The sequence below is a fragment of the Variovorax boronicumulans genome, assembly GCF_029892485.1.
In the GTDB taxonomy this organism is placed as follows: domain Bacteria; phylum Pseudomonadota; class Gammaproteobacteria; order Burkholderiales; family Burkholderiaceae_C; genus Variovorax; species Variovorax boronicumulans_B.
Genome location: NZ_JARXVG010000008.1, coordinates 1 through 57,671 on the forward strand (window position 1 = coordinate 1; position 57,671 = coordinate 57,671).

Annotated in this window: 47 protein-coding genes and 1 riboswitch (1 of these 48 running past the window's edge); of the genes, 36 read left to right on the forward strand and 11 right to left on the reverse strand. The window is 67.2% G+C overall.

The annotated features are described in order from the left end of the window. Positions 1-217: 217 nt before the first annotated feature. The 3 genes from M2282_RS18925 to M2282_RS18935 form a co-directional block, all read right to left on the reverse strand. A complete protein-coding gene (locus M2282_RS18925) occupies positions 218-2,083 on the reverse strand; it encodes a phosphoenolpyruvate carboxykinase (GTP) (protein WP_280810317.1) in 1,866 nt (621 codons plus the stop codon). 146 nt (positions 2,084-2,229) lie between these two features. After that, a complete protein-coding gene (locus M2282_RS18930) occupies positions 2,230-2,382 on the reverse strand; it encodes a hypothetical protein (protein WP_280810318.1) in 153 nt (50 codons plus the stop codon). A 90-nt stretch (positions 2,383-2,472) separates the two neighbouring features. Beyond that, positions 2,473-3,672 carry a threonine ammonia-lyase gene (locus M2282_RS18935; protein WP_280810319.1) on the reverse strand — a complete coding sequence of 400 codons (1,200 nt, stop codon included), beginning with the start codon at positions 3,670-3,672 and terminating at the stop codon, positions 2,473-2,475. Positions 3,673-3,788: 116 nt separating this feature from the next. Between M2282_RS18935 and M2282_RS18940 the strand changes: the two genes are divergently transcribed. The 3 genes from M2282_RS18940 to M2282_RS18950 all read left to right on the forward strand — a co-directional run bounded on the left by M2282_RS18940 (position 3,789) and on the right by M2282_RS18950 (position 9,137). Continuing rightward, complete coding sequence (locus M2282_RS18940) at positions 3,789-6,113, forward strand: ATP-binding protein (RefSeq protein ID WP_280810320.1); 2,325 nt, start codon at positions 3,789-3,791, stop codon at positions 6,111-6,113. Between the two features lie 48 nt (positions 6,114-6,161). Continuing rightward, a complete protein-coding gene (locus M2282_RS18945) occupies positions 6,162-7,790 on the forward strand; it encodes a S41 family peptidase (protein WP_280810321.1) in 1,629 nt (542 codons plus the stop codon). 153 nt (positions 7,791-7,943) lie between these two features. Beyond that, complete coding sequence (locus M2282_RS18950) at positions 7,944-9,137, forward strand: nucleoside hydrolase (RefSeq protein ID WP_280810322.1); 1,194 nt, start codon at positions 7,944-7,946, stop codon at positions 9,135-9,137. An 18-nt stretch (positions 9,138-9,155) separates the two neighbouring features. Here M2282_RS18950 and recQ read toward each other — a convergent pair whose 3' ends face one another. Beyond that, positions 9,156-11,051 carry a DNA helicase RecQ gene (gene recQ / locus M2282_RS18955; protein ID WP_280810323.1) on the reverse strand — a complete coding sequence of 632 codons (1,896 nt, stop codon included), beginning with the start codon at positions 11,049-11,051 and terminating at the stop codon, positions 9,156-9,158. Between the two features lie 303 nt (positions 11,052-11,354). Between recQ and M2282_RS18960 the strand changes: the two genes are divergently transcribed. From M2282_RS18960 to M2282_RS19025, 14 genes are all read left to right on the forward strand, one after another. Continuing rightward, positions 11,355-12,323: an ABC transporter substrate-binding protein gene (locus M2282_RS18960; RefSeq protein ID WP_280810324.1), complete on the forward strand. Its 969-nt coding sequence runs from the start codon at positions 11,355-11,357 to the stop codon at positions 12,321-12,323. Further along, complete coding sequence (locus tag M2282_RS18965; RefSeq protein WP_280810325.1) at positions 12,304-13,188, forward strand: ABC transporter permease; 885 nt, start codon at positions 12,304-12,306, stop codon at positions 13,186-13,188. Before M2282_RS18960 ends, M2282_RS18965 begins: the two co-directional genes overlap by 20 nt. Beyond that, the gene (locus tag M2282_RS18970; RefSeq protein WP_280810326.1) at positions 13,173-13,967 is read left to right on the forward strand and encodes an ABC transporter ATP-binding protein; all 795 of its coding nucleotides are present in this window, start codon (positions 13,173-13,175) and stop codon (positions 13,965-13,967) included. Before M2282_RS18965 ends, M2282_RS18970 begins: the two co-directional genes overlap by 16 nt. A gap of 169 nt (positions 13,968-14,136) precedes the next feature. Further along, a complete protein-coding gene (hutC, locus tag M2282_RS18975; RefSeq protein WP_280810327.1) occupies positions 14,137-14,874 on the forward strand; it encodes a histidine utilization repressor in 738 nt (245 codons plus the stop codon). Between the two features lie 60 nt (positions 14,875-14,934). Further along, the gene (gene hutH, locus M2282_RS18980; protein ID WP_280810328.1) at positions 14,935-16,494 is read left to right on the forward strand and encodes a histidine ammonia-lyase; all 1,560 of its coding nucleotides are present in this window, start codon (positions 14,935-14,937) and stop codon (positions 16,492-16,494) included. A 27-nt stretch (positions 16,495-16,521) separates the two neighbouring features. Then, positions 16,522-18,249 carry a urocanate hydratase gene (hutU, locus tag M2282_RS18985; protein WP_280810329.1) on the forward strand — a complete coding sequence of 576 codons (1,728 nt, stop codon included), beginning with the start codon at positions 16,522-16,524 and terminating at the stop codon, positions 18,247-18,249. 115 nt (positions 18,250-18,364) lie between these two features. Beyond that, a complete protein-coding gene (locus M2282_RS18990) occupies positions 18,365-19,099 on the forward strand; it encodes an IclR family transcriptional regulator (protein WP_280810330.1) in 735 nt (244 codons plus the stop codon). Positions 19,100-19,142: 43 nt separating this feature from the next. Then, positions 19,143-19,889, forward strand: a complete 747-nt coding sequence (locus tag M2282_RS18995; protein WP_280810331.1) for a transporter substrate-binding domain-containing protein — start codon at positions 19,143-19,145, stop codon at positions 19,887-19,889. A gap of 7 nt (positions 19,890-19,896) precedes the next feature. Further along, on the forward strand, positions 19,897-20,565 hold the full coding sequence (locus M2282_RS19000; protein WP_280810332.1) for an amino acid ABC transporter permease: 669 nt from the start codon (positions 19,897-19,899) through the stop codon (positions 20,563-20,565). 148 nt (positions 20,566-20,713) lie between these two features. Then, positions 20,714-21,286, forward strand: a complete 573-nt coding sequence (locus M2282_RS19005; protein ID WP_280810333.1) for a HutD/Ves family protein — start codon at positions 20,714-20,716, stop codon at positions 21,284-21,286. 20 nt (positions 21,287-21,306) lie between these two features. Continuing rightward, positions 21,307-22,569 carry an imidazolonepropionase gene (gene hutI / locus M2282_RS19010; protein WP_280810334.1) on the forward strand — a complete coding sequence of 421 codons (1,263 nt, stop codon included), beginning with the start codon at positions 21,307-21,309 and terminating at the stop codon, positions 22,567-22,569. Next, positions 22,566-24,017, forward strand: coding sequence for a formimidoylglutamate deiminase (locus M2282_RS19015; RefSeq protein WP_280810335.1), 1,452 nt, complete (start codon positions 22,566-22,568; stop codon positions 24,015-24,017). The genes hutI and M2282_RS19015 overlap by 4 nt, the downstream gene beginning before the upstream one ends. A gap of 4 nt (positions 24,018-24,021) precedes the next feature. Then, positions 24,022-24,846 (forward strand): N-formylglutamate deformylase, encoded by an 825-nt coding sequence (gene hutG, locus M2282_RS19020; protein WP_280810336.1) that lies wholly within the window; start codon positions 24,022-24,024, stop codon positions 24,844-24,846. Between the two features lie 40 nt (positions 24,847-24,886). Further along, positions 24,887-25,945, forward strand: a complete 1,059-nt coding sequence (locus M2282_RS19025; protein WP_280810337.1) for a homocysteine S-methyltransferase family protein — start codon at positions 24,887-24,889, stop codon at positions 25,943-25,945. Here the strand turns inward: M2282_RS19025 and M2282_RS19030 are convergent. Beyond that, a complete protein-coding gene (locus M2282_RS19030; protein ID WP_280810338.1) occupies positions 25,942-26,859 on the reverse strand; it encodes a LysR family transcriptional regulator in 918 nt (305 codons plus the stop codon). The two genes, M2282_RS19025 and M2282_RS19030, sit on opposite strands and share 4 nt — an antisense overlap. A 101-nt stretch (positions 26,860-26,960) precedes the next feature. Between M2282_RS19030 and M2282_RS19035 the strand changes: the two genes are divergently transcribed. Then, the gene (locus M2282_RS19035; RefSeq protein WP_280810339.1) at positions 26,961-27,398 is read left to right on the forward strand and encodes a PACE efflux transporter; all 438 of its coding nucleotides are present in this window, start codon (positions 26,961-26,963) and stop codon (positions 27,396-27,398) included. Here the strand turns inward: M2282_RS19035 and M2282_RS19040 are convergent. Both M2282_RS19040 and M2282_RS19045 read right to left on the reverse strand, forming a co-directional pair. After that, a complete protein-coding gene (locus M2282_RS19040) occupies positions 27,331-28,302 on the reverse strand; it encodes a lipase secretion chaperone (protein WP_280810340.1) in 972 nt (323 codons plus the stop codon). The two genes, M2282_RS19035 and M2282_RS19040, sit on opposite strands and share 68 nt — an antisense overlap. Before the next feature lie 22 nt (positions 28,303-28,324). Further along, positions 28,325-29,335 (reverse strand): lipase family alpha/beta hydrolase, encoded by a 1,011-nt coding sequence (locus M2282_RS19045; RefSeq protein ID WP_348541741.1) that lies wholly within the window; start codon positions 29,333-29,335, stop codon positions 28,325-28,327. A 167-nt stretch (positions 29,336-29,502) separates the two neighbouring features. Next, positions 29,503-29,576: riboswitch (S-adenosyl-L-homocysteine riboswitch) on the forward strand. 22 nt (positions 29,577-29,598) lie between these two features. On the opposite strand from M2282_RS19045, the gene metH reads away from it, so the two are divergent. From metH to M2282_RS19065, 4 genes are read left to right on the forward strand one after another with little or no spacing between them, the layout of a single operon-like run. Next, complete coding sequence (metH, locus tag M2282_RS19050; RefSeq protein WP_280810342.1) at positions 29,599-32,346, forward strand: methionine synthase; 2,748 nt, start codon at positions 29,599-29,601, stop codon at positions 32,344-32,346. A gap of 52 nt (positions 32,347-32,398) precedes the next feature. Further along, on the forward strand, positions 32,399-34,201 hold the full coding sequence (locus M2282_RS19055) for an ArnT family glycosyltransferase (RefSeq protein WP_280810343.1): 1,803 nt from the start codon (positions 32,399-32,401) through the stop codon (positions 34,199-34,201). Continuing rightward, entirely contained in the window at positions 34,198-35,184 is a 987-nt protein-coding gene (locus tag M2282_RS19060) for a glycosyltransferase (RefSeq protein ID WP_280810344.1), read from the forward strand. Before M2282_RS19055 ends, M2282_RS19060 begins: the two co-directional genes overlap by 4 nt. Continuing rightward, complete coding sequence (locus M2282_RS19065) at positions 35,181-35,570, forward strand: GtrA family protein (protein WP_280810345.1); 390 nt, start codon at positions 35,181-35,183, stop codon at positions 35,568-35,570. Before M2282_RS19060 ends, M2282_RS19065 begins: the two co-directional genes overlap by 4 nt. A gap of 127 nt (positions 35,571-35,697) precedes the next feature. Here M2282_RS19065 and M2282_RS19070 read toward each other — a convergent pair whose 3' ends face one another. The 3 genes from M2282_RS19070 to M2282_RS19080 are packed head-to-tail and all read right to left on the reverse strand — an operon-like array spanning position 35,698 to position 38,405. Beyond that, positions 35,698-36,897: an amidohydrolase family protein gene (locus tag M2282_RS19070; RefSeq protein ID WP_280810346.1), complete on the reverse strand. Its 1,200-nt coding sequence runs from the start codon at positions 36,895-36,897 to the stop codon at positions 35,698-35,700. Continuing rightward, positions 36,852-37,610, reverse strand: a complete 759-nt coding sequence (locus M2282_RS19075; protein ID WP_280810347.1) for a TetR family transcriptional regulator — start codon at positions 37,608-37,610, stop codon at positions 36,852-36,854. Before M2282_RS19075 ends, M2282_RS19070 begins: the two co-directional genes overlap by 46 nt. 21 nt (positions 37,611-37,631) lie before the next feature. After that, the gene (locus M2282_RS19080) at positions 37,632-38,405 is read right to left on the reverse strand and encodes a ferredoxin--NADP reductase (RefSeq protein ID WP_280810348.1); all 774 of its coding nucleotides are present in this window, start codon (positions 38,403-38,405) and stop codon (positions 37,632-37,634) included. Between the two features lie 312 nt (positions 38,406-38,717). Between M2282_RS19080 and M2282_RS19085 the strand changes: the two genes are divergently transcribed. From M2282_RS19085 to M2282_RS19145, 13 genes are all read left to right on the forward strand, one after another. Further along, the gene (locus M2282_RS19085) at positions 38,718-40,343 is read left to right on the forward strand and encodes a 6-hydroxynicotinate reductase (RefSeq protein WP_280810349.1); all 1,626 of its coding nucleotides are present in this window, start codon (positions 38,718-38,720) and stop codon (positions 40,341-40,343) included. Positions 40,344-40,346: 3 nt separating this feature from the next. After that, the gene (locus tag M2282_RS19090; protein ID WP_280810350.1) at positions 40,347-41,246 is read left to right on the forward strand and encodes a UPF0280 family protein; all 900 of its coding nucleotides are present in this window, start codon (positions 40,347-40,349) and stop codon (positions 41,244-41,246) included. 20 nt (positions 41,247-41,266) lie between these two features. After that, positions 41,267-41,908, forward strand: a complete 642-nt coding sequence (locus tag M2282_RS19095; RefSeq protein ID WP_280810351.1) for an amino acid synthesis family protein — start codon at positions 41,267-41,269, stop codon at positions 41,906-41,908. 39 nt (positions 41,909-41,947) lie between these two features. Continuing rightward, a complete protein-coding gene (locus tag M2282_RS19100) occupies positions 41,948-42,532 on the forward strand; it encodes an amino acid synthesis family protein (RefSeq protein WP_280810352.1) in 585 nt (194 codons plus the stop codon). A 67-nt stretch (positions 42,533-42,599) separates the two neighbouring features. Continuing rightward, positions 42,600-43,805, forward strand: a complete 1,206-nt coding sequence (locus tag M2282_RS19105) for an ABC transporter substrate-binding protein (RefSeq protein WP_280810353.1) — start codon at positions 42,600-42,602, stop codon at positions 43,803-43,805. Between the two features lie 24 nt (positions 43,806-43,829). Further along, on the forward strand, positions 43,830-45,749 hold the full coding sequence (locus M2282_RS19110) for an ABC transporter permease (protein ID WP_280810354.1): 1,920 nt from the start codon (positions 43,830-43,832) through the stop codon (positions 45,747-45,749). Further along, positions 45,746-46,549: an ABC transporter ATP-binding protein gene (locus M2282_RS19115; protein WP_280810355.1), complete on the forward strand. Its 804-nt coding sequence runs from the start codon at positions 45,746-45,748 to the stop codon at positions 46,547-46,549. Before M2282_RS19110 ends, M2282_RS19115 begins: the two co-directional genes overlap by 4 nt. Before the next feature lie 61 nt (positions 46,550-46,610). Further along, a complete protein-coding gene (locus tag M2282_RS19120; RefSeq protein ID WP_042576919.1) occupies positions 46,611-47,345 on the forward strand; it encodes an ABC transporter ATP-binding protein in 735 nt (244 codons plus the stop codon). Between the two features lie 35 nt (positions 47,346-47,380). Beyond that, positions 47,381-48,106, forward strand: a complete 726-nt coding sequence (pncA, locus tag M2282_RS19125) for a bifunctional nicotinamidase/pyrazinamidase (RefSeq protein WP_280810356.1) — start codon at positions 47,381-47,383, stop codon at positions 48,104-48,106. Between the two features lie 50 nt (positions 48,107-48,156). Further along, a complete protein-coding gene (locus M2282_RS19130; protein ID WP_280810357.1) occupies positions 48,157-49,317 on the forward strand; it encodes an ABC transporter substrate-binding protein in 1,161 nt (386 codons plus the stop codon). Then, positions 49,295-49,876, forward strand: coding sequence for a (2Fe-2S)-binding protein (locus M2282_RS19135; protein WP_280810358.1), 582 nt, complete (start codon positions 49,295-49,297; stop codon positions 49,874-49,876). The genes M2282_RS19130 and M2282_RS19135 overlap by 23 nt, the downstream gene beginning before the upstream one ends. 133 nt (positions 49,877-50,009) lie before the next feature. Beyond that, a complete protein-coding gene (locus M2282_RS19140; protein WP_280810359.1) occupies positions 50,010-53,771 on the forward strand; it encodes a molybdopterin cofactor-binding domain-containing protein in 3,762 nt (1,253 codons plus the stop codon). A 115-nt stretch (positions 53,772-53,886) separates the two neighbouring features. Next, complete coding sequence (locus M2282_RS19145) at positions 53,887-55,074, forward strand: fumarylacetoacetate hydrolase family protein (protein WP_280810360.1); 1,188 nt, start codon at positions 53,887-53,889, stop codon at positions 55,072-55,074. A 10-nt stretch (positions 55,075-55,084) separates the two neighbouring features. Here M2282_RS19145 and M2282_RS19150 read toward each other — a convergent pair whose 3' ends face one another. Next, positions 55,085-56,626 (reverse strand): YifB family Mg chelatase-like AAA ATPase, encoded by a 1,542-nt coding sequence (locus M2282_RS19150; protein ID WP_280810361.1) that lies wholly within the window; start codon positions 56,624-56,626, stop codon positions 55,085-55,087. Positions 56,627-56,848: 222 nt separating this feature from the next. Here M2282_RS19150 and M2282_RS19155 point away from each other — a divergent pair, with 222 nt between their 5' ends. After that, positions 56,849-57,671 carry the 5' portion of a TorF family putative porin gene (locus M2282_RS19155; protein ID WP_280810362.1) on the forward strand. 56 nt of this gene lie beyond the right edge of the window, so the window shows 823 of its 879 coding nt (coding positions 1-823); its start codon is at positions 56,849-56,851; its stop codon lies beyond the right edge, outside the window.

Consider the following 57,671-nt stretch of genomic DNA (forward strand, 5'->3'; position numbering starts at 1 on the left):
ATGATAGTGCGGGTTCCCGTGTGAAAGTAGGTCATCGTCAGGCTCTTACAGCCCAGAAAACCCCAGTCAACATTGACTGGGGTTTTTTTGCTTTGGGCGAACGATTCGGACTCGCGATAAAAACGAATAACAGATCAACAGCTCAAAGCAATGGCGACCAATAAAAAAGCCCGGTGGGCAATCCACCGGGCTTTTTGCTATTGAGAGCCGCCGAAAATCAGGCAGCCAACCGTTGTTCGATAGCAGCTTTCGTTTCCGGGAGTTCCTTCGGCAGATGATGCGACAGCTGCTGGAACAGCTCGGCATGCAGCTTCAACTCCGCTTGCCAGGCTGCTTTGTCGATGCTGGTCACCGTAGCAAATTGCTCGGCGCTGAATTCCAGTCCCGTCCAGTTCAGGTCTTCATAACGCGGGCTCACGCCGGTGATGTGCTCGATGCCTTCGGTCTTCTTACCTTCCACGCGATCGATCATCCACTTCAGCACCCGCATGTTCTCGCCATAGCCAGGCCAGACGAACTTGCCGTCGGCGCCCTTGCGGAACCAGTTGGTCGTGTAGATCTTCGGCAGCTTCGCACCCGAGGCCTCGAGCTTCTTGCCGACGTTGAGCCAATGCTGGAAGTAGTCGGCCATGTTGTAGCCGGCGAACGGCAACATCGCGAACGGGTCACGGCGGACCACGCCTTGCTGGCCGCCGGCGGCTGCCGTGGTTTCGGAACCCATCGTTGCGGCCATGTAGACGCCCTCGACCCAGTTGCGCGCCTCGGTCACCAGCGGCACCGTCGTCGAGCGGCGGCCGCCGAAGATGAAGGCGTCGATCGCCACGCCCTTCGGATCGTCCCAGGCCTCGTCGAGCGCCGGGTTGTTGGTGGCGGCAACGGTGAAGCGGGAGTTCGGGTGCGCAGCCTTGGCGCCGGTTTCCTTGGCGATCTGCGGTGTCCAGTCCTTGCCTTGCCAGTCGGTCAGATGCGCAGGCAGGGCCTTGGTGTCCTGCTCCATGCCTTCCCACCAGACGTCGCCGTCGTCGGTCAGCGCCACGTTCGTGAAGATCACATCGCTGTTCAGGCTGTCCATGCAGTTCGGGTTGGTCAGCATGTTGGTGCCGGGCGCCACGCCGAAGTAACCCGCTTCGGGGTTGATCGCGTACAGGCGGCCGTCCTTGCCGGGCTTGATCCAGGCGATGTCGTCACCAATGGTCGTGACCTTCCAGCCTTCGAAGCCGGCGGGCGGCACCAACATCGAGAAATTTGTCTTGCCGCAGGCGCTCGGGAAAGCTGCCGCCACGTGGTACTTCTTGCCCTCGGGGTTCGTCACGCCGAGGATCAGCATGTGTTCGGCCAGCCAGCCTTCGTCGCGGCCCATGTTCGAGGCGATGCGCAGCGCGAAGCATTTCTTGCCCAGCAGGGCGTTGCCGCCGTAGCCCGAGCCGTAGCTCCAGATTTCGCGCGTTTCGGGGTAGTGAACGATGTACTTGGTCTTGTTGCAGGGCCAGGACACGTCCTTCTGGCCAGCTTCGAGCGGCGCACCCACCGTGTGCACGCAGGGCACGAATTCGCCGTCGGCGCCCAGCACCTCGTATACGGCTTTGCCCATGCGGGTCATGATGCGCATGTTGACTGCCACGTAAGGCGAATCGGAGAGTTCGATGCCGATGTGCGCGATCGGCGAACCCAGCGGCCCCATGCTGAACGGCACGACATACATCGTGCGGCCCTTCATGCAACCGTCGAAAAGCGGTTGCAGCGTGGCGCGCATCTCGGCCGGGGCCATCCAGTTGTTGGTCGGGCCGGCGTTTTCCTTCTCGTTGGAGCAGATGAAGGTGCGGTCTTCCACGCGCGCGACGTCGGTCGGGTCGGAGACCGCGAGGAACGAGTTCGGGCGCTTGGTGGGGTTGAGCTTCTTGAAGGTGCCTGCGTCGACCAGCTGCTGGCAGAGGCGGTCGTATTCTTCCTTGCTGCCGTCGCACCAGTAGATGGTCTCGGGTTTGCACAGCGCGGCCATGTCGGCCACCCAGGCAATCAATTTCGCGTTCTTGACGTATGAGGGCGCCTGAATGGTGAGGCCCTTCATCGTGGGTGCGTTCATCGGAAATCTCCTAAGTTGAAAAATCGTCTTTCCGAACGGGACGCCGAGCCTGTGTGGGCGCGGAGGTCCGTTTGAGAAAACGTTTCGCTCAGGGAGATTGCGTCAGCGCGGGCCGCACCGCCCGCGGACGACAGCCCAACAGGCTGTCAGGCCAAGTAGACAGCGATGGATGCCAGCAGAAGCATCAGCACGCCGCCGGCGAGCGGCAGCACGAGCGGCATCAGGTGAACGACCGATTCGACGGCGTCATGTTCGGCGGCTGCGGCGTGGCCGGGCTCGACGGGAGTGGGGTTGGACATCGGGAAGTACCTCGAATACACAAATGACAAAACTGGCGGCATTTTACCGGCGGGGGCCCGCGAAGCGGTCTAGGGGGTTGCGAGCCCCCGTCAGTGTTGCTCCTCGGCTTCGAAACCGGCGTCCTTCAGGGCCGTCAGCACGCTGGCCAGGTGGGCGCGGCCGCGGGTCTGCAGGACCAGCTCGATGTCGACGTTCTGGGCCGCCAGCATCGTGAACGCGCGCTGGTGGTGCACCTCGTCGACGTTAGCGCCCGCTTCTGCCACAGTGGCCGTGATTTCTGCCAACGAGCCCGGCACATCGCGTGCGCTCACACGCACCCGCGCCAGCCGGCCGGCCCTGACCATGCCGCGTTCGATGATGGCAGCGAGCAGCAGCGGATCGATGTTCCCGCCCGAGAGCACCAGCCCCACGCGCTTGCCCTTGAAGCGCTCTGGATGCCGGATCAGCGCTGCGAGCCCCGCGGCACCCGCACCTTCCACAAGGGTCTTTTCGATTTCGAGCAGCATCAGCACGCCCTGTTCGATATCGCCTTCGTCCACCAGCACTAGGTCGTCGACCTTGCTCGCGATGATCTCCCGCGTCAGCACGCCCGGCGTTCCGACCGCGATGCCTTCGGCGATGGTGCTCCGGCCTTGCACGTGGTGCGTGCCCTTGATGGCGTTGACCATGCCCGGGAAGCGCGTCGTCTGCACGCCGACGATCTCGATGCCGGGCTTGCGATCGCGTGCCGCGACCGCCATGCCGGCGATCAGTCCGCCGCCGCCAACCGCCACGACCAGCGTGTCGAGGTCGGGCACCACATCGAGCATTTCGAGCGCCACGGTGCCCTGGCCCGCGATGATGGCTTCGTCGTCGTAGGGGTGCACGAAGGTCAGCCCTTCGCGGTCGGCAAGCTCCAGCGCATGTGCGCGCGCCGCGTCGAGCGTGTCGCCGTGCAGCACCACCTCGGCGCCGAAACCACGCGTGCGCTCGATCTTCACGCCGGGCGTGAAGCGCGGCATCACGATCAGCGCCCGGAGGCCAAGCCGCTGCGCGTGATAGGCCACACCCTGGGCATGGTTGCCGGCCGACATGGCGATCACGCCGCGCGTGCCGGCTGCCGAAAGATCGACCAGCTTGTTGCACGCACCCCGTTCCTTGAAGGAGGATGTGAACTGCAGGTTCTCGAATTTCAGGAATACCTGCGCGCCGACGATTTCCGAGAGCGTGCGTGACTCGACGCAGGGCGTATTGAGCACCTGCCCCTGGAGGCGCACCGCGGCGCGCTGGATTTCTTCGATTCCGACCATGGCGCGCATTGTGGGCTGGAATCGCCGGATCAGGGTTTTTACCCTTTCGGCGTCTTCCCGAAGCCAAAAGTCTGCGTTATGGTCTCTCCACGAATTTCCTCGTTGGAGGTTGCCTGATGGTCAAGCGTGCGGGTGTCGATGTAGTGGCTGCTGCGGTACGCGGGCAGGCATTGCCTTCGCCCGGACTCAAGGAAGCGCCGGTGCTCGAGCTCATGTGCTCGCACTTCGTGCTCACGCTCGCAGCCAAGCAGGGGCCGCGCTTCAATGTGCGGCGCGATATCAACGGATTGCTCTCGCTCACGGGGCGCCATCTCGTGTGGCCCGCCCCCGTGCTGCAGCGATTGCGCGAGTTCCTCGGCCGCCGATGCGCCGGCAACGAAGCGTGGAAGGGCGTCGAGAATTTCGATGGGCGCACGCTGCTCGAACGCCATGGCGTGTGGCGCGGTCCGTATGAAGAAGGCACGCTCTTCTTCTACCTCGACGAATACGCGAAGGACCAACCGAAGGACTTGCTCTCGGTGCTCGCCGTCACACGCGACTGGCTCACGCATGCATTGCGCAAGCAATCGACGCTGGTCGAGAAAAACATCGACGCACTCGCGGGCCTCTTGCAACTCAACAAGGCAGAGCGCGCGCTGCTGCTCTACGGCACGCTCGCGCGCTACCAGCGCGACCTGCGTTCGCTGCTCGTCGAGTTCAAGGTCAACAACGCGCCCGAGGCCTACGCCGCCATCGCCGACATCGCGGGCGTGAATGCGAGCGAAGTGGGCGAGGCATTGCGCGCGGGCTCGCGGCTGGAGCGCATCGGGCTCGTGGAGAACCTGATCTCCGAACACAACATCACCGACCTCGCCGACCTCATGAAGGTCAGCGAGAAACTGCCACCGGTGCTGATGCGCGAGTACCGCGACCACAACGAACTGATGGCCGTGTTCACGCGGCCCTCTGCCAAGAGCGCGCTCACGCCGCACGATTTTTCCTTCGTCGAGGAAGACGCGCAGATGCTCGTCACGCTGCTGCGCGCCGCCGTTGCACGCAAGGAGCCCGGCGTCAACGTGCTGCTCTATGGCCCGCCCGGCACCGGCAAGACCGAGCTTGCCAAGGTGGTCGCGCAGGCCGCAGGGCTCGAACTCTTCGAAGTCGAATACGCCGACCGCGATGGCAATTCGCTGAGCGGCCGCGACCGCTATCGCTCGCTGCAGATCGCGCAGGTGTTCCTCAAGGGCAGCGCCCAGGCCGCACTGCTGTTCGATGAAGTCGAGGACGTGTTTCCGCCCATCAGCACCGAGGCTGCGCAGTTCATGGCGCGGGCCGAGCAGATTCCGGCGCCCACCAGCGGCAGCGTGAGCGGCAAAGCCTGGGTCAACCAGATCCTCGAGGCCAACCCGGTGCCGACGCTGTGGGTCACCAACCGCATCGAGCAGATCGACCCGGCGTTCCGCCGCCGCTTCGCCTACCACCTCGAACTCAAGTCGCCGCCCCCCGGCGCGCGCGAGCAGCTGGTGAAGAAGACGCTCGAAGGCGTGGTCGTCTCGGAAGCCTTCACCGCCAAGCTCGCCGAGCGCAAGGGCCTGACGCCCGCGCAGATCCGCACCGCGGTGCGCTTCGCAGGCCTGGCCAAGACCGACGATGCCTCGATGGAAGGACTCATCGAGCGCCAGCTGCGCAATGCCGACATGGCGCTGGGCACGCTCGACACCGGCCGCGGCGAGCGCCGCAACGTCACCACCTACGACCTCGACATGCTCAACGTCGAGACCCGCTTCGAGATCCCGCGCATCGTCGAGGCGCTCAAGGCGCGCGGCCACGGCACGCTGTGCTTCTACGGCGCGCCGGGCACCGGCAAGACCGCGCTGGCCGAGCACATCGCCCGCGCCGTCGGGCGGCCGCTGATCATCAAGCAGGCCAGCGACCTCATGAGCAAGTACGTCGGCGAAACCGAGCAGAACATGGCCGCCATGTTCAAGGAGGCCGAGGCCGAGAAGGCCGTGCTGCTGCTCGACGAGGCCGACTCCTTCCTGCAGGACCGGCGCGGCGCGCAGCGCACCTACGAGGTCACCGAGGTCAACGAGATGCTGCAGGGCATGGAGCGCTTCAACGGCGTATTCGTCTGCACCACCAACCTGCTCGAGCGGCTCGACCAGGCGGCGCTGCGGCGCTTCACCTTCAAGATCAAGTTCAAGCCGCTCACGGCCGTGCAGCGCGAGCGCATGTTCGTCACCGAGGCGCTGGCGGGCGATGCGGCGCTGCTGACCGGCGAAGTGAAAACGCGGCTCGCGCAACTGGCACAGCTGTGCCCGGGGGATTTCGCGGCCGTGAAGCGGCAAACCGATATCCTCGCGGTCGAGTTTTCGGCGGTGGAGTTTCTTGACCAGCTCGAGGCCGAGCACCGCATCAAGCCCGAGGTCCGCGAATCGCGCGGCATGGGCTTCGTTCAGTAAAGATCAACAAGCGCGTGTGTCCGTCAACACGGGCACGAGGAGGACGCCATGGGCTTTCGCAATACAGACCTGCGGCAGTTGCCGCGCCCCGGTGCATGGGCTGCTGCGGCAGCGCTTGCGGTTGCCAGCCTGCTGGCGGGTTGCGGCGGCGGCGGTGGTGGAGGAGGCGGAGGCGGCGGTGGTTTTCCGATCGTGGGCGGGACGCCGCCCCCCGTCAATCCGCCCGCCAGCGGCGGTGACGGCGGCCTCGTTCCGTCCTCCGAGGTCGCCGGCCTGTGCGCCGCGCCGCGCCGCGGCACCAACCCCGCGACCGGCGCAAGCTACCCCGACACGGCGGGCTCGCTCGACAACGAAAAGAGCTGGGTGCGCAGCTGGATCGACGAAACCTACCTTTGGTACCGGGAGGTGCCGGCCACGCTCAAGGCGGGCGACTACGCGACGCCCATCGCCTTCTTCAACGTGCTCAAGACGCCGCTCACCACGGACTCGGGCCGGGCCAAGGACCGCTTCCATTTCACCTACGACACCGAGGTGTACCGCCAGTTGTCGCAGAGCGGTGTCTCGGCAGGCTACGGCATGGAGATCGCGGCCGTGCGAACCACGCCGCCGCGCAACCTGCGCATTGCCTTTGTGGAGCCCGGCTCGCCCGCTGCCAATGCCGGCCTGCAGCGCGGCGCGAAGATCCTCGAGATCGACGGCGTCGATGCCGTCAATGCCACCGGCACCGCGAATGCCAACGTCATCAACCGCGGCATCACGCCGCAGGCGCTCAGCGAGTCGCACAGCTTCGTCTTCGAGGTGGGCGGCGTGCGGCAGCCGGCGGTACAGCTGACCTCGGCCAGCGTCACCAGCACGCCGGTGCAGAACGTCAAGACCATCGGCGACGCGGGCAATCGCGTCGGCTACCTGCTGTTCAACGACCACATCCTCACCGCCGAGCCTCAGCTCATCGCGGCGGTCAACAAGCTCAACGAGAACGGCGGCATCCAGGACCTGGTGCTCGACATGCGCTACAACGGCGGTGGCTCGCTCAACATCGCGAGCCGGCTGGCCTACATGGTGGCGGGGCCGGGTCCAACGGCCGGCAAGACCTTCGAACTGCTGACCTTCAACGACAAGAACCCGTTCCGCCGCTCGTTCCTGGACAACTTCACCCCGTTCTACAACACCAGCCGGGCCAGCCAGCCGTTGCCCACGCTCGGCCTCTCGCGCGTGACCGTGCTGACCAGTCCCGACACCTGTTCGGCCAGCGAGTCGGTGATCAACAGCCTGCGCGGCGTGGGCGTCACGGTCAACCTCGTCGGCGGCACCACCTGCGGCAAGCCGTACGGCTTCTATCCGCAGGACAACTGCGGCACCACCTACTTCGCGATCCAGGTCAAGGGCGTGAATCAGGCGGGCTTCGGCGACTATAGCGACGGCTTCACACCCAACGCCAATTGCACCGTGGCCGACGATTTCAGCCACCAGCTCGGCGACCCCGCCGAGGCGCGACTGGCTGCGGCGCTCGCGCTGCGCAACTCCGGTTCGTGCCCGGTGCCGGTGGCATCGTCCAAGGCCGCGGCGGGCATCGGTCTCGAAAAGGCCGCATCCGAAGACGCCGATCAGCCCCTTCTGCTCAACCGCTCGCCCTTGCGCGAGAACCGTTTGTTCGAGCCTTCGCCCAGCGCCAACTGAGACCCCTGCTAGAGGCCGCACGGAACCCCTGGCGGCCCGTGCTTGCCACCTGCGGACTTGCCGCTTAGAGTTTGGCAAACGTTTGCGCAATGCTTTGCGCACGTTTGTATTCAGTGCCTTTTGGACTGAAAACCAAACACCTAGGAGAAGCAGATGCGCAAGTTGCACAAATGGATCGGGGTGATGCTCGCCCTCGTCGTCGTGACCGTGGTGGCGGGCTGCGGCGGAGGCGGCGGTGGCAACGACGGCTTCGGACTCGCCCCCGGTTTCGGCGCAGCCCCTGCGCCCGCGCAGAAGATCATCATCGACAGCGACTACAACACCATGAGCGACGACGGCCAGCTCGGCGTCATGGCCGCGCAGCTGCATGCGCAGGGCAAGGTCCAGGTCATGGGCATCAGCGTGGTCTCGGGCAACCAGTGGCTCAGGCAGGGCGTGGCCGATGCGCTGATGTCGGTCGAGCGGCTCGGCGTGGGCGACCGCATCGGCGTGTACGTCGGTGCGAACTACGCGCTCAACCACAGCTTCGCCGACGTCGAGGCCGAGATGGCCGCCGGTGCGGGCGGCGACGGCTACCTGGGCGCCTGGAGCGGCCCCGAGCCCAAGAGCGACGCCGACCTCAAGCCTTCACCCGACGGCTTTGCCACGCGCACGCTGGTGCAGCGCAAGAGCGCGGTCGACTTCATCATCGACACGGTCAAGGCCAACCCGAACGAGATCGCCATCCTGGCCATCGGCCCGCTCACCAACATCGCGCTGGCGGTGAAGAAGAGCCCCGAGATCGTGCCGCTGATCAAGAAGATCATCTACATGGGCGGCGCCATCGACGTGCCGGGCAACACCACCAAGGCCGCCGAGTTCAACTGGTGGTTCGACCCCGACGCCGCGCAGTTCGTGGTGCGCCTGCCGATCCCGCAGGTGATCGTGCCGCTGGACGTGACGGACACCGTGTTCCTCACCAAGCCGATCTACGACCGCATCGCCCACCCCGCCAAGCCGACCGCGGTGACGGAGGTGTTCCGCAAGCTCAACGGCTACGGTTTCAGCGGCACGAACGGCTTCGAGAACAACCCCGACTACACCCAGAACATCTGGGACACCCTCGCGCTCGCCTACCTGATCGACCCGGCCTACGCCACCAAGACGGTGGAGCGCTATGTCGACGTGATCGCCAAGCCGGGCGCGGCGGACAACGGCCGCTCCATCGGCTACGCCTCGCAGCCGGCAGGCCCGACGCTGCAGAAGATGACCGTGGTGCAGCGCTTCGACAACACGCGCTTCTTCAACCTTTTCGTCGACCTGCTGACGCGGCCCGTGCCGATCACGCTGCCCGCAACAACGAACTGAAGAGGGGTTGCTGCGGGTTCAGAACGCCGAGCACACGCGCAGCACCTCGGTCCCGTAAGCCTCCAGCTTCTTGGTGCCGATGCCGCTGATGCCCTGCAGGTCTTCGAGCGTCGCGGGTGCGCGCTCGGCAATCGATGCCAGCGTGGCGTCGTGGAAGATCACATAGGCCGGCAGGTTGTGTTCCTTGGCCACCTCGCCGCGCCAGGCCTTGAGCGCCTCGAAGCGCTTCTTGCCGGTGTCGTCGAGCTTGGCGGCGGCCGGCGAGGGCGCGCCCTTGGCGGTTTTCTCACGCCGCGTCTTGCGCTCGGTGGGTGAGGAAATCGATTCGCGCAGACTCACCACAGCCTCGCCCTTGAGCACCGCGCGCGATCCCTCGGTGAGCTTGAGCGTGTTGAAGGCTTCCGCATCGACCGCCAGCGCGCCCGTGGCGATCAGCTGGCGCAGCACGCCGCGCAGCTGCACCTCGCTGAACTCCGCGCCCAGTCCGAAGGTGCTGATGCGCTCGTGCCCGAACTGCTTGACCTTCTCGGTCTCCTTGCCGCGCAGGATGTCCATGATGTGCCCCGCGCCGAAGCTGATGCCGCTCTGCTGCTGCACGCGGTAGATGGTGCTCAGCAGCTTGCGCGCGGCATCGGTGCCGTCCCACACCTGCGGCGGGTTCAGGCAGTTGTCGCAGTTGCCGCAGGGCGTGCTCTTCTCGCCGAAGTAGCCCAGCAGGCGCACGCGCCGGCAGTCGCTCGCCTCGGCCAGCGAAAGCAGCGCATCGAGCTTGCCGCGCATCACCTGCTTGAACTCTTCGCCGGCCGGGCTCTCGTCGATCATGCGGCGCTGGTTGACCACGTCGTTCAGGCCGTAGGTCATCCAGGCATCGGCGGGGGCGCCGTCGCGGCCGGCGCGGCCGGTTTCCTGGTAGTAGCCCTCGATGTTCTTGGGCATGTCCAGATGGCCTACGAAGCGCACGTCGGGCTTGTCGATGCCCATGCCGAAGGCGATGGTCGCGACCATCACGATGCCTTCCTCGCGCAGGAACCGGTCCTGGTGCCTCTGGCGCACCGCGGCATCGAGGCCCGCGTGATACGGCAGGGCATTGATGCCGGCGCCCTGCAGCGTCGTCGCGAGCTCTTCCACGCGCTTGCGCGACTGGCAATAGACCACGCCCGCATCGCCCTCGTGCTCGCGCTCGATAAAGCGCAGCAGCTGCGTGGTCGCGTCCTTCTTCTCGACGATGGTGTAGCGGATGTTCGGCCGGTCGAAGCTGGAGACGAACTGGCGCGCCTCTTCCAGCTGCAGCCGCTCGACGATGTCGGCGCGCGTGAGCGCATCGGCCGTGGCGGTGAGCGCGATGCGCGGCACGCCCGCGTAGCGCTCGTGCAGCACGGTGAGCGCGCGGTATTCGGGGCGGAAGTCGTGGCCCCACTGGCTCACGCAATGCGCCTCGTCGATCGCGAACAGCGAGAGCTTGCCGCGCTCTTTCAGCGAATCGAGCTGCGACAGGAAGCGCGGCGTGTTGACGCGCTCGGGCGCCGCGTAGAGCAGCGTGATCTCCCCGCGCAGCATGCGGCGCTCCACGTCCTGCGTCTGCTCCCAGTCGAGCGTGGAATTGAGGAACGCCGCATTCACCCCCGCCTCGTGCAGCGCGCCGACCTGGTCGTGCATCAGCGCGATCAGCGGCGACACCACCACCGCGATGCCGCGCCCCGCACGCTGCCGCGCGATGGCCGGGATCTGATAGCAGAGCGACTTGCCGCCGCCCGTGGGCATCAGCACCAGCGCGTCGCCGCCGCCCACCACGTGATCGACGATGTCCTGCTGGGCCCCGCGGAACTGCGAGTAGCCGAAGACTTCGTGGAGGATTTCAGCCGGTGCGGTGCTGCTGCCGGGGGCGTCGAGGGGATGGGGTGCGAGGGAGGACACGGGCTGCGGAGGCGGACGTCGGGAGGGGATGAAAGGGGAACTGACGGGAGGGCGGTCGATTGTCCCCCAGCCACCCGGTTATGACTGTGGCATGAGCTTTGCAATGGTGATCCCCGTCCCGCCGCCTTTCTTGTCTAGACAGCAATCTGGTGCATCTTCCTTAAGAAATGCACCGAAAAAGCCCTCTCGGGTTATCCTGTATATACAAGTTGGGGCGCTTGGCAACAATGCGAGGCGAGCGCAGTCCGAAGCCCGGGGCGCATCGCCGAGCCATCTCTCTCAAGAACGGAACCAGGAGTACCCATGGTCAAGACGGTAGTTGTGAAAGTCGCTTCGCTGCTGGCAGCAGGTGCATGTGCAGCGGGCATGGCCGGAACGGCCGCCGCCCAGGACACCAAGATCTCGCTCGGCATGTCCGGCTGGACCGGCTTCGCGCCGCTCTCGCTGGCCGACAAGGCCGGCATCTTCAAGAAGAACGGGCTGGACGTCGAACTGAAGATGATTCCCCAGAAAGACCGCCACCTGGCTCTCGCCTCCGGCGCCATCCAGTGCGCGGCCACCACCGTGGAAACGCACGTCGCCTGGAACGCCAACGGCGTGCCCATCGTGCAGATCTTCCAGATGGACAAGTCCTACGGCGCCGACGGCATCGCGGTGCGCAACGACGTCAAGACCTTCGCCGACCTCAAGGGCAAGTCCATCGGCGTGAGCGCCCCCGGCACTGCGCCGTACTTCGGCTTGGCCTGGATGCTCAGCAAGAACGGCATGAGCCTGAAGGACGTGAAGGTCGTCTCGCTGGAGCCGCAGCCCGCCGCGCAGGCCTTCGTGGCCGGCCAGAACGACGCCGCCATGACCTACGAGCCCTACCTCTCGACCGTGCGCGCCAACCCGGCCGCCGGCAAGATCCTGGCCACCACGCTCGACTACCCGATGGTGATGGACACCGTCGGCTGCGCGCCGACCTGGCTCAAGGCCAACCCCAAGGCCGCCGCCGCGCTCACCAAGTCGTACTTCGATGCGCTGGACATGATCAAGGCCGACCCGGCCAAGTCGAACGAACTCATGGGCTCGGCCGTCAAGCAGAGCGGCGAGCAGTTTGCCAAGTCGTCGGCGTACCTGCGCTGGCAGGACAAGGCCGCCAACCAGAAGTTCTTCGCGGGCGAACTCACCACCTTCATGAAGGAAGCCGCGGCGATCCTCTTGGAAGCCGGCGTGATCCGCAAGGCGCCTGAAGACTACGCAGTCACCTTCGATGCAAGCTACGTCAAGTAAGGCGCTGCCGCAGCAGGTGCCGCCCTGCGCGGCATCGACCACGGGCGCCGTTTCACCTCAACCCGCGGTGGTGCCCGTGCGCCGCCGCGCGTTCGCGCCGCTCGAACCCATCGGCGCCCGTGCGCGCGTGCTGCTGGGGCTCGGCTTCTTCGTCGTGTTCGTGCTCGTGTGGTCGCTCGCCACGCTCGGCGGCTTCGTGTCGCCGACCTTCCTGGCGAGCCCGCCGACCATGGTCAAGGAAGGCTGGCTGCTCTTCACCGAGTACGGCTTCATCGGCGACATCGGCATGACCGTGTGGCGCGTGTTCGGCGGCTTCCTGCTGGCTGCAGTGTTCGCGGTGCCGCTGGGCATCGCGATGGGCACCTGGAAAACGGTCGAGGCCTTCTTCGAGCCCTTCGTCTCGTTCTGCCGCTACCTGCCGGCCTCGGCCTTCATTCCGCTGCTCATCCTTTGGGCGGGCCTGGGCGAAATGCAGAAGCTGCTGGTGATCTTCATCGGCTCCTTCTTCCAGATCGTGTTGATGGTGGCCGTCACCGTGGGCGGTGCGCGGCGCGACCTCGTCGAGGCCGCCTACACGCTGGGAGCGAACAGCCGCGGCATCGTGGCGCGCGTGCTCATTCCGGGCGCCGCGCCCGGCATCGCCGAAACGCTGCGCCTCGTGCTCGGCTGGGCGTGGACTTACGTGATCGTGGCGGAGCTGATCGGCTCGTCCTCGGGCATCGGCCACATGATCACCGACAGCCAGGCGCTCTTGAACACCGGGCAGATCATCTTCGGGATCATCGTGATCGGCGTCATCGGCCTGTTGTCCGACTTCGCTTTCAAGGCGATGAATCGCCGTCTGTTCGCATGGGCCGCGCTGTGAAGAACCAGCTTTCCATTCAAGGCGTCTCGCGCGTCTTCACCGGCACCAAGGGCCAGAGCACGCAGGCATTGCTGCCCATCAACTTCGAGGTGAAGGAGAACGACTTCGTCACCATCCTCGGCCCCTCGGGCTGCGGGAAGTCGACGCTGCTGCGCATCGTGGCGGGGCTCGACTTCCCGACCACCGGCCAGGTGATGCTCGACGGCGAGCGCATCGAAGGCCCGGGCGCCGACCGCGGCGTGGTGTTCCAGAGCTACACGCTGTTCCCGTGGCTCACGGTGGCGCAGAACATCCGCTTCGGCCTGCGCGAGCGCGGCATGAGCGAGGCCGACCAGAAGGAGCGCAGCGAGTTCTTCATCGCCAAGGTCGGCCTGCGCGGCTTCGAACATCACTTTCCGAAGCAACTCTCGGGCGGCATGCAGCAGCGCACCGCGATTGCGCGCGCGCTTGCCAACGACCCCAAGATGCTCTTGCTCGACGAGCCCTTCGGCGCGCTGGACAACCAGACGCGCGTGCTGATGCAGGAGCTCTTGCTCGGCATCTGGGAGTCGGCGCAGAAGACGGTGCTCTTCGTCACGCACGACATCGACGAGGCGATCTTCATGGCCAATCGCGTGGCGGTGTTCAGCGCGCGGCCGGGGCGCATCAAGACCGAGATCGCGGTGGATTTTCCGCATCCGCGCAGCTACACGATCAAGACCTCGCCGGAGTTCATGGACATCAAGGCGCGCCTGACGGAAGAAATCCGCGCCGAGTCGATGGCTGCGGCGGAGCATTAAGAAGGTATGAACGAACCCGCCATGCCCGCTCATCCCGCCCAGACACACCCGCTCGGCGTTGCAAATGCTCGCCATAGCCCGAGCTATGGCTGCGCTTTGCGCCTTGATCGGGCGCGCCTGGGCGGGCTGCTCGGGCACGCCGGATTCATTCACACCTTCTGACCGCACGATGAAACGCGACCTGCCGACCCTCGCGCTCTACGCGCAAGTCAAGGATCACATCTCCCGCAAGATCCAGGACGGCACCTGGCCGCCCGGCCACCGCCTGCCTTCGGAGCACGAGCTGGTCGCGCAGTTCGGCATGGCGCGCATGACGGTGAACCGCGCGCTGCGCGAGCTGGTGGAGCAGGGCCGCATCGTGCGCGTGGCGGGCGTGGGCAGTTTCGTGGCGGAGAACAAGCCGCAATCGACGCTGCTGCAGATCGCCAACATCGCGAGCGAAATCCGCCAGCGCGGCCACGACTACCGATGCGAGATGCTCGCGGTCGAGCGCATCGCCGCCTCGCCCGACGTGGCCGCGTGGCTCGACCTGCGCGCGGGCGACTCGGTGTTCCACAGCGCCTGCCTGCACCTGGAGAACGACACGCCGGTGCAGCTTGAAGAGCGCTACGTCAATCCGCAGGTCGTGCCCGATTACCTCGAGCAGGACTTCAGCGCGATGCCCCCCAGCGAGTACCTGGTGCGCAACGTGCCCTTCGACCAGATCGAACACGTCGTCGATGCCGTGCTGCCCAACGCCGAACAGGCCGAGCGGCTCGCAATGGAAGTCACCGATCCCTGCCTCCTGCTCACGCGCCGCACGTGGACGCGCAACACGCCCGTGACCTGGGTGCGCTGCCTGCATCCCGCGTCGCGCTACAGCCTGGGCAGCCGCTTCCGAGCCGACGGCAACCCCAGCTTCGGGTAGCTTTTTTCGTCTCGCAGAACGATCGTTATCTCTCGCAACTACTTGTATAGACAGGTTCACATGCCAAGCAATCACAAAGCTTCCTCCGACACCACCCTGACCCTCACGCCCGGCAAGGTCGATCTTGCGATGCTGCGCCGCATCCAGGCTGGCGGCGTGCGGCTTGTGCTCGATCCGTCGGTGCTCGACGGCATGCAGAAGGCCGAGGCGGCGGTGCGCCACATCGTCGAGAACGACCAGGTGGTCTATGGCATCAACACCGGCTTCGGCAAGCTCGCGAGCACGCGCATCGGCAACGACCACCTGGCCGAATTGCAGCGCAACCTCGTGCTCTCGCACAGCGTGGGCACGGGCGAGCCGCTGGCCGCGCCGGTGGTGCGCATGATCCTCGCGACCAAGGCGGTGAGCCTGGCGCGCGGGCACTCGGGCGTGCGGCCCGCGCTGGTCGATGCGCTGTTGGCGCTGTTCAATGCGGGCGTCACGCCCAGCATTCCCTGCAAGGGTTCGGTCGGCGCATCGGGCGACCTCGCGCCGCTCGCGCACATGGCCTGCGTGCTGATCGGTGAGGGCGAAGCGACGCTGGCTGACGGCAAGAAGGTCAGCGGCGCCGAAGCGATGCGCAGCATCGGCCTCGAACCCTTCGTGCTCGGCCCCAAGGAAGGCCTCGCGCTGCTCAACGGCACGCAGGTGTCGACTGCGTTGGCACTCGCCGGCCTCTTCGGTGCGGAAGACGTGTTCGCTGCAGCGCTGATGTCGGGTGCGCTCTCGCTCGAAGCGATCCAGGGTTCGATCAAGCCCTTCGACGCGCGCATCCACGCCGCACGCGGCCAACCCGGCCAGATGGCAGTCGCCGGCGCCGTGCGCACGCTGCTCGAAGGCAGCGAGATCGTCCCGTCGCATGCCGACTGCGGCCGCGTGCAAGACCCGTACTCGGTGCGCTGCATCCCGCAGGTGATGGGCGCCTGCCTCGACAACCTCGCGCATGCGTCGCGCGTGCTGGTCATCGAAGCGAACGCCGCATCGGACAACCCGCTCGTGTTCTGCGACACGGGCGAAGTGATCTCGGGCGGCAACTTCCACGCTGAGCCGGTCGCCTTCGCGGCCGACATCATTGCGCTGGCCGTGAGCGAAGTCGGCGCGATCGCGGAGCGCCGCATCGCGTTGCTGCTGGACACGGGCCTGTCGGGCCTGCCGCCGTTCCTGGTGCGCGATGGCGGCCTGAACTCCGGATTCATGATCGCGCAGGTCACGGCCGCTGCACTCGCGTCGGAGAACAAGTCACTCGCCCACCCCGCGAGCGTCGACAGCCTGCCCACGTCGGCCAACCAGGAAGATCACGTCTCGATGGCCACCTTCGCCGCGCGCCGGCTCGGCGACATGGTCAACAACACCGCGGTGGTGGTCGGCATCGAAGCGATGGCCGCCGCGCAAGGCATCGAACTCAAGCGCGGGCTCAAGAGCTCGCCGCTCGTCGAAGCAGAATTCGCGGCCATCCGCCAGAAGGTCGCCTTCCTCGAACGCGACCGTTACCTCGCCCCCGACATCGAAGCCATGCGCCAGTGGGCGCTCAAGGCCGAGCTGCCGGCCGCGCTGCTGAACATCCTGCCCAGTCACTCGTAAAACATCACTCGCTAGGAGAACCACGCCATGAACGCTCCCGAAAAATTCGCCCTGAACAACACCGACCTCGCCGATCCGCGCCATGACCCCACGCGCGTGATCCGCGCCCCGCGCGGCAGCACGCTCAACTGCAAGAGCTGGCTCACCGAGGCGCCTTACCGCATGCTGCAGAACAACCTCGACGCCGAGGTGGCCGAGCGTCCGCAGGACCTCGTGGTGTACGGCGGCATCGGCCGCGCTGCGCGCAACTGGGCCTGCTACGACCAGATCCTTGCGTCGCTGAAGGAACTGAACGACGACGAGACGCTGCTCATCCAGTCGGGCAAGCCGGTCGGCGTGTTCAAGACGCACGAGAACGCACCGCGCGTGCTGCTCGCCAACTCGAACCTCGTGCCCAAGTGGGCCAACTGGGAACACTTCAACGAGCTCGACCGCCTGGGCCTCTTCATGTATGGCCAGATGACGGCCGGCAGCTGGATCTACATCGGCAGCCAGGGCATCGTGCAGGGCACCTTCGAGACCTTCGTCGAAGCCGGCCGCCAGCACTACAACAACAGCTGGGCAGGCAAGTGGATCCTCACGGCCGGCCTCGGCGGCATGGGCGGTGCGCAGCCGCTTGCTGCCACGCTGGCCGGCGCTGTATCGCTCAACATCGAGTGCCAGCAGTCGAGCATCGACTTTCGCCTGCGCACGCGCTATGTCGACAAGCAGGCACGCGATATCGACCATGCCTTCGAACTCATCAAGCAGCACACCGATGCGAAGGAAGCCGTGTCGATCGCGCTGCTGGGCAACGCGGCCGACATCCTTCCGGAACTGGTCAAGCGCGCGAAGGCCGGCGGTATCAAGCCCGATCTCGTGACCGACCAGACCTCCGCGCACGACCTGATCAACGGCTACCTGCCCTCGGGCTGGACCGTGCCGCAATGGCAGGCCGCGATGAAAGACGCGTCGCAGCACGACGCGCTCACGAAGGCGGCTGCGAAGTCTTGCGCCGTGCACGTGCAGGCCATGCTCGACTTCCAGGCCATGGGCATTCCCACGGTCGACTACGGCAACAACATCCGCCAGGTGGCGTTCGACGAAGGCGTGAAGAACGCCTTCGACTTCCCCGGCTTCGTGCCCGCGTACATCCGCCCGCTCTTCTGCGAAGGCAAGGGCCCGTTCCGCTGGGTGGCGCTCTCGGGAGACCCCGAAGACATCTACAAGACCGACGCCAAGATCAAGGAGCTGTTCCCCGAGAACACGCACACCCACCGCTGGCTCGACATGGCGCGCGAGCGCATCGCCTTCCAGGGCCTGCCCGCGCGCATCTGCTGGCTGGGCCTGGGCGAGCGTCACATCGCGGGCCTGGCCTTCAACGAGATGGTGAAGAACGGGGAGCTGAAAGCGCCCATCGTCATCGGCCGCGATCACCTCGACACCGGCTCGGTCGCCAGCCCCAACCGCGAAACCGAAGCGATGAAGGACGGCACCGATGCGGTGAGCGACTGGCCGCTGCTCAACGCGCTGCTCAACACCGCGGGCGGTGCCACCTGGGTCAGCCTGCACCACGGCGGCGGCGTCGGCATGGGCTACTCGCAGCACTCGGGCGTGGTGATCGTGTGCGACGGCACCGATGCCGCGGCCAAGCGCATCGAGCGCGTGCTGTGGAACGACCCGGCCACCGGTGTCATGCGCCATGCGGATGCGGGCTACGACATCGCCGTCGCCACCGCGAAGAAGCAGGGCCTGAAGCTGCCGATGGTGCGCTGAGCGGGCCTTGCCGCGAAAGCCGGTAAGACAAAGGTAGAAGTAAAAATCCGGCCCATTCCCACCCGGTGGGAATCGGGGCTTGGAAGTGAGAACGGCGAGCAAGATACTGCCTGCGATGACGCCCCCGACCGATGCCCCCGCCCACAACGACCGCGCGCTGTTCGTGCTGTCGGTGCTGGCGCAGAGCAAGGTCGCGATGACGGCGGCCGAACTGGTGCAGGCCACGGGCCTCGTCAAGAGCACGCTGTACCGCCAGATCGCCACGCTGCGCCGCTGGGGCTTCGTGATGGAGTCGGACGGGCGCTACTCGCCGGGCCCGGTCAGCGTGCAGCTGGCCAGCGGCTTCGACGGCAACTCCGACCTCGTCATGGCCGCCCGCGCCGACATGCGCGCGCTGGTGCAGCAGAGCCACGAGAGCGTGGCGCTGGTCACCGCGGTGAACGACCGCGTGGTGTGCCTGGAGATGATCGACAGCGAACATTCGCTGCGCTGCTCGTTCGACCGGGGCCGCAGCGTGCCGGCCAGCGACGGCGCGAGCGCCAAGTGCCTGCTCGCGCACATGCCGCTCGACCAGCGCGACGCCTTGCTCGACGGCCTCGGTGAAAGCGCCGTGCGCCGTGCCGAACGCGCCGCCGAGCTCGATGCGATTCGAGAGGCGGGTCATGCCGTGACGCAGGGCGAGGTCGATGCCGGCGTCTGGGGCGCGAGCGCACCGGTGCTGGCCTCGGGCCGGCGCCTGCGCGGCGCGATCACGCTCATGGCGCCGATCACGCGCGTCCAGGGCATGGAAGCTGCATTGCTCCACATGACCGTCGTCACGGCGGCCCGCATCTCCCGCGCGCTGCAGTAGCCAGTCGCTCCTACCTTTTTCAAACCCACGGAAGCCCCGCCTCATGAACACCCGTCGCACTCTTTTCACCGTTGCCGCCGCCGCTCTCTTCGGTCTTGCTGGCGCCGCACACGCGCAGGGCGAGCCGCTGCGCGTGGCCACCGATGCCACCTTCCCGCCGATGGAGTTCGTGGAGAACGGCAAGCGCACCGGCTTCGACGTGGAATTGGTCGAAGCCATCGGCAAGACGCTGGGCCGGAAGGTCGAATGGATCGACATCGACTTCAAAGGGCTCGTGCCGGGCCTCATTTCCAAACGCTTCGACATGGCCGTCTCGGCCATCTACATCACCGACGAGCGCAAGAAGGTGGTCGACTTCACCGTGCCCTACTACGCAGGCGGCCTCGTGGTGATGGTGAAGGACGGCAACACGGCCATCAAGGCGCCGGCCGACATCAACGGCAAGAAGGTCAGCGTGCAGGTGGGCACCAAGTCCGTCGCCTTCACGAAGGAAAAGTACCCGCAGGTGCAGCTGATGGAAGTCGAGAAGAACCAGGAGATGTTCAACCTCGTGGACATCGGCCGCGCCGACGCCGCCGTCACCGGCAAGCCCGCCGCCTACCAGTACGTGCGCACGCGCGGCGGCCTGAAGGTGCTGCCCGAGCAGATCACCACCGAGGAATACGGCATGGCCATCCGCAAGGACACGCCCGAGCTCACCAAGGCGGTGAACGGCGCCATCGAGAAGCTGAAAGCCGACGGCACCTACGACCAGATCGTGAAGAAGTGGTTCAGCGCCAACGCCAAGTAAGCAGGCAATGGATCTCGACTTCTCGCCGGTCTGGCAGGGCTGGCCCGACCTGCTGCGCGGTGCGCTCGTCACGGTGGAAATCACCGCGTGCGCGCTCGCCCTCGGCTGCGTGCTCGGCCTCATCGTCGGCATCGGGCGGCTGAACCCGAAGCGGCGCTGGATCTACGGCGTGTGCACCGCGTATGTGGCGGTCATTCGCGGTACGCCGCTGCTGGTGCAGCTGTTCATCCTGTTCTTCGGCCTGCCGCACTTCGGCATCCTGCTGCCCGCATTCCTGTGCGGCGTGCTGGGGCTCGGCGTGTACTCCGGCGCGTACGTCTCGGAGATCGTGCGCGGCGCGATCCAGTCGATCGACAAAGGCCAGACGATGGCCGCGCAGTCGCTTGGCATGACGCCCGGCGTCGCGATGCGCCAGATCGTGCTGCCGCAGGCGGTGGTGCGCATGATTCCGCCGCTGGGCAACGAGTTCATCGCGCTCATCAAGAACTCGGCGCTGGTGTCGCTGCTGACGATTCACGACGTGATGCACGAGGGGCAGAAGATCATCAGCGTGTCGTACCGGTCGCTGGAGGTGTACTTGGCCATCGCGCTCGTGTACTTCGTGCTGACCGGCACGATGACGCTGGTGCTGCGGCACTTCGAGCAGAAGCTGCGGCAAGGCGGGTTGATGCGATGAACATGCGCGCGCGTTTTGAATTTCTCCCTCCCCTCCCGGGGGAGGGCAGGGGTGGGGGCACGACGGCCTCGACCCAGGCACGGCGCTCGTTGGGCGCTGCCCCCATCCCAGCCTTCCCCCGGAAGGGGAAGGAGCAAGAGGGACGGTCATGAGCAAGGTGACTCGTTTCACGCGCGCCACGCTGCCCGCCACGCCCTGGAAAAACGGCGGCGGCACCACCCAGGAGATCGCAAGCTGGCCGCAGGGCGCCGCGCTCGACAGCTTCGGCTGGCGCGTGAGCATCGCCACCATCGCCGCCGCAGGCCCGTTCTCCGTGTTCCCCGGCATAGCCCGCAGCATCATGCTGCTCGAAGGCGACGGGGTGCGGCTCTTCACGCACGACGGGCGCATAGAACACCGACTCGACGTGCCCCACCAACCGTTCGCCTTCAGCGGCGATGAAGCGATCGACTGCACGCTGCTGGGCGGCGCCTCGAACGATTTCAACGTGATGACGCGCCATGGCCAGTGGCGTGCCGATGTGCAGGTGCTGGACCATGCCGCGGCCATCGGAGCCGCACCGCACGGCGTGCTGCTGGCGCTGCGCGGCGCATGGCGGTTGAACGACGAACACTGCGCCGAAGGCGAGGGCTTGCACTGGGCCGACGTGCCGCAGGCATGGCACGCGGTGCCGGAGAGCGAAGACGCGCGGCTGGTGGCCGTGCGCATCGTGCCGGCGTAACCTGCAGAAAGAAGAAGACGATGAACCCTGCAAACACATATCCATCGGCAGACGGCCTCTGGACCGGCCTGCGCCTTGCGACCGACGCCAGCGTCGAAGCCGCCATCGTGGTCGCGCAAGGCGAGATCCGCTGGGTCGGCGCGCGCAGCGCATTGCCGGCCGAGTTCGCGGGCCTTGTCGCGCATGACGGCGGCGACGCGCTCGTCACGCCCGGCCTCGTCGATTGCCACACGCACCTGGTCTACGGCGGCCAGCGCGCGAACGAATTCGCGATGCGGCTCGCGGGCGCCACGTACGAAGAAGTGGCGAAGGCCGGCGGCGGCATCGTCTCGTCGGTGCGCGCCACGCGCGAGGCCGATGAAGACACGCTCTTCGCGCAGGCCGCACTGCGCCTCGAACAGCTGTTAGCCGATGGCGTATGCGCCATCGAGATCAAGTCGGGCTACGGCCTATCGCTGGAACACGAGCGCAAGCAGTTGCGCGTGGCGCGGCGCCTCGGCGAAGCCTATGGCGTCACGGCGCGCACCACCTTTCTAGGCGCACACGCCTTGCCGCCCGAATACGCGGGGCGCAGCAGCGACTACATCGATCTCGTCTGCCGCGAGATGCTGCCCGCACTCGCGGCCGAGGGGCTGGTCGATGCGGTGGATGTGTTCTGCGAACGCATCGCCTTCTCGCTCGAAGAAACCGAGCAGGTCTTCCAGGCCGCGAAGGCTTTGGGCCTGCCGGTCAAGCTGCATGCCGAGCAACTCTCCGACATGGGCGGCGCCGCGCTGGCCGCGCGCTATGGCGCGCTCTCGTGCGACCACATCGAGCACCTGTCGGCCGACGGCATCGAGGCGATGCGCCAGTCGGGCACCGTGGCCGTGCTGCTGCCCGGCGCCTACTACACGCTGCGCGACACGCACCTGCCGCCCATCGAAGCGCTGCGCGCCGCGGGCGTGCCGATGGCCGTGTCCACCGACCACAACCCCGGCACGTCCCCGGCGCTGAGCCTTCTGCTGATGGTGAACATGGCGTGCACGCTGTTCCGCCTGACGGTGCCTGAGGCGCTCGCAGGTGTCACGGTGCATGCGGCGCGCGCGCTGGGCCTCGAGGCCACGCACGGCGCGATTGCCGTGGGCATGCCCGCGAACTTCATGCTGTGGAACGTGCGCGATGCGGCCGAACTCGCGTACTGGTTCGGCCAACGGCCGCTGCGCACCGCGGTGCGCCAGGGCCGCATTTGTATTTCTTTCCCCTCTCCCTCTGGGAGAGGGCAGGGTGAGGGCCTGCGGCCATGAATACGACGACGGCGTTATCGAAGGCCGACAGCCCTCGCCCCAACCCTCTCCCAGGGGGAGAGGGAGCAAGACAAACACTCTTCGCAGCCGATGCGCTGCTGCCCGCGGGCTGGGCAAAGAACGTCCTGCTGACGTGGAACGACGCCGGCCAGCTCACGCAAGTGCAGTCCGCCGCGCAATCCCCCGCAGGCGCGCAGGTGGCGACGGGCCCCGTGATCCCCGGCATGCCCAACCTGCATTCGCACGCCTTCCAGCGCGCCTTCGCGGGCCTCACCGAACACCGCGCCGAACAGCACGACAGCTTCTGGAGCTGGCGCACGCTGATGTACCGCTTTGCCGCGCGTCTCGGTCCGCAGCACATGGAAGCCATCGCGACCTGGCTCTATGCCGAGATGCTCGAAGCGGGCTACACCAGCGTGTGCGAGTTCCAGTACGTGCACCACGACGCCGACGGCCGCCCCTATGCCGACGACGCGACGCTGAGCCTCGCGCTGCTGCGCGCCGCACAGAAGACCGGCATCGGCTTCACGCTGCTGCCGGTGCTCTACCAGACCAGCGGCTTCGGCGACCAGCCGCCCAACGAAGGCCAGCGCCGCTTCGTGCGCTCGACCGAATCGATGCTGCGCCTGCTCGAAGCGCTCAAGCCCGCGTGCGATGCGCAGGGCGCGCGCCTGGGCATGGCGCCGCATTCGCTGCGCGCAGTGCCGCCCGAGGCGCTGCGCGATGCCGTCGCGGGCCTCGAAGCCATCGACCGCACGGCACCGATCCACATCCACATCGCCGAGCAGACCAAGGAAGTGGACGACTGCATCGAGTGGAGCGGTCTGCGCCCCGTCGAATGGCTGCTGGACCATGCACCGGTCGATGCGCGCTGGTGCCTCGTCCACGCGACGCACATGAACGATGCCGAGTACGAGTACGCCGCCAAGAGCGGGGCGGTCGCGGGCCTGTGCCCGACGACTGAGGCGAACCTCGGCGACGGCATCTTCGATTTTTCCAAGTGGCGCAGCCATGGCGGCGCATGGGGCGTGGGCTCCGACAGCCACGCCAGCGTCAACGCGGCCGAAGAATTGCTGATGCTTGAATACAGCCAGCGTTTGGCCAAACGACAGCGCAACGTCGGCGCGAGTGCGGCACAACCGCATGTCGCCACCGCGCTCACGCTCGAAGCGGTGCAGGGCGGGGCGCAGGCCTCCGGCCGCGCGGTCGGCGGGCTCGCTGTGGGGCAGCAGGCCGACTTCGTCGTGCTCGATGCGGCGCACGTTGCGTTGCAGGGGCTGCCCGCGCCCGACATGCTCTCGGCCCACGTCTTCGCGAGCCACCGCACCTCCGCCATCGATGCGGTCTGGGTGGCCGGCCGCGAGCGCGTCTCGGCCGGACGCCATACGCTGCACGACGAATCCGCGTCCGCCTTCGTGGCCGCGCGCACCCAACTTCTCAAGGATTGAATCCATGGCCTTCACAACCGCCGAACCGGCGTTCCGCTTCCGCCAGGGCACGCGACCGCTGCTGATCTCGATGCCGCACGTCGGCACCCACGTGCCGCCCGCGCTGGCGGCCCGCCTCACCGACGAGGCGCGCCATGTGCCCGACACCGACTGGCACCTCGAGCGGCTCTACGACTTCGCCGATGAACTCGGCGCCTCGGTGCTCGTGGCCACGCACTCGCGCTACGTGATCGACCTGAACCGTCCGCCGGATGGCGCCAGCCTCTACCCCGGCCAGAGCGTCACCGGCCTGTGCCCGGTCGACACCTTCGACGACACGCCGGTCTACGCATCGAGCGACGACCTGCCGGACGACGAAGAAGTGGCCCGGCGCCGCGACGCGATCTGGCACCCGTACCACCGCCAATTGCAAGCCGAGCTCGACCGCCTGAAGGCCGCCCACGGCACCATCGCGCTGTGGGACGCGCATTCGATCCGCTCGGTGCTGCCGCGCTTCTTCGAAGGCAAGCTGCCCGACCTGAACCTGGGCACGGGAAACGGCACGAGTTGCGATCCGGCGCTGGCCGCCACGCTGCTGGGCATCGCTGAATCGGCAACGGGCTACACCGGCGTGCTCAACGGCCGCTTCAAGGGCGGCCACATCACGCGCCAGTACGGCAACCCGGCCGGCGGCGTGCATGCAGTGCAGCTGGAGATGACGCAGTCGAGCTACATGCAGGAAACGCTGCCCTTCGACTACCTGCCCGAGGTGGCAGCAGGCGTGCAGCCGCACGTGCGGCGGATGATCGAGGCGGTGCTGGCCTTCGTCGAAGGCCAGGCAAAGCACTGACGGGCGGCAGGGCAAGCCTGCTTTTCTACAATCGCAGGTTATGAAGCCCGTCATCTATACCCGCGGCCAGGCATTGGCCGGCATCCTCGAAAAGCGCATCGCCATCCTCGATGGCGCCATGGGCACGATGATCCAGCGCTTCAAGCTCACCGAGGCGCAGTACCGCGGCGAGCGCTTCAAGGACTTCGAGCGCGACGTGAAGGGCAACAACGAGCTGCTCTCGCTCACCCGGCCCGACGTGATCTCCGACATCCACGAGGGCTACCTCGCAGCGGGCGCCGACCTCATCGAGACCAACACCTTCGGCGCGACCACCATCGCGCAGGAGGACTACAAGATGGCGCACCTGGCGCGCGAGATGAACCTCGAATCCGCCAAGCTCGCGCGCGCGGCCTGCGACAAGTTCAGCACGCCCGACAAGCCCCGCTTCGTGGCCGGCGCCCTCGGCCCGACGCCCAAGACCGCGAGCATCAGCCCCGACGTGAACGACCCGGGTGCACGCAACGTCGATTTCGAATCGCTGCGCGCGGCCTACTACGAGCAGACCGAAGCGCTGGTCGAGGGCGGTGCCGACGTGATCCTGGTCGAGACCATCTTCGACACGCTCAATGCCAAGGCGGCGCTGTTCGCGGTGGACGAGTACTTCGACAACAGCGGCGAGCGCCTGCCACTGATCATCAGCGGCACCGTGACCGACGCCTCGGGCCGCATCCTGAGCGGCCAGACCGTCACCGCGTTCTGGCACAGCGTGCGGCATGCGCGCCCGCTGGCCATCGGCCTCAATTGCGCGCTGGGCGCGGCGCTGATGCGCCCCTATATCCAGGAACTGGCGCGCGTGGCGGGTGACACCTTCATCAGCTGCTACCCGAACGCGGGCCTGCCCAACCCGATGAGCGACACCGGCTTCGACGAGACGCCTGACGTGACCTCGCGCCTGCTGCACGAGTTCGCGGCCGCGGGGCTGGTGAACATCGTGGGCGGCTGCTGCGGCACCACGCCGGACCACATCGCGGCCATCGGCAAGGCCGTGGCGCCGGTTGCGGGACGCGCGCTCGGCAGCAACAGCGCCGGCTTCTACCGCGAAACCGAGACCGCCTAGGTCGCGGCCGCTGCGTGCGCGGCCGCCTGCCGATCCCGCGCGATCAGCGCCACGAAGCGCTGCGCGCCCAGCCCCAGCGGGCGCTCCCTTGACCACACCACATCGACCCAGAGGTCCAGCCCGTTGCCGAGGTTCTCGAACGGGATTTCGACCAGCGCACCCGCCGCCACATGCGGCCGCGCGAAATTGCGCGGCAGCCAGCCCCAGCCGAGGCCTGCGGTGATCAGGCTCAGCGCGGCCAGCGCGTTGTCGGTGCGCCAGACGTGGCGCGCGAACACGAAACGCGGATCGCTGGTGGCCAGATCGCGCCCGGCGACGACGATCTGCCGGGTGTTCGTGAGGTGCTCTTCCCGCAGCCGCTCGCCGGCCGCCGCGACGAGCGCCGGGTGGTCGGGGGCCATCACGGCCACCATGGTGTCGCTGCCCACTTCCTGAAAACCTTCGCGGCCGTCGAGGCTCGGGCGTTCGAACACCAGCGCCAGTTGCGCGCGGCCGCTGTGCAGCAGTGCCAGCGCGTCGGCTTGCGGCGCGGCCAGCACCTCGACCTGCAGCAGCGGGTATTCCTGCGCCAGTTCAGCCAGCGGCCCGCTCCAGGGGGCGGCCAGGAGTTCGGGCGCGATGGCGAGCGTCAGGCGGTTTTCCAGCCCTTGGGTGAGCGCGAGCGCCTGCACCTGCAGTTGCTTGAGTTGTGCCGCGAGCATCCGCGCCTGCGGCTCCAGCGAGCGGGCGGCGGCGGTGGGCTGCGGTTCGCGGCCCTTGCGGTCGAACAGGGGCAGGTCGAGCTCGGCCTCCAGGCTCGCGATGGCCATGCTGACGGCCGACGGCACCTTATGAAGCGCCCGCGCGGCAGCCGAAAAGGAGCCGTGGTCGATCACAGCCAGGAACACCTCGACGTTGTCGCTGGAAAAGGCCATGGCGTCCGATCTATCAATTTAATTGAAACAAGATGACTTTTTATATCAGTAAATGGCAAATAAAGTTCAGCCATCGCATTCAAGTTCTCAGAGGAAAAGTCATGCAAGGGCTCCAGCGTCGTGTCGTCTACATCTCCCTGTACGAAGGGATCGCCATCGTGTGCGCCAGCGCCGGCCTGGCCCTGATGACGGACGCGGGGCTCGGCCATTCCGGCGTGCTGGCGGTGGCGGCCTCGGTCGTCGCGGTGATCTGGAACCTGGTTTTCAACGCGCTCTTCGAGCGCTGGGAATCGCGCCAGGCCGTGCGCGGACGCAGCGTTCGCCGCCGCATCGCCCACGCCATCGGCTTCGAGGGCGGGCTGATCGCATTCCTGGTGCCCCTGTTCGCCTGGGGCCTGGGCGTGACGCTCTGGCAGGCGCTGGTGATGGACCTGGGCCTGGTGCTGTTCTTCCTGGTCTACACCTTCGTCTTTAACTGGGGCTTCGACCGGGTGTTTGGCCTGCCGCGCTCGGCGATGGGATCTGCCCAGACGGCGTAGCCCGCGACCCCCGCAGCGCCAGTGCGCCGGCCAGGCGCAGGCGCTCGCGCTCGTTGAACAGCGACTCGCGCAGCTGATCCTGCTGTTCCGGGGGCGCGTTGGCGTACTGGTCCAGGCGGTTGTTCCAGTCCTGGTTTTCCTGGTCGAGCGCAGCCAGCTGGCGGGCTGCCTCGTAGCCGTAGGCGGCGCTGCGTTCGGCAAAGCGTTCCTGGGCGCTGGTGCCGCGCGCGTTCATGGCGTCGGTCTGGCGCTGCACGTCGACCTGCGCGGTGAAGGCGCGGCGCTGCTCGCGCTGCTCCGGCGTGAGCAAGGCTTCCTCACTGCGCTTGGCCGCGGCCTCGCGTTCCTCAGGCGTAAGGTTGGCGTCGCGGGCGAGCGCCATCTTGTCGGCCATGAGGGTGTCCTGGCGGATCTCGTCGCCGAAGAGGCCTTCGATTTCCTCGGGCGCGAAATACCTGCGCCGCACCTCGGCGCGCGCCTCGATGGTCTTGCGCAAGGACGCGGGGTCGCCGGCATCGGGCGGCGGCAGGGCCTGCATGGATTCCTGCATGTCGATGTAGCGCTCCAGCAATCCCATCGCGCGGGCGATCAACTCGGCCGGCAGGCGCTTGGCGAGCAGGCCGGGCGCCATCGCCATGAAGGCAGCCTTGCCGGTGGCCTGCGCCTCGGCGAGTGCGCTCTCGAAGATGAGGATCAGCGACGGGTTCAGCATGGCATCTGGGGCGGGGCGGACGTCGCCGGTCGGCTGCGCTGCCGGCCCTACGGCGCCCGGGCCGGTGGCGGCGGATGTCGCCACCACCGCGGCCGGGGCGTCTGCCGGCGTCTGCCCGTCCACCAGCCACCATCCGGCAAGGATTGCGAGCGCCGCAGCGCACGCCATCGCGCCGAGCTGCAGCGGTCTCACAGTGAAACGCGCCGCATCATCGTCAGAGGCCTGCGTTCTTCAATCGCGCGGCCTGCTCCTGGTAGAGCTGCACCGGCTTCTTCTCGAACAGCGTCCAGAGGCCCGCGTAGGTCAGGCCGAAGAGCTGGTTGACCTCGTCCAGATGGTTCTGGCGGTAGTCGCCCAGGTGCGTGCCCAGGCGGGTGGTGCACACGGCCAGCAGGCCGTCGTTGGTCTCGCTTCCGAAGGCGACCAGGCTCAGCCCGCCCAAGGCCACGTCGCTCGCGTCCAATGCGTTGGTGAGCGGCTGCACGCCGGACCACGAGTAGTAACGCACGCCGTTCGCTTCGGCCGGGCCGCTCTTCACGTCGCACGAGGAGCCCGGGGCAGGGCGGCCCTGAGGAAACTTGGCATCGAAGGCCGCGCCGCCGGCCGTGGTCAGCGAGTTGAGCGCGTTCAGTGGCACCTCGGGCAGTTGGCTCGGGTCCTTGCCCGACAGCGCGCCGATGAGCAGCGTGACCAGCTTCAGCGCCTTCGCAGCCAGCGCTTCGGCGGCGCTGCCCTCGGGAATCTTGCGCAACAGGTCCGCCACCTTCGAGCCGCCGTTGGCCCCGCCCACGGAGGTGACCGAGGCGACCAGCCCGGGCTCCACCGCCGCCACATAGCGCGCGGTGGGCGCGCCCTGCGAATGGCCGACGAGGTTGAACTTGAGCGATGGATTGCCCGAGAGCGCCCGCAGGTTCTTCAGCTCCTGGATCAGCTGCTCGCCGCGGATCTCGGAGCTGTTGGCGCCCGAGACCTGGGCCACGTACACCTTCGCGCCCGCGCCGGCCAGGCTCTCGGGGATGCGATAGAAGTAGTCGACGCCCAGCACGTTGTCGAAGCCGAAGAGGCCGTGCACGAGCACGATCGGGTTCTTGGTCTTCGCTTCGCTGGATGTCACCCGGGCCTGGACCTGCGTGGGGGTGTCGGTGATGGCCGCTTGGCTCAGGGTCGTGATCCCCACCAGGCCGAAAAGCAGTGCGGCGCAGACCGGGCGGGCGGTGAGGCGCAACAGCCTCGAATTCCTTTGTCTCAGCATCTTTGTCATTCCTTTGTTTTCAGAAAAAAACACGAACGTTCGCTTTTTTATGGATGGCGCGCCCGCATTCTGTGAGGGTGTCCGTGCGGCCAAACTAGGGCTTTCCCGCGGACCGTTGCGAAGGACCTTAAAATCCATCCCCTCCCAAGGAGCGTTGCAGCAGTTCGCCAGGCGGGCTGTCAGGCTTGGGATTCCAAAACGACGCTCGCCTGTTTGTTCCTTTCGCAGGTGAGCCCATGGCCCAGACCCCACAGATTGCCGTTCCCCCCATGAAGCTGTCCGGCCTCGAGCCGGTCGCCATCGGCGCGGGGACGCTGTTCGTCAACATCGGCGAACGCACCAACGTCACCGGTTCCAAGGCCTTCGCGCGGATGATCCTGAACGGCCAGTTCGAAGAGGCCCTGGCCGTTGCGCGCCAGCAGGTCGAGAACGGCGCCCAGGTGATCGACATCAACATGGACGAGGCCATGCTCGACAGCAAGGTCGCGATGGTCCGCTTCCTGAACCTCATTGCCAGCGAGCCCGACATCGCGCGCGTGCCGGTGATGGTCGACAGCTCCAAGTGGGAGGTGATCGAGGCGGGCCTGCGCTGCATCCAGGGGAAGGGCATCGTCAACTCCATCTCCATGAAGGAGGGCGTGGACAAGTTCAAGCACGAGGCCAAGCTGGTCAAGCGTTATGGCGCCGCCGCCGTGGTCATGGCCTTCGACGAAAAGGGCCAGGCCGACACCTACGAGCGCAAGGTCGAGATCTGCGAGCGCGCCTACCGCATCCTGGTGGACGAGGTGGGCTTTCCGCCCGAGGACATCATCTTCGACCCGAACATCTTCGCCATCGCCACCGGCATCGAGGAGCACGACAACTACGCGGTCGACTTCATCAACGCCGTGCGCTGGATCAAGGAGAACCTGCCGGGCGCCAAGGTGTCGGGCGGCGTGAGCAATGTGAGCTTCAGCTTCCGCGGCAACGACCCGATGCGCGAAGCCATCCACACCGTGTTCCTGTACCACGCGATCAAGGCGGGCATGGACATGGGCATCGTCAACGCCGGCATGGTGGGCGTGTACGACGACCTCGAACCCGAATTGCGCGAGCGCGTCGAAGACGTGGTGCTCAATCGCCGTCCGGACGCCGGCGAGCGCCTGGTCGAAGTGGCCGAGACCGCCAAGAGCGGTGCCAAGGACGAGAGCAGGCGCCTCGAATGGCGCGGCACGCCCGAGCAGCCGGTGCATGTCAACCAGCGCCTCTCGCACGCGATGGTGCATGGCATCACCGACTTCATCGTGGAAGACACCGAAGAGGCCTACCAGCAGATCCTGGCCAAGGGCGGCCGTCCGCTGCATGTGATCGAAGGCCCGCTCATGGACGGCATGAACATCGTGGGCGACCTGTTCGGCGCCGGCAAGATGTTCCTGCCGCAGGTGGTGAAGTCGGCGCGCGTCATGAAGTCCGCCGTGGCGCACCTCCTGCCCTACATCGAGGAAGAAAAGCTGCGCGACGAGGCCGCCGGCCGCGACGTCCGCACCAAGGGCAAGATCATCATCGCCACCGTCAAGGGCGACGTGCACGACATCGGCAAGAACATCGTCACCGTCGTGCTCCAGTGCAACAACTTCGAAGTGGTGAACATGGGCGTGATGGTCCCGTGCCACGAAATTCTGGCGCGTGCCAAGGTCGAGGGCGCGGACATCGTGGGCCTCTCGGGCCTCATCACGCCAAGCCTCGAAGAGATGCAGTACGTGGCCGGCGAGATGCAGCGCGACGACCATTTCCGCATCAAGAAGATCCCGCTCATGATCGGCGGCGCCACCACCAGCCGCGTGCACACGGCCGTGAAGATCGCGCCGCACTACGAAGGCCCCGTGGTCTACGTGCCCGACGCGTCGCGCAGCGTGAGCGTGGCACAGTCGCTGCTCTCCGACCAGGCCACCGCGTACATCGACGAGATCAACGCCGACTACGAGAAGGTGCGCACTCAGCACGCCAACAAGAAGCAGGTGCCGATGTGGCCGCTCGCCAAGGCGCGCGCCAACAAGACGCCGATCGACTGGTCGAACTACACACCGCCGGTGCCCAAGTTCATCGGCCGCCGCGTGTTCAAGAACTACGACCTCACCGAGCTCGCCAAGTACATCGACTGGGGCCCGTTCTTCCAGACCTGGGACCTGGCCGGCCCGTTTCCCGCGATCCTGAAGGACGAAGTCGTCGGCACCGAGGCCGTGCGCGTGTACGCCGACGGCCAGCGCATGCTCAAGCGCCTGATCGAGGGCCGCTGGCTCAGCGCGGCCGGCATCGTCGGCTTCTGGCCCGCCAACACGGTGAACGACGACGACATCGAGCTCTACACCGACGAGACGCGCAGCGAAGTCGCGCTCACCTGGTACGGCATGCGCCAGCAGACCGAGAAGCAGGCGATCGACGGCGTGATGCGCCCCAGCCGGTGCCTGGCCGACTTCGTCGCGCCGAAGGACAGCGGCCTGAAGGACTACGTGGGCGTGTTCGCGGTCACCGCGGGCCTGGGTGTCGAGAAAAAAGAGAAGTACTTCATCGACGATCTGGACGACTACTCGGCCATCATGCTCAAGGCTCTGGCCGACCGGCTGGCCGAGGCCTTTGCCGAATCGCTGCACCACCGCGCGCGCACCGACCTCTGGGGCTACGCGCCCGACGAAGGCCTGAGCAACGAAGACATGATCGCGGAGAAATACCGCGGCATCCGTCCCGCGCCGGGCTACCCGGCCTGCCCGGACCACAGCGTGAAGGGCCCGATGTTCGACCTTCTGAACTGCGCGGACATTGGCATGACCCTGACGGAAAGCCTCGCTATGATGCCCGCCGCCAGCGTCAGTGGTTTCTACCTGAGCCACCCCGATGCGACGTACTTCAACGTCGGCAAGATCGGGCACGACCAGTTGCAGGACCAGGCCGCGCGGCGCAAGGAGAGCGAGTCCGATCTGGAGCGGCTCCTCGCGCCCAACCTTTGAACCTGCCGGCCGGCGTGGCCGACCGGCCCCGGGAGTTGTTATTCAGAAGCTGATGTTTGCAGCCGCGCACTATGCGGCATTCGTGGTCTTCGTCGTCGGTTGCTGGGGGTGGGGGCGCGGGTTGCTGGCGCGCCTGGCGCCGCCGCCGCGCCGCGATGCATGGCTCGAAGCGGCGGTCGCCGTCGCGCTTGGCGTGGGCCTCTTCATCTGCGCGTTCCAGGCGCTGGCGATCTTCGGCGTGTTCAAGCCCGGCGCCACGCTGGCGGTGATTGCTGCAGGCGTCGTGGTCGCTGCGCTGCAGTTGCCCTCGTGGCTGCGTGAGCGGCGTGCCCTGCGTGCGAGCACCCTCGCCACGCCGTGGACCTACTTCGAGCGGATCGCCATGGTCGCGCTGGTGCTGGTCGCACTGCCTGCACTGGTCGCGCCGCTCGCGCCGCCGGCCGCCTTCGACGAGCTGATGTACCACCTGCCCTATGCGCGCGAAGTCGCGCAGCAGGGCTCGCTGGGCATCCACGAGTGGCTGCGCTACCCCTGGTTTCCGTACAACTACAACCTGCTCTACGCCGCCGCCCTGCAGGTGGGCGACGACGTGCTGCCGCACTTCCTGAACGCGCTGGCGGGCGGTCTCTCGGTGGTGATGATCTACCGCCTCGGCATGCTCCACGCCAACCGGCTGATCGCCTGCATCGGCGCGGCGATCTGGCTGGGGCTCGGCGACTATTCGAATGCGCTGATCGACATGGGCGTGGCGCTGTTTGTGCTCACGGCCTGCGTGTCGCTGTGGTGGTGGCGCGAGTCGCAGCCGGTGCACAGCGGCATGCGATGGCTGGGGCTTGCCGCCTTCTGCCTCGGCGTGGCCGCGGGCTCCAAGTACCAGGCGCTGGTCTTCATGCCGCTGGTGGCGCTCTTCGTCATGTGGCACGAGCGCCGGCCCAAGGCCTGGGCGCTGGCGCTGCTGTGCTTCCTGATTCCGTGCATCTACTGGTATGCGCGCAACGCCGTCATGACGGGCGACCCGTTCAACCCCATTGGTGCGCGGGTGTTCGGCTTCAGCGAATGGATTCCGGCCGACTACGTGCAGCAGCTGGCCGACGTGCGCGACCATGCGGAGATGCCGAACGCGCTGATCTGGTCCGTGTTCCTCGCGCCCTTCGGCGCCTTGTGGAAGCGCTCGGCCGCAGTGCGCGCTGCCGGCTGGTTCTGCTTCTATTCACTGGCCGTGTGGGTCGTGACTTCGCGCTACCCGCGGTATTTGACGGCCTCGTTCCCACTGCTCGCGATGACCGCGGCCATCGGCTGGCAGGTACTGTTCGGCTGGATCGCGGCGGGCGTGCGCCGGCTGTTCGGCATGAAGGCGGCCACCGCAGAAGGCGTGCCCGAGCTTACCAACCGGCGCAGCGCGGCCCGAATCGGCGACTGGGTCGTGGTGCTGCTGCTGGCGGTGCTGGCGGCGGTGTCCGTTCGTCAGACCGCGGGCAAGGTCGCGATGATCTCGCCCACGCCCGAGACCCGCGAAGCGTTCCTGCGCAAGCACGTGCCGGGCTACGCCGTGATGGACTACCTGCGCCAGCATCCCACAGGCCGCGTCTACCAGATCGCGCTGAACGAGGCGATCTACTACGGCCCGAATCCGATCTGGGGCGACACGCTCGGCCCGTGGCGCTATGTCGACTTCTTGTTGCTGCCGCCCGGCGACATGGCGCGCAAGCTCGGCAAGCTGGGCTTCACCGCCATCGTGATGCCGGACCACCTGGCGCCGACGCTTGCGACCCGCCCCGGCTTCGACACCCACTTCGCCCCGCTGTTCGCGCAAGATGGCAGCCGGGCCTACCGCATCCTTCCCACCGCACCATGACCGACGCCGACGATGACACCGTGAGCCGACGAAGAAGCGCCGCACCGCGCATTGCCGCGGTCATTCCGTGCTTCAACGAAGCGCTGGCCGTTCGCCAGGTGGTCGAGGGATTCCGCGCCTCCCTGCCTGCCGGCGCGGAGATCCACGTGTTCGACAACAACTCGACCGACGACACGGCCGCCGTCGCGCGCGCGGCCGGCGCCATCGTCACGCACGTGGCGGCGCCCGGCAAGGGCAATGTGGTGCGGCGCATGTTCGCCGACGTGGAGGCCGACATCTACGTGATGGTCGATGGAGACGCCACCTACGAAACCGCCGCGGCGCCCCGCCTGATCCAGCGGCTGATCGACGGCAACCTCGACATGGTGGTGGGCAACCGCATCGATGACGGGCAGAACGCGCTCACCTACCGTGCCGGCCATCGCCTGGGCAACCGCATGCTCACGGGCGCCGTGGTGCAGCTGTTCGGCGGCGGCCTGACCGACATGCTCTCGGGCTACCGCGTGTTCTCGCGGCGCTATGCGAAGTCGTTCCCGGCGCTGTCGCGCGGCTTCGAGATCGAGACCGAGCTCACCGTGCACGCGCTGGAGCTGCGCATGCCCTGGGCCGAGGAAAGCACCGCCTACAGCACGCGCCCCGAAGGCTCGCACAGCAAGCTGTCGACCTACCGCGACGGCTGGCGCATCCTCAAGACCATCTGCAAGCTCTTCGTGAGCGAGCGGCCGCTGCAGTTCTTCTCAATCATCGCGGCGCTGCTCGCGGCGGGCGCGATCGCGCTGGTCGTTCCGCTCGTTGTCACCTACATGCACACCGGCCTGGTGCCGCGGCTCCCCACGGCCGTGCTGGCCACCGGCGCGATGCTGGGCGCGATGCTGTCGATGGTGTGCGGCGTGGTGATGCACGCCGTGACACTTGGACGCAGGGAGGCCAAGCGGCTGCGCTACCTGGCGATTCCGGGCGTGCGCAACTGCACCTCGAAATGAAGCTCGGGCGGGAGTTCCTGTCGTTCGCCGTGGTCGGCGCGGCGGGCTTCGTGGTCGATGTGGCGGTGCTGTACCTGCTGGCACCAGTGTTGGGCTGGTATGGCGCGCGGGCGCTGTCTTTTCTCGCGGCTGCCACGGCCACCTGGGCGCTGAACCGGCGCTACACATTCAGCGCGCGAAGCGCCAACGACTCCGTGCTGCGCGAATACCTCGGCTATCTCGTGACGATGCTGGGCGGCGCCGTCGTCAACTACGGTGCCTATGTGCTGGTGCTGCATTGGGTCACGGGTGCCTGGGCGCCGGCTGCGGGCGTGGCGCTGGGAAGCTGCGCGGGGCTGGTCGTGAACTTCCTGTCGGCGCGCTACCTGGTGTTTCGCGCGAAGTAGCTGTCTTGCTCCCTCCCCTTCCGGGGGAGGGCTGGGGTGGGGGCATGCGGCGCATCCATCGGGCACTCTGCCCGCCCCCATCCCGACCTTCCCCCAGAAGGGGAAGGAGAAAAAGAGGCGCTGGCGCTCAGTGCGCGCCCGACTCCACCACTGGAATCTCCGTCGCAGGCGGCGTATTGCGGCTGCGGCCGCAGCGCACGATGCCGTCGATCATCACCATGCCCACGCCCGGGATGTCGCCCAACTGCACGCTCTCGAGCAGGCCCGGTGCGGGCGAATGCTGCGCGCGGTCCATGAAGACGAAGTCGGCATCGCGGCCCACCTCGATCAGCCCGCAGTTGAGTTTGCGGATCTTTGCCGTGTTGCCCGTCGCGAAGCAGAACACCAGCTCGGCCGGGATGTTCGCGATGGACGACAGCATCGCCACCATGCGAAGGATGCCCAGCGGCTGCACGCCCGAGCCCGCGGGCCCGTCGGTGCCCAGGATCACGCGGTGCGGGCACTTGAGTTCCAGCGCCGCCTTGGCCGCGGCGATGGCGACCTTCTCGTTGCCGTTGTGCACGATCTCGATGGCGCGCGTGCTCTTCTCGCACAGCTCGCACACATGCGCCTCGGGCAGCGAGGTGTGGCCGCCGTTGATGTGGCCGATGATGTCGGCGTCGGCCTCGAGCACCACGTCCTTGTCGATCAGGCCCGAGCCGGGGATCGACGGGCCGCCCGTGTGGATCGTGCTCTGGATGCCGTACTTGCGTGCCCACGCCACCATTTCCTTGGCCTCGTAGCCGGCCTTCACCGAGCCCAGGCCCACTTCGCCCAGGAGTCCCACGCCGGCCTCGGCGAGCTCCTTGAAGTCGCTCTCGACCATGCCCTTCTCGATGACCGGTGCGCCCGCCAGCACCTTCACGCCACCGGGACGAAAGTTGTCGAAGGCCCGCTGCGCGGTGATGGCCAATGCCTTCAGGCCGACGATGTCCTTGGGGCGCCCCGGCAGGTGCACTTCGCCCGCCGAGATCATGGTGGTCACGCCGCCGTGCATCGTCGAATCGATCCAGCCGATCTGGCCCTGGCGCGGCGTCCAGTCGCCGAACACCGGGTGCACGTGGCTGTCGATGAGGCCGGGCGCGACGCAGGTTTTCTTCGCGTCGATGACGGTCTTCGCGCCTTCGAGGTCGCAGTCCTTTTCCTTGCCGACCGCGACGATCAGGCCGTCGTTCACCACGATGGTGTCGGCGTCCAGGATGGGCTTGTCGATGTCGCCCGAGAGCAGAAGCCCGATGTTCTTTATGACGACCTTGCCCGACTTTGCGCCGGCTGCGATTTCTGCCATTTCGTGGTGTCCTCGTCGTGGGGTGGGGTGTTGTCTTGCAGGTCGTCCGCGCGCACGGTGCGCAGCACGGTCTCGATCACGAAGTCTTCCCAGTGCGTGACCGCCTCGGGCGACTCCAGCGGCTCGCCGAGGAAGGCGGTGAGCGTGTGCCGGTTGGAGGTATAGAAATAGCCGGTGGACGCGATCAGCAAGTAGATGTCGCGCGCCACGAGGTCCTTGCGGAACAGGCCCTGCGCAGAACCGCTGGCCAGGATCTCCGCAATGATCGCCACCGCCCGCGACGAGTACTCGCGTGCCCGCAGCGACTTGGAGATGTGCCGGCCCTTGTGCAGGTTCTCGGTGTTCAGCAGCGTCACGAACTCGGGGTTCTTGCGGTAGTAGCCGAGCACGAAGCGGATGACTTCGGTGAGCGCTTCCACGGGGCGGCTGGCATCGAGCGCAATGGCGGCCTCGGCATCGTCCATGCGCTGGTAGATGCCTTCGAGCACCGCAATGAAGAGGCCTTCCTTGCTGCCGAAGTAGTAGTAGATCATCCGGTCGTACGACTTGGCGGCCTTGGAGATCTTCTCCACGCTGCCGCCGTCGTAGCCGTATCTGGCGAACACCTTGGTCGCCGACTTCAGGATGCTGTCGCGCGTGGCCTGCGCCGCGGCCTCGCGCACGCCGGTGCGGCGCTGGGGCTTGGACTTCGATGCGGTGCGGCTGTCGGCCATCGTGCGCGCGGCGTCTCGGGCTTACTTTTCCGCGAAGGCGCGTTCGACGACAAAGTCGCCGGGCGTGCTCGTGTTGCCTTCCTTGAAGCCGCGCTTCTCCAGGATGTGCTTCAGGTCCACCAGCAGGCCAGGGCTGCCGCACAGCATGACGCGGTCTTCCTCGACATTGAGCGGCGGCAGGCCCAGGTCGTCGGTGAGCTTGTTGCTCTCGATCAGGTCGGTGATGCGGCCCTGGTTGCGGAACTCCTCGCGCGTGACGGTCGGGTAGTAGAGCAACTGCTTGGCGATCATCTCGCCCAGGATCTCGTGCTTGGGCAGGTGGTCGGTCACGAGGTCGTGATAGGCCAGCTCGTCGACCTGGCGCACGCCGTGCACCAGGATGACCTGCTCGAACTTCTCGTAGGTCTCCGGGTCGCGGATGATGCTCATGAACGGTGCGAGGCCGGTGCCCGTGCCGAACAGGTAGAGGCGCTTGGCGGGCAGCGTGTAGTCGATGAGCAGCGTGCCGGTGGGCTTGCGGCCCACGATGATGGTGTCGCCCACCTGGATGTGCTGCAGCTTCGAGGTGAGCGGGCCTTCTTCCACCTTGATGCTCAGGAACTCGAGGTGCTCCTCGTAGTTCGGGCTCACGATGCTGTAGGCGCGCAGCAGGGGCTTGTTGTTGACCTTCAGGCCGATCATCGTGAAATGACCGTTCGAGAAGCGCAACGCCGGGTCGCGCGTGGTGGTGAAGGTGAACAGGCGGTCGGTCCAGTGGTGGACGCTCAGGACGCGTTCTTCGCTGAATGCACTCATACGGAACTCAAGTGTTGGTTGGAAACAGGAAACAGGGAGCCGGGATGCTCGCCAGCAGGGCGGCGGCCGTCAACCGGCTCCAGCTCGCCAATTGTCGTTGGTCGGAAAAACCCCGATAAATCCCACGAGAAAACACCATTGCAAGCATCGGACCTGTTTGCTACATTGATCTTCAATGTAGTGAATGCAACATGAAAGTGTAGGGAATGCTACACAAACGGCAGGCGACGCACAAGCGGGCAGACGGCACGTTTGTTGCAAACCCCACCGGACCGGGTTGCCCATACACATACCGCCCACGAGATCGCCCCGATGACCGAACACACCAAGACAGACGGATTGCCCGGCATGGACATGCCGGTGGTCGCCGAAGCCGGCGCCAGCGCCTTCGGCAAGGCGCCGCCGCGCAACGAGAAGATGAGCACCGCCAAGGTCGAGTGCAACGCCTGCCCGGTGCTGTGCCAGATCTCCGACGGCCGCACCGGCGCCTGCGACCGCTATGCGAACCGCGAAGGCGTGCTGGTGCGCGTGGACCCCGTGGTGCTGCTGCGCCGAGAGATCGCGAGCGAGGCGCCCACGCTGGTGCCCTTCGATCGCCCGGCCGCTGAAAAGAGCGAAGTGATCGAAGCGGGCGCCCCCGACTGGAACGGCGACCTGCTGCATGCCGACGAAGTCTTCGTCACCGGCGTCGGCTCGTCCACCACGTACCCCGACTACAAACCCGCCCCCTTCATCGTGGCTTCCAAGGCCCAGGGCGTGGACATGGTCACCGTCGTCACCGAAGGCATCTTCAGCTACTGCAGCTTCAAGGTGAAGATCGACACCGACCGCTTCCTCGGCTCCGAGCAGGCCAACGTGCGCTACCGCGGCGAGGTCGTGGGCCATGTCACGACGGCTGAATATGGCTCGCAGATGCTGTCCCTGGGCGGCGTGCACCACCTCACCGGCGGCAGCAAGAAGGAAGGCCGCATGACGGCCGAGCTCATGCAGTTCCTGGGCAACAAGAAGGCCGTGGAGTGCACCATCGACGGCGGCTCCACCCTCGTGATCCAGGCGGGCAAGGCGCCCATCGTCAACGGGGTGGAAGAGCAGCGCATGCGCGTGGGTTGCGGCTCCGCTGCGGTCGGCATCTTCGCGCGCCAGTTCGCGGGCGTGGCCGACGAGGTGGTGGTGGTCGACGACCACATCACCGGCGTGCTCACCGAGCACCAGGCCGGCCGGTGCCTGGACATGGCGCCCTCGGGCATCCAGATGCTGGGGCGCAAGTCCACGCCGGGGCGCTACTTCCAGGTGGCGAACCCGGGCAACGGCTGGGGCGGCACCGACATCGCCGATCCGCTCGCGATCATCGAAGGCTGGGAAGAGGGCGTCGCGCGCCCGGGCCTGCGATTGCTCATGACCTCGACCACCGGCGAACACGCGCAGTGGTACGTGCTCGACGACGCACTGAAGCCCGTCGAGCAGGCAATGCCCGCCGAAGTGAAGCGCATCGTCGACCGCATTGGCGAGAACTGCGAACCCTCGCTGTGCACCGTGCTGTTCCTCGGCGGCGCTGGTGGCAGCTTGCGTGCCGGTGTCACCGAAAACCCGGTGCTGCTGACGCGTGCCATCAAGCGCGCGCTGGTCAACGTCACCTGCGGCGGTGCGCCTGCCTATGTGTGGCCTGGCGGCGGCATCACCGTGATGGCCGATGTCATGCGCATGCCCGACAACAGCTTCGGCACCGTGCCCACGCCGGCCATCGTCGCGCCCATCGAGTTCAGCATGCGGCGCGACGACTACGAAGCGCTCGGCGGTCACATGGAACACATCTTCTCGCTCGAGCAGGCGCTCGCGCGCGGTGCATGGCAGGAAGACGGTGCGCCGCTTGCACGTCAATGGCTCGTCATGGACGACGCCAACCCGTGGCCGCTCGGCCACGCACCCATGCTGGGCTGAACCATGTCAGCCCAACGCAGCCCGCTCGACGGGCGCTGGCACTTCAACCACGGCCCGATCGACATCGTGGCCGAGGCGCACGGCGATCCGTACGCCGTCGCGGCCGCGCACGACGCGGCGTGGGCGCGCTTTGGCCATGTGCTCGACGAACTGGTGCGCGAGCTGCCGCTCCTGCGTTTGCCGGTGACCGACAAGATGCGCCCGCGCGGCGTCGTCGGCCAGCGCATGTGGGACGCCTGCGCAGCGTTCTCGCCGATGTTCATCACGCCGATGGCGTCCGTGGCCGGCGCGGTAGCGCAGGAGTTGATCGCGTTCTACGACCGCCCCGGCATCGAGCGCGCCTGGATCAACAACGGCGGCGACATCGCGCTGCATCTCGCCCCCGGCCACTCGGCGCGCGTGGGCGTGTTCGCCGACATCGCGCGCTTCGACTGGCAAGACAACGGCATCCTCACCACCGACGGCCAGTTCGAACTGCACGCCGGCCAACCCGTGCGTGGCGTCGCCACCAGCGGCTGGCGCGGGCGCAGTTTCTCGCTGGGCATTGCCGACAGCGTGACGGTCCTGGCCGCCACGGCAGCACAGGCCGATGCAGCGGCGACAGTGATCGCCAACGCCGTCGACGTCGACGACGGCCTCATCCGGCGCAGGCCCGCCAGCGAATGCAAGGACGACAGCGACCTGGGCGACACCCCGGTCACCGTCGACGTGCCGCCGCTTGCACCATCGCAGGTGAAAAGCGCACTCGATACGGGCGCGATCTGCGCCAAGGTCCTGCAAAAAGGGGGGCTCGTCTGGGCCGTTCTAATCGTTTGTCAGGGGCAGTTCCGACTTGTCGAGCCCTTATGCTCGAAGCCGCTGCAGACCGTGCTGCCGAAAACGGTTGGTTCAGTATTTGCTTAACGAAAGCAAGGTTCTTTTTCATGATCGATATCCGCCGCGTCTTCACCCATGTCGAGCACATTCACCACGAGTTCGGACCGCGTGCCGACACCCCGTTGGTGCGCGGTGCCATCGGCGCGGTGCTGACCAATCCCTTTGCGGGCCGCTACGAGCCCGACATCCTGCCGATGATGGCGCTGCTCGACCCCGTGGGCGTGGACATGGCGCACAAGCTGCACGCCGCGATGGACGTGTCGCTCGAGCAAATCGCCACCTACGGCAAGGGCGCCATCGTCGGTGCCGACGGCGAGCTGGAGCACGGTGCGCTCTGGCATGTGCCCGGCGGCTACGCGATGCGCGAACTGCTGGGCTGGAAGGGCGGCCGCGTGGCCTACACGCAGGGCGTTGCCGAGGAAAAAAGCGGCCAGCCGGCCAACGCACTTTCCATCGTGCCCTCGACCAAGAAGGTCGGCCCGCCCGGTGCCGCGCTCGACGTGCCGCTCACCAACATCAACGCGAGCTATGTGCGCGGCCAGTTCGATGCCATCGAGGTGCGCGTGCCCGGCGCGCCTGCGGCCGACGAGATCGTCTTCATCCTCGCGATGAGCACCGGCTACCGCGTGCACGCCCGCGTCGGCGGCCTGCTCGCGAAAGACATCAGCAAGTGGGACGGCCTGCGCTGATCCCACGCACACAGAGACAAGACAAGGAACACACAGAACATGACCGCCAACATCCGCAAGCTCGTCATCCAGGTGGATGAGACCCGCAAGGAAATGGGCCAGGACGTGACGCCGCCCACGCGACGCGCCGTTGCCATCGCCGTGATCGAGAACCCGTACGCCGGCCGCTACAGCGAGAACCTCGACGAGCTCATCGCCATCGGCGAAGAGCTGGGCGCGCTGCTCGGCCAGAAGGCGGTGGCCGCGCTCGGCATCGAGCCCGGCCAAGCCCAGAGCTACGGCAAGGCCGCCATCGTCGGCGAGCGCGGCGAGCTCGAACATGCGGCTGCCATCCTGCATCCCAAGCTCGGCGCGCCGCTGCGCGTGGCCGTTGAAAAGGGCGCGGCGCTCGTGCCTTCGGCCAAGAAGCAGGGCACGCTCGGCACCGCCATCGACGTGCCGCTCGGCCATAAAGATGCCGCCTTCGTGCGCAGCCATTTCGACGCCATCGAGGCCCGCGTGTCCGATGCACCGCGCGCCAACGAAATCGTCGTCGCCGTGGCCGTCACCGACAGCGGCCGTCCGCTGCCGCGCATCGGCGGGCTGCAGGCCCACGAGATCAAGGGCGAAGACGGCCTGCGTTGACGCCGGCCCCTGCGCACACCCCTTTCACACCGTTTCTTTCTCTCTTTCGCTTCCAAGGAGTTTCCCCATGAGCCCATTGCGTCACGTCTTCAGCGCCGCCGCACTCGCGTCGCTGGCCACCGCCCTCGTTCCCGCGCACGCGCAGGGCGTGATCAAGATTGGCGAGGTCAACAGCTACAAGGCGCAGCCCGCCTTCCTCGAGCCCTACAAGAAGGGCATGGAACTCGCCGTCGAAGAGATCAATGCCAAGGGCGGCGTCAACGGCAAGAAGGTCGAGCTCATCACGCGCGACGACAACGCCAACCCCGGCGATGCCGTGCGCGTGGCCGAAGAGCTGGTGGCGCGCGAGAAGATCGACGTGCTCACCGGCACCTTCCTCTCGAACACGGGTCTTGCGGTGGCCGACTTCGCCAAGCAGAAGAAGATCTTCTTCCTGGCCGGCGAACCGCTGACCGACAGGATGACCTGGCAAGGCGGCAACGAATACACCTTCCGCCTGCGCCCCGGCACCTACATGCAGGCCGCGATGCTGGTGCCCGAGGCCGTCAAGCTCAAGAAGAAGCGCTGGGCGGTCGTGTACCCCAACTACGAATACGGCCAGTCGGCCGTGGCCGCGTTCAAGGCGCTGCTGAAGGCCGCGCAGCCGGACGTCGAGTTCGTTGCCGAACAGGCGCCGCCGCTGGGCAAGGTCGATGCCGGCGCCGTGGTGCAGGCCCTGGCCGATGCCAAGCCCGATGCGATCTTCAATGTGCTGTTTGCCGCCGACCTCTCGAAGTTCGTGCGCGAGGGCAACACGCGCGGCCTCTTCAAGGACCGCACCGTCGTCAGCGTGCTGACCGGCGAGCCCGAGTACCTCGATCCGCTCAAGGACGAAACGCCCAACGGCTGGATCGTGACCGGCTACCCCTGGTACGGCATCCAGACGCCAGAGCACAAGGCCTTCTTCCTCGCGTACCACGAGAAGTACAAGGACTACCCGCGCCTGGGCTCGGTGGTCGGCTACAGCATGATCAAGTCGGTTGCTGCCGGCATCGCCAAGGCCAAGGGCACCGAAACGCCCAAGCTCGTGGCCGCCTTCAAGGGCCTGCAGGTCGACACGCCGTTCGGCAAGATCAGCTACCGCGCCGAAGACCACCAGTCCACCATGGGCGCCTTCGTCGGCAAGACGAAGAACGACAACGGCAAGGGCGTGATGGTCGACTACACCTACTTCGACGGCGCCAAGTTCCAGCCCACCGCCGCTGACGTCAAGAAGTCGCGCGCCGCAGACTGACCTTTTTCCGGAACGCTTGCACCCATGAGCCTCTCGTCCCTGCTGCTTCAGTTCCTCACCGGGCTGTCGTCGGCTTCGTCGCTGTTCCTCGTGGGGGCCGGCCTTTCGTTGATCTTCGGCGTCACGCGTATCGTCAACTTCGCGCATGGCTCCTTCTTCATGGTCGGCATCTACGTCGCCTACACGCTGGCCGACAAGCTGGGCTCGGGCATCGGCTTCTGGTCGGCGCTGGTGATCGCGGCCGTGGCGGTCGGCGTGCTGGGCGCGCTGATCGAAATCGTGCTGCTGCGCCGCATCTACAAGTCGCCGGAGCTGTTCCAGCTGCTGGCGACCTTTGCGCTGGTCCTGGTCATCAAGGACGCGGCGCTCTACATCTGGGGGCCCGACGAACTGCTCGGCCCCCGCGCGCCGGGCCTGTCGGGCTCGGTTGAAATCCTGGGCCGCCAGTTCCCGACCTACGACCTGTTCCTGATCGTCGTGGGCCCCGTGGTGCTCGGCCTCATGTGGCTCCTGCTCACGCGCACCCGCTGGGGCACGCTGGTGCGTGCCGCCACGCAGGACCGCGAGATGGTGAGCGCGCTCGGCGTCAACCAGGCGTGGCTCTTCACGGCCGTGTTCGCACTGGGTGCCATGCTCGCAGGCCTGGGCGGCGCGCTGCAGCTGCCGCGCGAACCGGCCACGCTCGCCATGGACCTGAACACCATCGGCGCGGCCTTCGTGGTCGTGGTGGTGGGCGGCATGGGCTCGATCCCGGGCGCCTACGCGGCGGCGCTGCTGCTGTCCGAAATCAAGGCCGTGTGCATCTGGCTCGGCGTGGTCGATGTGTTCGGCTACAGCATCTCGTTCTCCAAGCTCACGCTCGTGGTCGACTTCATCGTGATGGCCGTCGTGCTGGTGTGGCGTCCGTGGGGCCTGTTCGGCCGCCCGCAGGCGCCCAGCCGCTACGTGGGCATGGTCGAGGAGCCGCTGCGCCGCGCGAGCAAGGGCTACCTGTGGCTGGTCGCCGCGCTCGGCGTGGTACTGATGGCGATGCCGCTGCTCACCGCCGACTCGCCCTACACCACCGTGCTGCTGATCGACCTGCTGATCGCCGCGCTCTTTGCCGCCAGCCTGCACTTCATCATGGGTCCGGCGGGCATGCATTCGTTCGGCCATGCGGCCTACTTCGGCCTGGGGGCCTATGGTGCCGCGCTGCTGGTGCGCTCGAGCGGCCTGCCGATGGAAGCGGCGCTGATCGTGGCGCCGCTGGTGGCGGCCATCGGTGCCTTCATCTACGGCTGGTTCGCGGTGCGCCTCTCGGGCGTGTACCTGGCCATGCTCACGCTGGCGTTCGCGCAGATCACCTGGGCCGTCGTGTACCAGTGGGACTCGTTCACCGGCGGCAGCAACGGCCTCACGGGCGTGTGGCCTTCGGAGTGGCTGTCGGACAAGCGCGTCTATTACTGGCTCACGCTGGTGCTGGTGGCCGCAGCCATCCTGATGCTGCGGCGCGTGCTGTTCTCGCCCTTCGGCTATGCGCTGCGCGCGGGGCGCGATTCGCTGCTGCGCGCCGATGCGATCGGCATCGACGTCAAGCGCATGCAGTGGACGGCCTTCGTCATCGCCGGGGCCGCGGCGGGCCTTGCCGGTTCGCTCTATGCCTTCTCCAAGGGCAGCATCTCGCCCGAGAGCCTGAGCGTGGACAAGTCGGTCGATGGCCTGGTGATGGTGCTGCTGGGCGGTATCCAGACGCTGGCGGGGCCGGTGGTGGGTGCCGTCACCTTCAGCTGGCTGCACGACACCGTGGCGCGCAACACCGACTACTGGCGCGCGACGCTGGGCGCCATCATCCTGATCCTCGTGCTGCTGTTTCCGCAAGGGATTGCCGGCTTCGCCAAGCAGATGACCGAGCGCCTGCTGCGGCGCAAGACACCGGCCGTCGAAGTGAAGGAGGCCAAGGCATGAGCACCGCTGCACCCCTGCTGAAAGTCGAGAACCTCGGCAAGTCCTTCGGTGGCGTGAAGGCCGTCGATGGCATCAGCTTCGAACTGCATGCCGGCGAACTGCTGGCCCTCATCGGCCCGAACGGCGCCGGCAAGTCCACCACCTTCAACATGGTCAACGGCCAGCTCAAGGCCGACCAGGGCTCGATCCGCTTCAACGGCCACGAGCTGGTGGGCCAGAAGCCGCGCGCCATCTGGCGCATGGGCGTGGGCCGCACCTTCCAGATCGCCGAGACCTTTGCCTCGCTCACCGTGGTCGAGAACGTGCAGATGGCCATGCTCTCGCACGACGGCAAGCTCTTTTCCATGTGGCGCCGCGCCGCTGATCACAAGCGCGACGAAGCGCTGGTGCTGCTCGACCAGGTCGGCATGAAGTCGCAGGCCGACCGGCCGTGCAGCGAACTCGCGTACGGTGACGTCAAGCGCGTCGAGCTCGCCATCGCCATGGCCAACTCGCCCCAGCTGCTCCTCATGGACGAACCCACCGCCGGCATGGCGCCCAAGGAGCGCAATTCGCTCATGGCGCTCACCAAGGACCTGGTGATACAGCGCGGCCTGGCCGTGCTCTTCACCGAGCACAGCATGGACGTGGTGTTCGCCTATGCCGACCGCATGATCGTGCTCGCGCGCGGCCGCCTCATCGCGCAGGGCAAGCCGCTGGAGATCCGCGACCACCCGAAAGTGCAGGAGGTGTACTTCGGCAGCGGCAAGACATTCGAGAAGATCGCAGAGAAGGCCGCAGCGCTGGGAGTGACCGCATGAGCGCCGCGCCGGGCCGCCCCAAGCAAGCTCGCACCGAAGTGCGAAGCACGAAGGTTATTCAATGAGCACCCACGAACCTCTCTTGCAGGCCAAGGCGCTGTGCGCCTGGTACGGTGCCGCGCAGATTCTTTACGACGTGGACCTCGACGTGCGCCGCGGCGAAGTCGTCGCGCTCATGGGCCGCAACGGCGCGGGCAAGTCGACCACGCTGAAGGCGCTGATCGGCATGCTCGCCAAGCGCCGCGGCGCGGTGCGCTTCCTCGGGCACGACATTTCGAAGAGCGAGCCGCATCACGCGGCGCGCCTGGGCCTGGGCTTCGTGCCCGAAGACCGGCGCGTGTTCACCGACCTCACGGTGATGGAGAACCTCGAAGTCGGCAAGCAGCCCGCGCGCCAGTGGGCCGACGGCACCGAGGCGCCACTGTGGACGCCCGAGCGCCTGTTCAAGCTCTTCCCCAACCTCGGCGAGATGCCCAACCGCCCCGGAGGCCGCATGAGCGGCGGCGAGCAGCAGATGCTCACCGTCGCGCGCACGCTGATGGGCAACCCGTACCTGGTGCTGCTCGACGAGCCTTCCGAAGGCGTGGCACCGGTCATCGTCGAGCAGATGGCCAACATGATCCTGGAGCTCAAGGCGCAGGGCGTGAGCATCCTGCTGTCGGAGCAGAACATGCACTTCGCCGAACTCGTGTCCGACCGCGCCTATGTGCTCGAGAAGGGCCAGATCCGCTACCACGCCACCATGGCCGAACTGGCGGCGAACGAAGAAGTGCGCCGGGCTTACCTCAGCGTCTGATCATCACTTTCATTCAACCCACCGGAGTCCATGCCATGCATCGCAGAATCGTTTTGAAGTCCGCCGCTGCCCTCGGGCTCGCGGGAAGCCTCGGCAGCTTCGGCCTCTCGGCCTTCGCGGCCGGCAAGATCAAGCCCGGCAGCAAGGCCGCGCTGATCGTGGTCGATGTGCAGAACTGCTTTCTCGATGGCGGCACGCTCGCGGTGAAGGGCGGCAACGAGGTGATTCCGGTCATCAACGCGCTGGCGCCGGCGTTCGAGAACATCGTCGTCACGCAGGACTGGCACACGGCAGGCCATGCGTCCTTCGCGAGCACCTACTCGGGCAAGAAGCCCTTCGAGACCACCAAGCTCAACTACGGCACGCAGGTGCTCTGGCCCGACCACTGCGTGCAGGGTACCGACGACGCCGCGCTCGGCAAGGACCTGAAGGTGCCGACCGCGCAACTCATCATCCGCAAGGGCTTCCACAAAGAGATGGACAGCTACTCGGCCTTCGAGGAAGCCGACCACAAGACGGCCACGGGCCTGGCCGGCTACCTCAAGGCGCGCGGCATCAAGACCGTGTTCGTCACCGGCCTGGCCACGGACTTCTGCGTGGCCTGGACCGCGATGGACGCGCGCAAGGCGGGCTTCGACGCCTATGTGATCGAAGACGCCACGCGCGGCATCGACCTCAACGGCTCGCTCGCCGCCGCATGGAAGCAGATGACAGCCAAGGGCGTCAAGCGCATCCAGTCGGCGGACATCCAGGCCGCCTGAATGCGCCGCGGCCACGACCACACCCACAACAACTCCAAAGTAAACGACGCATGAAGCTTTCGATCTCAAGGCGCGCCATGGTGGCGGGCAGCGCAGCCCTGGCGCTCGGCCCGGGTCTTTTGCGTTCGGCACGCGCGGAAAACGGCGTGACCGACACCACCATCCGCATCGGCCAGTCGGCCGTGTTCAGCGGGCCGGCCAAGGACTTCGGCGTCGACTACCGCGCGGGCATCAAGCTCTACTTCGACCGCGTCAATAAGTCGGGCGGCATCAACGGCCGCAAGATCGAGCTCGTCACCTACGACGATGCCTACGACCCCGCGAAGACGGCCATCAACACGGCCAAGCTGATCGACGACGACAAGGTCTTCGCGCTCACCGGCTTCGTTGCCACCGGCAACCTCGCGGCGGCGATGCCGCTCGCGGAGAAGGCGGGCGTGCCGATGTTCGCGCCGCTGGTGGGCACCACCTCGTTCCGCACCAAGGTCAACCGCTACCTCTTTCATGTGCGCGCGGGCTACGACCTGGAGCTGCGCAAGATCATCAGCCACCTCTCGACCATCGGCATCTCGTCGATCGCGGTGGTGTTCCAGGACAGCCCCTTCGGCAAGTCGAACCTCGCCACCTGCGAGCAGCTGGCGGCCGAATACAAGGTGCAGGTGGTGAAGACGCTGCCGCTGGCCATCACCGCGGAAGACGCCAAGCAGGTCGCTACCGAGATCTCCGCGGCCAAGCCCGGCGCGGTCGTGATGATCATGGCCGGCCGGATGGTCGAGACCTTCATCCGCGACTACCGCGCGAGCGGCGCGGGCGCACCGCTGTACACGCTGTCGGTCGGCATCACCGATGCGGCCGGCTCGGCCAAGCGGCTGGACGGCAAGCTCGCGGGCCTGGTCACGGCCAGCATCGTGCCGCCGCCGACCGCGCAGCGCGTGCCCATCGTGGCCGACTACCAGCGCGACCGCGCCGAGTTCGACGAGAAGATCGACAGCTACACCACGCTGGAGGGCTACATCGTCGCGCGCGTGATGGTCGAGGGCCTGCGCCGCGCGGGCAAGACGCTCACGCGCGACAGCTTCATCGCCGGGCTCGAGAGCATCGGCAGCACGCGCTTCGGGGACTTCCCCATCGACTACAGCGCGAAGAACCACAACGGCTCGACCTTCGTGGACCTGGAGATGTACACCCGTGACGGCCAGTTGCGGCGCTGAGCCGCTGCACCTGCAGGTCAACGGCCAGGCGCAGTCGCTCGCTGGCGTGCCCCGCGAGGCGTCGCTGCTGCACTTTCTGCGCAACGACCTCGGCCTCAATGGACCCAAGTACGGGTGTGGACTGGGGCAGTGCGGTGCGTGCACGGTGCATGTCGACGGCGTGGCCGCGCGGTCGTGTGTGATTCCCGCGCATGGCGTGGCGGGCCGCACTGTCACGACGCTCGAAGGGCTGGCGGACGTGGCCCCCACGCTCGGCACTTTCGTGTCCTCGCTGCCCCCCGAGGGGGCTGCCGCGCCTTGGGGCGGCCCGGCGGCGCGACGCGGGCGCTGGCATCCGGTGCAGGCGGCCTTCGAAGAGGCCCAAGCCGCGCAGTGCGGCTACTGCCTCAACGGCATGGTGATGCAGGCGGCGGCGCTGCTCGCGCGCGATCCGCATGCGAGCGAGGCGCGCATCCGCAGCGAGCTGTCGGGCAACCTGTGCCGCTGCGGCACGCACATTGAAATCCTCGATGCGGTGCAGCGCGCGGCAGTGCGCATGGGCGCGAAGGTGAACCCGTGAGCCGGTGGTCTTGTCCCCTCTCCCTCTGGGAGAGGGCCAGGGTGAGGGCATCGGCCTTTGCAAACGCACAGCCCCTGTCATTGCCGCCGGCCCTCACCCCAACCCTCTCCCCAAGGGGAGAGGGACCAAGACCATGACACGCCGCGCCGACCTGCCGCAGACCCGCGCGGAGTTTCTCGCTGCCGATGGCGTGCTGCTCGTGGTGCGCGAGACGCCCGCCGCACCGGCGCCCGCGAAGGGCCAGCCTGCGGTGATCGCCGGCAATCCCATCGAAGGCGAAGAGATCCTCCTCGCCGTGTGGGACGACGGCAGCGTCTCGGCGCTCAACGGGCACGTCGATCTGGGCACCGGCATCCAGACCGCCCTCTCGCAGATCGTGGCCGAGGAGCTCGACCTCGGCATGCCCTGCGTTCGCATGATGCTGGGCGACACCGCGCGCGTGCCGAATCAGGGCGCGACGATTGCGAGCGCGTCGATCCAAATCCATGCGCAGCCGCTGCGCCTTGCCGCCGCGCAGGCGCGCGCATGGCTGCTGGCGCGCGCGGCCGAACGCCTGGGCGTGGGGGTCGATGCGCTGCAGGTGCGCAACGGCGTGGTGCGCATCGCCGAGGCGCCGGACCGCCACGTCAATTACGCGGACCTCGTGGCCCATCAACGCACGGTGCTGCGGCTCGACCCCGCCGCGCAACTGAAGGACCCGGCCGACTACCGCATCGTCGGCACACGCCAGGCGCGCGTGGACATTCCCGCCAAGCTCGCGGGCGACCTCGTGTTCGTGCACGACATGCGCGTGCCCGGCATGCTGCACGGCCGCGTCGTGCGCCCGCCGTACGCGGGCGCGGACCATGGGGAGTTCATCGGCAACACGCTCGAATCTGTCGATGAATCGTCGATCGCGCACATCCCCGGCATCCGTGCGGTCGTGGTGGTCCGCGATTTCGTCGGCATCGTGGCCGAGCGCGAAGAGCACGCCGAGCAGGCGCTGCGCGAACTGCGCGTCACTTGGAAGCCGTGGCCCGGCATGCCCGACCTTTCCGATGTCGCGCAGGCGCTGCGCGACAACCCCTCGACGCAACGCCTGCTGGTCGATGAGGGCGATGTCGATGGCGCGATCGCTTCGGCGGCGAAAACGATGCAGCGCACCTATGTCTGGCCGTACCAGATGCACGCTTCCATCGGCCCCTCGTGCGCGGTCGCCGATTGGCAGCCGGCCGACGGAAGCGGCGTGCAGTTGCGGGTGTGGGCCGGCTCGCAGAACCCGCACGTGCTGCGTGCCGATCTCGCCAAGCTCATGGGCCTGGACGACGTGCAGGTCGACGTGGTCCGCATGGAAGCCGCGGGCTGCTACGGCCGCAACGGCGCCGACGATGTGGCCGCCGACGCGGCGCTGCTCGCGCGCGCCGTCGGCATGCCTGTTCGCGTGCAGCTCACACGCGAACAGGAGCATGCGTGGGAGCCCAAGGGCGCGGCGCAACTGATGGAAGTCGATGGCGGGCTGATGGCCGATGGCCGCATCGCCGCCTACGACTTCGAGACCTCCTATCCGTCGAACGGCGCGCCCACGCTCGCGCTGCTGCTCACGCGCACCATCGAGCCGGTGGCGCAGGCCTACGAGATGGGCGACCGCACCGCGCGCCCGCCGTACAGCTACGACAACATGCGCGTGAAGGTCAACGACATGGCGCCGATCGTGCGCGCCTCGTGGTTGCGTGGCGTGTCGGCGCTGCCGAGTTCGTTTGCGCACGAGTCTTACATCGACGAGCTCGCGACGGCGGCGGGTGTCGATCCGGTGCAGTTCCGCTTGCGCCACCTGAACGATCCGCGCGCGGTCGAGCTGGTGCAGGCCACCGCGCAGAAGGCTGGCTGGCGCATGCGCACCGGGCCGCAGGAGAACGCGGACGGTGGGCTGGGCGAGGGCGGCGACATCCTCTTCGGCCAGGGCTTCGCGTATGCGCGCTACATCCACAGCAAGTGGCCGGGCTTCGGCGCCGCATGGGCCGCGTGGGTGGCCGATGTGGAGGTCAACCGCAAGACCGGCGAAGTGCATGTGCGCCGCGTGGTGGTGGGGCACGACGCGGGGCTGATGGTCAACCCGGCGGGTGTCGAGCACCAGGTGCACGGCAACGTGATCCAGACCACGAGCCGCGCGTTGATGGAAGAGGTGAAGTTCGCGCCGCAGCAGGGTGCGCCATCGGGCGGCGCGCAGTTGCCCGGCGTGCTGCCGACCGGCGTGGTCGCGAGCCGCGAATGGGGCAGCTACCCGATCATCAACTTCCGCGACGTGCCGGTGATCGAGGTGATGCACATGCCGCGGCCTGGCGAGCCGTCGCTGGGTGCGGGCGAGTCGTCGTCGGTGCCGGGGACGGCGGCGATCGCGAATGCGATCTTCGATGCGACGGGGGTGCGGTTCCGGGCGCCGCCGTTCACGCCGGAGACTGTGCTGGCTGAATTGAACCGGGATTTGCTCCCTCCCCTTCCGGGGGAGGGCGGGGGTGGGGGCGAGCGGCGTTGGAGTGGTGACGCTGCCGTGCCCCCATCCCAACCTTCCCCCGGGAGGGGAAGGAGCAATACAGAAGCCATCTGGCCACGGCGCAAGGGCGTGTGGGCCACAGGTGCCGCGCTCTTCATCGGCGGCATCGGCGTCGTCGCCGGCCTGCTCGGCTGGCGCTCCACCATCGCGCCCGTGTCGCTCACCGCGCCGGTCTACGGCCAGTCCACCATCGAACGCGGCCGGGTGCTCGCCGCGCTCGGCGACTGCGCTGTGTGCCACACCGCAGCCGGCGGCGCGCCCAACGCGGGCGGCCGCGCGATGGACACGCCTTTCGGTACGCTCTACACCACCAACCTCACGCCCGATGCCGACACCGGCCTGGGCCGCTGGTCGTTCAGCGCATTCCAGCGCGCCATGCGCGAAGGCGTCTCGCGCGACGGCCATCATCTGTATCCCGCGTTCCCGTACACAGCGTTCGCCAAGACCAGCGACGATGACCTGCAGGCTCTCTATGCGTACTTCATGTCGATGCCCGCGGTGCGCGCTGAAACGCCGAAGTCCGAACTCAAGTTCCCCTTCAGCATGCGGCCGCTGATGGCCGGGTGGAACGCGCTCTTCCACGACCCCGCACCGCTGCAGCCCGTCGCGACGCAAAGCGCGGAGTGGAACCGCGGTGCCTACCTCGTCAACGGCCTGGGCCATTGCGGCGCCTGCCACACGCCGCGCAATGCGCTGGGTGCGGAGCAGGGCGGCAGCGCGTTCCTCTCGGGCGCGATGGTCGATGGCTGGGAGGCGCCCGCGCTCACGCATCTGTCGAAGTCCGCCGTGCCATGGGATGCCGACGAGCTCTACCGGTACCTGCGCAGCGGCCACACGCAACGCCATGGCATCGCCGGCGGCCCGATGGCCGAGGTGGTGCGCGAACTCGGCCAGGTGCCCGATGCCGATGTGCGCGCGATGGCGACCTACCTCGGCTCGTTCAACCCGACGCCGGCCGCCGAACCGCAGGCCCTCGCGCAGCAGGCCATCGACAACGCGGCTCGCACCCAAGGCCAATTGCTCGGCCCCGCGCAACGCATGTTCGACAGCGCCTGCGCCTCGTGCCACCACGACGGCAACGGTCCCACGCTGCTGGGCGTGAACACGCCGCTCGCGCTCAACAGCAGCCTCACGAGCGCGCGGCCCGACAACCTGCTGCGCACCATCCTCGACGGCGTGCGCGAGCCGGCGACCCCCGACATCGGCTTCATGCCGGCGTTCCGCGAAGCGCTCGACGACCGGCAGATCGCCGAGCTGGCCGGCTACATGCGCGCGCGCTTCGCACCGCAGGAGCCGGCGTGGAACGACCTGCCCGCGCAGGTGGCGCGCGCACGCGCCGCCAAGGCACACGGCGCAGGGCAGTGAGCAGAGTGCCCCGGGGCGCCCGCGTGGGCATCGCTGAGGCTACGATGCGGCGTCGCGCCTCGACCTCATCGTTCGCGCGCTGCACCGAACACCATCAACGGAGACACACAGCACCATGGCCCTGAACCTCTCGCCCTCGACCAGCCTCCCCAGCGACGCCGACCGCGCCACCCTGGTCGGCCGCATCTGGCAGCCCGATGTGGGCCCGGTGCTGGTGGCCGTGCATGGAGGCGGCCTGCACGACCTGTCGAAGCTCGCGCCCACCATGAGCGACCTGCTCGAAGCCAAGGGCTCGCCATCCAGTGCCGTGCGCGATGCGCTCGAGAGCGGCAAGGCGCCGCGTATCGCCGCGCTCGATGCAGTCCTCGCCAACAGCGACGAGACCGTGCGCGACAACGCCAAGCCCTGGCTGCTCGCTCCCTGCGACCTGCAGGTCATCAAGGCCAGCGGCGTGACCTTCGTCGCGAGCCTGCTCGAACGCGTGATCGAGGAGCAGGCCCGCGGCGATGCTTCGAAGGCCGAGGCCACGCGCGCGGCCATCGGCAAGGTGCTCGGCGACAACCTCGCGGACATCGTGCCCGGCTCGCCCGAGGCCGCGCGGGTCAAGGAGGTGCTGATTGCGCAGGGCGTGTGGTCGCAGTACCTCGAAGTGGGCATCGGCCCCGATGCCGAGATCTTCACCAAGGCCCCGGTGCTCGCCGCCGTGGGCACCGGCGCCGACGTCGGCATCCACTCGGGCTCGGTCTGGAACAACCCCGAGCCAGAGGTCGTGCTCGCCGTGAACAGCCGCGGCGAGACGCTGGGCGCCGCGCTCGGCAACGACGTCAACCTGCGCGACTTCGAAGGCCGCAGCGCGTTGCTGCTGGGCAAGGCGAAGGACAACAACGCCTCGTGCGCGATCGGTCCGTTCATCCGCCTGTTCGACGAGCACTTCGGCATTGCCGACGTGCGCCGCATCACCGTGGCGCTGCAGGTGACCGGGCCCGAGGGCTTCGTGCTCGAAGGTTCGAGCTCGCTCACGAAGATCAGCCGCGACCCGCTGGACATCGTGTCGCAGGCCGTCGGCATCCATCACGACTACCCGGACGGCTTCATGCTGTTTCTAGGCACCATGTTCGCGCCGACGCAGGACCGGCATGGTCCTGGGCAGGGATTCACGCACGTCGTGGGCGACCATGTGCGCGTCGGTGCGCCGGAGCTTGGTGCGCTGTTCAACCGCGTCGTGCATTCGGACAAGGCGCCGCGCTGGACGTTCGGATTGAGCGCGTTGATGCGGAATCTGGGCGCGCGCGGCTTGCTGTAGTCCGGTGGGTTCACGCCACGCCGTGCAATCCCCGCCGGTACTGCACCGCCTCCGCCACATGCACCACCTGCACCGTCTCCGACGACGCCAGGTCGGCAATCGTGCGCGCCACCTTCAGCGCGCGGTGCGTGCTGCGCGCCGACCAACCGAGCTTGGCGGCGGCGTTGTAGATGAACTTGAGGGCGGTGGCGTCCAGTTCCGCATGCTTGTCGATCGCGCTGCCCTGCAGGTTCTGGTTGGCGTGACCCTGGCGACGCATCGCGCGTTCGCGCGCCGCCACCACGCGGCTGCGGATGCTCTCTGTCGATTCGCCCGGGGGTGAATCGAGCAGTTGCTGCGCTGATACGGCGGGCACTTCGATGTGCAGGTCGATGCGGTCTAGCAAGGGCCCGCTGAGCTTGCCCTGGTAGCGCGAGACCTGGTCCGGCGTGCAGCGACAGGACTTCAGCGACGAGCCGAGGTAGCCGCAAGGGCAGGGGTTCATCGCGGCGATCAACTGGAAACGCGCGGGGAATTCGGCGCGGCGCGCGGCGCGAGCGATCGTGATCGTGCCGGTCTCCAGCGGCTCGCGCAGCGCCTCCAATGCGGAGCGCGCGAACTCGGGAAATTCATCGAGGAAGAGCACGCCGTGATGGGCTCTTGAAATCTCGCCCGGCCGCGGCGGCGAGCCGCCACCCACCAGCGCCACGGCGGAAGAGGTGTGGTGCGGTGCCGAGGTCGGCCTGCACATCCACCGCTCGGTCGCGAAGCGCCCGCCCAGGCTCGCGACGGCGGCGCTTTCCAGCGCTTCGTCGATGCTCATCGACGGCAGCAGGCCGGCAAAGCGCTGCGCGAGCATCGACTTGCCCGAGCCCGGCTCGCCCACCATCAACAGGCTGTGGCCGCCGGCCGCGGCGATCTCGAGCGCGCGCTTGGCGCCGGCATGGCCCTTGACTTCGGCCAGGTCGGCGTACAGCGGTGCGGTAACTCCCGGGGTGACGTGGATCCGCGCCCATCCGTCATCGGGCGGCTCGGGCGCCGCGGCCTTGTCGTCCTCGGGCATGAACTGCCGCACCACATCGAGCAGGTGCTTCGCGCCGTACACCTCGCCGCCGGGCACCAGTGCTGCCTCTTGCGCGCTGTCCATAGGCAGCACCAGCTTCGTTGCCACGCCCCGCGTGTGCAGCGCCAGCGCCATGGCCAGCGCGCCGCGCACCGGCCGCAGTTCGCCCGAAAGCGAGAGTTCGCCCGCGAACTCGTGCCCGGCCAGCCGCGCGCCCTGGATCTGCCCGCTGGCCGCGAGGATGCCCAGTGCGATCGGCAGATCGAAGCGGCCGGAATCCTTGGGCAGGTCGGCCGGCGCGAGGCTGACCACGATCTTTTTATTGTTTGGAAACTCCAGCCCCGCGTTCTGGATGGCCGAGCGCACGCGGTCGCGCGATTCCTTCACCTCGGTTTCGACCAGCCCGACCAGCGTGAAACTGGGCAAACCGTTCGCCAGATGCACCTCGACCGTGACATCCGCTGCTTCCAGCCCTAGCAAAGCGCGGCTTTGCACCAAAGACAGACTCATTTCTTTCCCTCTCCCCAAGATGGTGCATTCATCTTTTGTTGGCCCACGGCCGCGCGGCACGCTGGTGCCTGCAACCGATCGAAACATCGCTTGTAACGAATTGGCGCTCATCGGCGGCGCCCTGTTTCTGCGCTGGCGCCTGCATTCGTGCACTTTGGCACGCTCCCTGCTTTGAGGGTGTTCAGGTCCCACAACACTTACTTACTTGCGAGGAGTCTCCCGATGACGCACCGTTCCGCCGTTCAGGCGCTGATCGTTCTGGCCACTGCATTGACCACGTCGGGCGCTGCCTTGGCGCAGACAGCAACGACGGACGCCGCGGCGCCGGCCGCAGCTCCCGCTCCGAACCTCACCGGCAACGTGTCGCTGACCACCAACTACAAGTTCCGTGGCCAGGACCAGGACATGATCGGCCGCAACGACTACGCCAAGACCAAGGGCTTCAAGCCCGCCATCCAGGGCGGCTTCGACTACGCCTTCGGCGACAGCGGCTTCTACGTCGGCAACTGGAACTCCAGCGTCAACTGGCTCAAGGGCAACAGCATCGAGACCGACCTGTACGGCGGCTACAAGTTCAAGGCCGGCCCGATCGACATGGACGTCGGTGCGCTCACCTACATCTACCCGGGCAATTCGGCAGGCAACACCACCGAGCTCTATGTAGGCGCCACCTACGCCGACGAAGCCTTCGGCTCGTTCACCGCCAAGTACTCGCACACCGTCTCCAAGGACTACTTCGGCTATGCAGGCAACAAGGCCGGCTCGGGCCTGAAGGGCCGCAACACCGGCTACCTGAACTTGGCGTACAGCAAGGAAATCGTGCCCAAGGTCACGCTGAAAGCGGCCGTCGGCTTCACCAACATGTCCAGCGACATCCGCAGCCTGGGCTACAAGAGCTATGTCGACTACAACGTCGGCGCCTCGTACGACTTCGGCAACGGCCTGTCGCTCACGGGCTCGGTGCAGGGCGCCAACAAGAAGGCGAACTACCAGGTCGTCGCGAACCCGGGCCTCGAGATCCCCGACTTCGGCACCTTCGGCACCA

Coding starts and splice junctions, on each gene's coding strand:
- M2282_RS19120 (WP_042576919.1), top strand. CDS start 46,611: ATGAGCACCCACGAACCTCTCTTGCAGGCCAAGGCGCTGTGCGCCTGG.
- M2282_RS19000 (WP_280810332.1), top strand. CDS start 19,897: ATGGATCTCGACTTCTCGCCGGTCTGGCAGGGCTGGCCCGACCTGCTG.
- metH (WP_280810342.1), top strand. CDS start 29,599: ATGGCCCAGACCCCACAGATTGCCGTTCCCCCCATGAAGCTGTCCGGC.
- hutG (WP_280810336.1), top strand. CDS start 24,022: ATGGCCTTCACAACCGCCGAACCGGCGTTCCGCTTCCGCCAGGGCACG.
- M2282_RS19060 (WP_280810344.1), top strand. CDS start 34,198: ATGACCGACGCCGACGATGACACCGTGAGCCGACGAAGAAGCGCCGCA.
- M2282_RS19070 (WP_280810346.1), bottom strand. CDS start 36,897: ATGGCAGAAATCGCAGCCGGCGCAAAGTCGGGCAAGGTCGTCATAAAG.
- M2282_RS18990 (WP_280810330.1), top strand. CDS start 18,365: ATGACGCCCCCGACCGATGCCCCCGCCCACAACGACCGCGCGCTGTTC.
- M2282_RS19115 (WP_280810355.1), top strand. CDS start 45,746: ATGAGCACCGCTGCACCCCTGCTGAAAGTCGAGAACCTCGGCAAGTCC.
- M2282_RS19110 (WP_280810354.1), top strand. CDS start 43,830: ATGAGCCTCTCGTCCCTGCTGCTTCAGTTCCTCACCGGGCTGTCGTCG.
- hutU (WP_280810329.1), top strand. CDS start 16,522: ATGAACGCTCCCGAAAAATTCGCCCTGAACAACACCGACCTCGCCGAT.
- M2282_RS18930 (WP_280810318.1), bottom strand. CDS start 2,382: ATGTCCAACCCCACTCCCGTCGAGCCCGGCCACGCCGCAGCCGCCGAA.
- M2282_RS19150 (WP_280810361.1), bottom strand. CDS start 56,626: ATGAGTCTGTCTTTGGTGCAAAGCCGCGCTTTGCTAGGGCTGGAAGCA.
- M2282_RS19035 (WP_280810339.1), top strand. CDS start 26,961: ATGCAAGGGCTCCAGCGTCGTGTCGTCTACATCTCCCTGTACGAAGGG.
- hutC (WP_280810327.1), top strand. CDS start 14,137: ATGAAACGCGACCTGCCGACCCTCGCGCTCTACGCGCAAGTCAAGGAT.
- M2282_RS18945 (WP_280810321.1), top strand. CDS start 6,162: ATGGGCTTTCGCAATACAGACCTGCGGCAGTTGCCGCGCCCCGGTGCA.
- M2282_RS19025 (WP_280810337.1), top strand. CDS start 24,887: ATGAAGCCCGTCATCTATACCCGCGGCCAGGCATTGGCCGGCATCCTC.
- M2282_RS18950 (WP_280810322.1), top strand. CDS start 7,944: ATGCGCAAGTTGCACAAATGGATCGGGGTGATGCTCGCCCTCGTCGTC.
- M2282_RS19100 (WP_280810352.1), top strand. CDS start 41,948: ATGACCGCCAACATCCGCAAGCTCGTCATCCAGGTGGATGAGACCCGC.
- M2282_RS19140 (WP_280810359.1), top strand. CDS start 50,010: ATGACACGCCGCGCCGACCTGCCGCAGACCCGCGCGGAGTTTCTCGCT.
- M2282_RS19055 (WP_280810343.1), top strand. CDS start 32,399: ATGTTTGCAGCCGCGCACTATGCGGCATTCGTGGTCTTCGTCGTCGGT.
- M2282_RS19030 (WP_280810338.1), bottom strand. CDS start 26,859: ATGGCCTTTTCCAGCGACAACGTCGAGGTGTTCCTGGCTGTGATCGAC.
- M2282_RS19105 (WP_280810353.1), top strand. CDS start 42,600: ATGAGCCCATTGCGTCACGTCTTCAGCGCCGCCGCACTCGCGTCGCTG.
- M2282_RS19095 (WP_280810351.1), top strand. CDS start 41,267: ATGATCGATATCCGCCGCGTCTTCACCCATGTCGAGCACATTCACCAC.
- pncA (WP_280810356.1), top strand. CDS start 47,381: ATGCATCGCAGAATCGTTTTGAAGTCCGCCGCTGCCCTCGGGCTCGCG.
- M2282_RS19145 (WP_280810360.1), top strand. CDS start 53,887: ATGGCCCTGAACCTCTCGCCCTCGACCAGCCTCCCCAGCGACGCCGAC.
- M2282_RS18970 (WP_280810326.1), top strand. CDS start 13,173: ATGGGCCGCGCTGTGAAGAACCAGCTTTCCATTCAAGGCGTCTCGCGC.
- M2282_RS19080 (WP_280810348.1), bottom strand. CDS start 38,405: ATGAGTGCATTCAGCGAAGAACGCGTCCTGAGCGTCCACCACTGGACC.
- M2282_RS19065 (WP_280810345.1), top strand. CDS start 35,181: ATGAAGCTCGGGCGGGAGTTCCTGTCGTTCGCCGTGGTCGGCGCGGCG.
- M2282_RS18995 (WP_280810331.1), top strand. CDS start 19,143: ATGAACACCCGTCGCACTCTTTTCACCGTTGCCGCCGCCGCTCTCTTC.
- M2282_RS19130 (WP_280810357.1), top strand. CDS start 48,157: ATGAAGCTTTCGATCTCAAGGCGCGCCATGGTGGCGGGCAGCGCAGCC.
- hutH (WP_280810328.1), top strand. CDS start 14,935: ATGCCAAGCAATCACAAAGCTTCCTCCGACACCACCCTGACCCTCACG.
- M2282_RS19085 (WP_280810349.1), top strand. CDS start 38,718: ATGACCGAACACACCAAGACAGACGGATTGCCCGGCATGGACATGCCG.
- M2282_RS19075 (WP_280810347.1), bottom strand. CDS start 37,610: ATGGCCGACAGCCGCACCGCATCGAAGTCCAAGCCCCAGCGCCGCACC.
- M2282_RS18935 (WP_280810319.1), bottom strand. CDS start 3,672: ATGGTCGGAATCGAAGAAATCCAGCGCGCCGCGGTGCGCCTCCAGGGG.
- M2282_RS19015 (WP_280810335.1), top strand. CDS start 22,566: ATGAATACGACGACGGCGTTATCGAAGGCCGACAGCCCTCGCCCCAAC.
- M2282_RS18940 (WP_280810320.1), top strand. CDS start 3,789: ATGGTCAAGCGTGCGGGTGTCGATGTAGTGGCTGCTGCGGTACGCGGG.
- M2282_RS18965 (WP_280810325.1), top strand. CDS start 12,304: ATGCAAGCTACGTCAAGTAAGGCGCTGCCGCAGCAGGTGCCGCCCTGC.
- M2282_RS19090 (WP_280810350.1), top strand. CDS start 40,347: ATGTCAGCCCAACGCAGCCCGCTCGACGGGCGCTGGCACTTCAACCAC.
- hutI (WP_280810334.1), top strand. CDS start 21,307: ATGAACCCTGCAAACACATATCCATCGGCAGACGGCCTCTGGACCGGC.
- M2282_RS19005 (WP_280810333.1), top strand. CDS start 20,714: ATGAGCAAGGTGACTCGTTTCACGCGCGCCACGCTGCCCGCCACGCCC.
- M2282_RS18960 (WP_280810324.1), top strand. CDS start 11,355: ATGGTCAAGACGGTAGTTGTGAAAGTCGCTTCGCTGCTGGCAGCAGGT.
- M2282_RS18925 (WP_280810317.1), bottom strand. CDS start 2,083: ATGAACGCACCCACGATGAAGGGCCTCACCATTCAGGCGCCCTCATAC.